Source organism: Streptomyces sp. NPDC044984 (assembly GCF_040646935.1).
In the GTDB taxonomy this organism is placed as follows: domain Bacteria; phylum Actinomycetota; class Actinomycetes; order Streptomycetales; family Streptomycetaceae; genus Streptomyces.
This window is the reverse complement of sequence record NZ_JBEZBE010000032.1, coordinates 1-55,166: the sequence shown is the minus strand read 5'-3', so window position 1 is coordinate 55,166 and position 55,166 is coordinate 1. Positions and strand designations below refer to the sequence as shown.

53 protein-coding genes (1 of these 53 running past the window's edge) are annotated in these 55,166 nt (G+C 73.5%); 16 read left to right on the top strand and 37 right to left on the bottom strand.

Annotated elements, in window-relative coordinates:
* Both AB0A94_RS29510 and AB0A94_RS29505 read right to left on the bottom strand, forming a co-directional pair.
* A protein-coding gene (locus tag AB0A94_RS29510) for an ATP-dependent Clp protease proteolytic subunit (RefSeq protein WP_361748974.1) crosses the window boundary here: on the bottom strand, nt 1-451 show its 5' portion. Its footprint begins 152 nt before the window's first position; 451 of the gene's 603 nt are visible here — the first part of the coding sequence; it begins with the start codon at nt 449-451; its stop codon lies off the left edge, out of view.
* Nucleotides 451-1,107, bottom strand: a complete 657-nt coding sequence (locus AB0A94_RS29505; protein WP_217131259.1) for an ATP-dependent Clp protease proteolytic subunit — start codon at nt 1,105-1,107, stop codon at nt 451-453. The genes AB0A94_RS29510 and AB0A94_RS29505 overlap by 1 nt, the downstream gene beginning before the upstream one ends.
* A gap of 215 nt (nt 1,108-1,322) precedes the next feature.
* Here AB0A94_RS29505 and AB0A94_RS29500 point away from each other — a divergent pair, with 215 nt between their 5' ends.
* From AB0A94_RS29500 to AB0A94_RS29490, 3 genes are all read left to right on the top strand, one after another.
* The gene (locus tag AB0A94_RS29500) at nt 1,323-1,805 is read left to right on the top strand and encodes a VOC family protein (protein WP_361748972.1); all 483 of its coding nucleotides are present in this window, start codon (nt 1,323-1,325) and stop codon (nt 1,803-1,805) included.
* A gap of 255 nt (nt 1,806-2,060) precedes the next feature.
* The gene (locus AB0A94_RS29495) at nt 2,061-2,756 is read left to right on the top strand and encodes a ribonuclease H (RefSeq protein WP_361748971.1); all 696 of its coding nucleotides are present in this window, start codon (nt 2,061-2,063) and stop codon (nt 2,754-2,756) included.
* Between the two features lie 64 nt (nt 2,757-2,820).
* The gene (locus AB0A94_RS29490; RefSeq protein WP_361748970.1) at nt 2,821-3,804 is read left to right on the top strand and encodes an aldo/keto reductase; all 984 of its coding nucleotides are present in this window, start codon (nt 2,821-2,823) and stop codon (nt 3,802-3,804) included.
* 12 nt (nt 3,805-3,816) lie between these two features.
* Here the strand turns inward: AB0A94_RS29490 and AB0A94_RS29485 are convergent, their stop codons facing one another.
* On the bottom strand, nt 3,817-4,155 hold the full coding sequence (locus tag AB0A94_RS29485) for a hypothetical protein (protein WP_361748969.1): 339 nt from the start codon (nt 4,153-4,155) through the stop codon (nt 3,817-3,819).
* 137 nt (nt 4,156-4,292) lie between these two features.
* Here AB0A94_RS29485 and AB0A94_RS29480 point away from each other — a divergent pair, with 137 nt between their 5' ends.
* On the top strand, nt 4,293-4,790 hold the full coding sequence (locus AB0A94_RS29480) for a DUF6328 family protein (RefSeq protein WP_361748968.1): 498 nt from the start codon (nt 4,293-4,295) through the stop codon (nt 4,788-4,790).
* Here AB0A94_RS29480 and AB0A94_RS29475 read toward each other — a convergent pair whose 3' ends face one another.
* Both AB0A94_RS29475 and AB0A94_RS29470 read right to left on the bottom strand, forming a co-directional pair.
* A complete protein-coding gene (locus AB0A94_RS29475) occupies nt 4,791-5,216 on the bottom strand; it encodes an SsgA family sporulation/cell division regulator (protein ID WP_361748967.1) in 426 nt (141 codons plus the stop codon).
* A gap of 105 nt (nt 5,217-5,321) precedes the next feature.
* Nucleotides 5,322-6,293, bottom strand: coding sequence for an LLM class F420-dependent oxidoreductase (locus AB0A94_RS29470; RefSeq protein ID WP_361748966.1), 972 nt, complete (start codon nt 6,291-6,293; stop codon nt 5,322-5,324).
* 73 nt (nt 6,294-6,366) lie between these two features.
* Here AB0A94_RS29470 and AB0A94_RS29465 point away from each other — a divergent pair, with 73 nt between their 5' ends.
* Nucleotides 6,367-7,839 (top strand): serine hydrolase domain-containing protein, encoded by a 1,473-nt coding sequence (locus AB0A94_RS29465; RefSeq protein ID WP_361748965.1) that lies wholly within the window; start codon nt 6,367-6,369, stop codon nt 7,837-7,839.
* A 379-nt stretch (nt 7,840-8,218) separates the two neighbouring features.
* Here AB0A94_RS29465 and AB0A94_RS29460 read toward each other — a convergent pair whose 3' ends face one another.
* From AB0A94_RS29460 to AB0A94_RS29435, 6 genes are all read right to left on the bottom strand, one after another.
* The gene (locus AB0A94_RS29460) at nt 8,219-9,178 is read right to left on the bottom strand and encodes a threonine/serine dehydratase (protein WP_361748964.1); all 960 of its coding nucleotides are present in this window, start codon (nt 9,176-9,178) and stop codon (nt 8,219-8,221) included.
* An 82-nt stretch (nt 9,179-9,260) separates the two neighbouring features.
* Nucleotides 9,261-9,938, bottom strand: coding sequence for an AIM24 family protein (locus AB0A94_RS29455; RefSeq protein WP_361748963.1), 678 nt, complete (start codon nt 9,936-9,938; stop codon nt 9,261-9,263).
* A gap of 70 nt (nt 9,939-10,008) precedes the next feature.
* A complete protein-coding gene (locus AB0A94_RS29450) occupies nt 10,009-11,301 on the bottom strand; it encodes a CAP domain-containing protein (RefSeq protein ID WP_361748961.1) in 1,293 nt (430 codons plus the stop codon).
* Nucleotides 11,302-11,388: 87 nt separating this feature from the next.
* On the bottom strand, nt 11,389-11,742 hold the full coding sequence (locus AB0A94_RS29445; protein WP_361748959.1) for a UBP-type zinc finger domain-containing protein: 354 nt from the start codon (nt 11,740-11,742) through the stop codon (nt 11,389-11,391).
* Nucleotides 11,739-13,208: an ATP-binding protein gene (locus tag AB0A94_RS29440; protein ID WP_361748957.1), complete on the bottom strand. Its 1,470-nt coding sequence runs from the start codon at nt 13,206-13,208 to the stop codon at nt 11,739-11,741. The genes AB0A94_RS29445 and AB0A94_RS29440 overlap by 4 nt, the downstream gene beginning before the upstream one ends.
* Nucleotides 13,205-14,881, bottom strand: a complete 1,677-nt coding sequence (locus tag AB0A94_RS29435) for an FAD-dependent oxidoreductase (protein WP_361748956.1) — start codon at nt 14,879-14,881, stop codon at nt 13,205-13,207. The genes AB0A94_RS29440 and AB0A94_RS29435 overlap by 4 nt, the downstream gene beginning before the upstream one ends.
* A gap of 213 nt (nt 14,882-15,094) precedes the next feature.
* On the opposite strand from AB0A94_RS29435, the gene AB0A94_RS29430 reads away from it, so the two are divergent.
* Nucleotides 15,095-15,967 (top strand): universal stress protein, encoded by an 873-nt coding sequence (locus AB0A94_RS29430; protein WP_361748954.1) that lies wholly within the window; start codon nt 15,095-15,097, stop codon nt 15,965-15,967.
* Nucleotides 15,968-15,985: 18 nt separating this feature from the next.
* Here AB0A94_RS29430 and AB0A94_RS29425 read toward each other — a convergent pair whose 3' ends face one another.
* Genes AB0A94_RS29425 through AB0A94_RS29415 form a run of 3 tightly spaced genes read right to left on the bottom strand, consistent with a single transcriptional unit; the run spans nt 15,986 to nt 19,262 of the window.
* Nucleotides 15,986-17,218 (bottom strand): DUF4032 domain-containing protein, encoded by a 1,233-nt coding sequence (locus AB0A94_RS29425; RefSeq protein WP_361748953.1) that lies wholly within the window; start codon nt 17,216-17,218, stop codon nt 15,986-15,988.
* A gap of 41 nt (nt 17,219-17,259) precedes the next feature.
* On the bottom strand, nt 17,260-18,012 hold the full coding sequence (locus AB0A94_RS29420; RefSeq protein WP_361748952.1) for an MBL fold metallo-hydrolase: 753 nt from the start codon (nt 18,010-18,012) through the stop codon (nt 17,260-17,262).
* A 50-nt stretch (nt 18,013-18,062) separates the two neighbouring features.
* A complete protein-coding gene (locus AB0A94_RS29415) occupies nt 18,063-19,262 on the bottom strand; it encodes an acyltransferase (RefSeq protein ID WP_361748951.1) in 1,200 nt (399 codons plus the stop codon).
* A 142-nt stretch (nt 19,263-19,404) separates the two neighbouring features.
* Here AB0A94_RS29415 and AB0A94_RS29410 point away from each other — a divergent pair, with 142 nt between their 5' ends.
* Nucleotides 19,405-20,013 (top strand): TetR/AcrR family transcriptional regulator, encoded by a 609-nt coding sequence (locus tag AB0A94_RS29410; RefSeq protein ID WP_361748950.1) that lies wholly within the window; start codon nt 19,405-19,407, stop codon nt 20,011-20,013.
* Between the two features lie 32 nt (nt 20,014-20,045).
* On the top strand, nt 20,046-21,719 hold the full coding sequence (locus tag AB0A94_RS29405; protein WP_361749019.1) for an FAD-binding dehydrogenase: 1,674 nt from the start codon (nt 20,046-20,048) through the stop codon (nt 21,717-21,719).
* 15 nt (nt 21,720-21,734) lie between these two features.
* Here the strand turns inward: AB0A94_RS29405 and AB0A94_RS29400 are convergent, their stop codons facing one another.
* The 4 genes from AB0A94_RS29400 to AB0A94_RS29385 form a co-directional block, all read right to left on the bottom strand.
* Nucleotides 21,735-22,085 carry a DUF488 family protein gene (locus AB0A94_RS29400; protein WP_361748949.1) on the bottom strand — a complete coding sequence of 117 codons (351 nt, stop codon included), beginning with the start codon at nt 22,083-22,085 and terminating at the stop codon, nt 21,735-21,737.
* Nucleotides 22,086-22,122: 37 nt separating this feature from the next.
* Complete coding sequence (locus AB0A94_RS29395) at nt 22,123-22,374, bottom strand: WhiB family transcriptional regulator (protein WP_361748948.1); 252 nt, start codon at nt 22,372-22,374, stop codon at nt 22,123-22,125.
* 110 nt (nt 22,375-22,484) lie between these two features.
* Nucleotides 22,485-23,705 (bottom strand): saccharopine dehydrogenase C-terminal domain-containing protein, encoded by a 1,221-nt coding sequence (locus AB0A94_RS29390; protein ID WP_361748947.1) that lies wholly within the window; start codon nt 23,703-23,705, stop codon nt 22,485-22,487.
* Between the two features lie 161 nt (nt 23,706-23,866).
* Nucleotides 23,867-24,763: a LysR family transcriptional regulator ArgP gene (locus tag AB0A94_RS29385; protein ID WP_361748945.1), complete on the bottom strand. Its 897-nt coding sequence runs from the start codon at nt 24,761-24,763 to the stop codon at nt 23,867-23,869.
* 69 nt (nt 24,764-24,832) lie between these two features.
* Here AB0A94_RS29385 and AB0A94_RS29380 point away from each other — a divergent pair, with 69 nt between their 5' ends.
* Nucleotides 24,833-25,450 (top strand): LysE/ArgO family amino acid transporter, encoded by a 618-nt coding sequence (locus AB0A94_RS29380; protein WP_361748944.1) that lies wholly within the window; start codon nt 24,833-24,835, stop codon nt 25,448-25,450.
* Nucleotides 25,451-25,533: 83 nt separating this feature from the next.
* Here the strand turns inward: AB0A94_RS29380 and AB0A94_RS29375 are convergent, their stop codons facing one another.
* The 3 genes from AB0A94_RS29375 to AB0A94_RS29365 all read right to left on the bottom strand — a co-directional run bounded on the left by AB0A94_RS29375 (nt 25,534) and on the right by AB0A94_RS29365 (nt 28,038).
* A complete protein-coding gene (locus AB0A94_RS29375) occupies nt 25,534-25,992 on the bottom strand; it encodes a cyclic nucleotide-binding domain-containing protein (protein WP_361748943.1) in 459 nt (152 codons plus the stop codon).
* A 272-nt stretch (nt 25,993-26,264) separates the two neighbouring features.
* Entirely contained in the window at nt 26,265-27,752 is a 1,488-nt protein-coding gene (locus tag AB0A94_RS29370; RefSeq protein WP_361748942.1) for an ornithine decarboxylase, read from the bottom strand.
* A 55-nt stretch (nt 27,753-27,807) separates the two neighbouring features.
* Nucleotides 27,808-28,038 (bottom strand): hypothetical protein, encoded by a 231-nt coding sequence (locus AB0A94_RS29365; protein WP_361748941.1) that lies wholly within the window; start codon nt 28,036-28,038, stop codon nt 27,808-27,810.
* Between the two features lie 163 nt (nt 28,039-28,201).
* Between AB0A94_RS29365 and AB0A94_RS29360 the strand changes: the two genes are divergently transcribed.
* The 4 genes from AB0A94_RS29360 (at nt 28,202) to AB0A94_RS29345 (ending at nt 30,426) form a co-directional block, all read left to right on the top strand.
* Nucleotides 28,202-28,642: an ATP-binding protein gene (locus AB0A94_RS29360; RefSeq protein WP_361748940.1), complete on the top strand. Its 441-nt coding sequence runs from the start codon at nt 28,202-28,204 to the stop codon at nt 28,640-28,642.
* 194 nt (nt 28,643-28,836) lie between these two features.
* Nucleotides 28,837-29,700 (top strand): SigB/SigF/SigG family RNA polymerase sigma factor, encoded by an 864-nt coding sequence (locus AB0A94_RS29355; protein WP_361748939.1) that lies wholly within the window; start codon nt 28,837-28,839, stop codon nt 29,698-29,700.
* A gap of 35 nt (nt 29,701-29,735) precedes the next feature.
* Nucleotides 29,736-29,969 carry a DUF5133 domain-containing protein gene (locus tag AB0A94_RS29350; RefSeq protein ID WP_361748938.1) on the top strand — a complete coding sequence of 78 codons (234 nt, stop codon included), beginning with the start codon at nt 29,736-29,738 and terminating at the stop codon, nt 29,967-29,969.
* 28 nt (nt 29,970-29,997) lie between these two features.
* Nucleotides 29,998-30,426 (top strand): hypothetical protein, encoded by a 429-nt coding sequence (locus AB0A94_RS29345; RefSeq protein ID WP_361748937.1) that lies wholly within the window; start codon nt 29,998-30,000, stop codon nt 30,424-30,426.
* A gap of 171 nt (nt 30,427-30,597) precedes the next feature.
* On the opposite strand, the gene AB0A94_RS29340 is transcribed toward AB0A94_RS29345, so the two are convergent.
* The 10 genes from AB0A94_RS29340 to AB0A94_RS29295 form a co-directional block, all read right to left on the bottom strand.
* A complete protein-coding gene (locus AB0A94_RS29340; RefSeq protein WP_361749018.1) occupies nt 30,598-32,832 on the bottom strand; it encodes an FUSC family protein in 2,235 nt (744 codons plus the stop codon).
* 79 nt (nt 32,833-32,911) lie between these two features.
* Nucleotides 32,912-34,285 carry an NAD(P)/FAD-dependent oxidoreductase gene (locus AB0A94_RS29335; RefSeq protein ID WP_361748936.1) on the bottom strand — a complete coding sequence of 458 codons (1,374 nt, stop codon included), beginning with the start codon at nt 34,283-34,285 and terminating at the stop codon, nt 32,912-32,914.
* A 119-nt stretch (nt 34,286-34,404) separates the two neighbouring features.
* Nucleotides 34,405-36,120: a SpoIIE family protein phosphatase gene (locus tag AB0A94_RS29330; RefSeq protein ID WP_361748935.1), complete on the bottom strand. Its 1,716-nt coding sequence runs from the start codon at nt 36,118-36,120 to the stop codon at nt 34,405-34,407.
* Nucleotides 36,117-37,169, bottom strand: a complete 1,053-nt coding sequence (locus tag AB0A94_RS29325; RefSeq protein ID WP_361748934.1) for an ATP-binding SpoIIE family protein phosphatase — start codon at nt 37,167-37,169, stop codon at nt 36,117-36,119. Before AB0A94_RS29325 ends, AB0A94_RS29330 begins: the two co-directional genes overlap by 4 nt.
* Complete coding sequence (locus AB0A94_RS29320; RefSeq protein ID WP_361748933.1) at nt 37,169-37,609, bottom strand: anti-sigma regulatory factor; 441 nt, start codon at nt 37,607-37,609, stop codon at nt 37,169-37,171. Before AB0A94_RS29320 ends, AB0A94_RS29325 begins: the two co-directional genes overlap by 1 nt.
* Nucleotides 37,609-38,028 (bottom strand): STAS domain-containing protein, encoded by a 420-nt coding sequence (locus AB0A94_RS29315; RefSeq protein ID WP_361748932.1) that lies wholly within the window; start codon nt 38,026-38,028, stop codon nt 37,609-37,611. The genes AB0A94_RS29320 and AB0A94_RS29315 overlap by 1 nt, the downstream gene beginning before the upstream one ends.
* Complete coding sequence (locus tag AB0A94_RS29310) at nt 38,025-38,924, bottom strand: STAS domain-containing protein (protein ID WP_361748931.1); 900 nt, start codon at nt 38,922-38,924, stop codon at nt 38,025-38,027. The genes AB0A94_RS29315 and AB0A94_RS29310 overlap by 4 nt, the downstream gene beginning before the upstream one ends.
* A 127-nt stretch (nt 38,925-39,051) precedes the next feature.
* Nucleotides 39,052-39,444, bottom strand: a complete 393-nt coding sequence (locus AB0A94_RS29305; protein WP_361748930.1) for an STAS domain-containing protein — start codon at nt 39,442-39,444, stop codon at nt 39,052-39,054.
* Between the two features lie 103 nt (nt 39,445-39,547).
* Nucleotides 39,548-41,959, bottom strand: coding sequence for a SpoIIE family protein phosphatase (locus tag AB0A94_RS29300; RefSeq protein ID WP_361748929.1), 2,412 nt, complete (start codon nt 41,957-41,959; stop codon nt 39,548-39,550).
* Nucleotides 41,956-45,954 (bottom strand): HAMP domain-containing protein, encoded by a 3,999-nt coding sequence (locus tag AB0A94_RS29295; protein WP_361748928.1) that lies wholly within the window; start codon nt 45,952-45,954, stop codon nt 41,956-41,958. Before AB0A94_RS29295 ends, AB0A94_RS29300 begins: the two co-directional genes overlap by 4 nt.
* Before the next feature lie 330 nt (nt 45,955-46,284).
* On the opposite strand from AB0A94_RS29295, the gene AB0A94_RS29290 reads away from it, so the two are divergent.
* Nucleotides 46,285-46,656 (top strand): PRC-barrel domain containing protein, encoded by a 372-nt coding sequence (locus AB0A94_RS29290; protein WP_361748927.1) that lies wholly within the window; start codon nt 46,285-46,287, stop codon nt 46,654-46,656.
* The gene (locus tag AB0A94_RS29285) at nt 46,653-47,084 is read left to right on the top strand and encodes an ATP-binding protein (RefSeq protein ID WP_361748926.1); all 432 of its coding nucleotides are present in this window, start codon (nt 46,653-46,655) and stop codon (nt 47,082-47,084) included. The genes AB0A94_RS29290 and AB0A94_RS29285 overlap by 4 nt, the downstream gene beginning before the upstream one ends.
* A gap of 2 nt (nt 47,085-47,086) precedes the next feature.
* Here the strand turns inward: AB0A94_RS29285 and AB0A94_RS29280 are convergent, their stop codons facing one another.
* Both AB0A94_RS29280 and AB0A94_RS29275 read right to left on the bottom strand, forming a co-directional pair.
* Entirely contained in the window at nt 47,087-47,521 is a 435-nt protein-coding gene (locus tag AB0A94_RS29280) for an ATP-binding protein (protein WP_361748925.1), read from the bottom strand.
* Nucleotides 47,522-47,732: 211 nt separating this feature from the next.
* Nucleotides 47,733-49,637 (bottom strand): AMP-dependent synthetase/ligase, encoded by a 1,905-nt coding sequence (locus tag AB0A94_RS29275; protein ID WP_361748924.1) that lies wholly within the window; start codon nt 49,635-49,637, stop codon nt 47,733-47,735.
* A 153-nt stretch (nt 49,638-49,790) separates the two neighbouring features.
* Between AB0A94_RS29275 and AB0A94_RS29270 the strand changes: the two genes are divergently transcribed.
* Nucleotides 49,791-50,024, top strand: a complete 234-nt coding sequence (locus AB0A94_RS29270) for a DUF6480 family protein (protein WP_361748923.1) — start codon at nt 49,791-49,793, stop codon at nt 50,022-50,024.
* Nucleotides 50,025-50,045: 21 nt separating this feature from the next.
* Here AB0A94_RS29270 and AB0A94_RS29265 read toward each other — a convergent pair whose 3' ends face one another.
* The 4 genes from AB0A94_RS29265 to AB0A94_RS29250 all read right to left on the bottom strand — a co-directional run.
* Nucleotides 50,046-51,164, bottom strand: coding sequence for a glutamate--cysteine ligase (locus AB0A94_RS29265; RefSeq protein ID WP_361748922.1), 1,119 nt, complete (start codon nt 51,162-51,164; stop codon nt 50,046-50,048).
* Nucleotides 51,165-51,273: 109 nt separating this feature from the next.
* Nucleotides 51,274-53,505, bottom strand: a complete 2,232-nt coding sequence (glgB, locus tag AB0A94_RS29260) for a 1,4-alpha-glucan branching enzyme (protein WP_361748921.1) — start codon at nt 53,503-53,505, stop codon at nt 51,274-51,276.
* Between the two features lie 4 nt (nt 53,506-53,509).
* Entirely contained in the window at nt 53,510-54,868 is a 1,359-nt protein-coding gene (locus AB0A94_RS29255) for a maltokinase (RefSeq protein ID WP_361748920.1), read from the bottom strand.
* Nucleotides 54,869-54,896: 28 nt separating this feature from the next.
* On the bottom strand, nt 54,897-55,166 hold a 270-nt coding region (locus AB0A94_RS29250), incomplete at its 5' end, for an alpha-glucosidase C-terminal domain-containing protein (RefSeq protein ID WP_361748919.1).

Here is a 55,166-nt window from a genome sequence, read left to right as displayed (position 1 = left end):
AGCGGATCCGCACCATCTCCTTGGCCCGCAGCGCCAGGTCGGACGCCGTGCCGCGCGTGCCACCGGTGGCCGGCTGCCCGAGCAGCACCCGCGCGTGCTCCAGCACGAACCGCCGCCCCGGGTCCCCGCCCGCCAGCAGCACGGCCGCCGTGGACGCCGCCTGCCCGACGCAGAACGTCGAGATCGGAGCCTGGACGAACGTCATCGTGTCGTAGATCGCCATCAGCGAGGTGAACGAGCCGCCGGGGGAGTTGATGTAGACCGCGATCTCGCTCTCCGGGGCCGCCGACTCCAGATGGAGGAGCTGCGCGATGACCACGTTGGCGACCCCGTCGTCGATCTCCGTGCCCAGGAAGATGATCCGCTCGGCCAGCAGCCGGCTGAACACGTCGTAGGACCGCTCGCCCTGCGGGGTGCGCTCGACGACGTTCGGAATCGTGTACGTCCCCATCACCGCAGTCCCATCCTGGGCCGGGCGGCGGCCGGGCGGACGTCGGCGAGCGACTCCACCACCCGGTCGACCATCCCGTACTCCCTGGCCTGCTCGGCGGTGAACCAGCGGTCCCGGTCGCCGTCCCGGGAGATGGTCTCCGGGGTCTGGCCGGTGTGCTCGGCGGTGATCCGCTCGATGGTCCGCTTGGTGAACTCCAGGCTCTCCGCCTGGATCTCGATGTCGGCGGTGGTGCCCCCGATGCCCCCCGACGGCTGGTGCATCATGACGCGCGCGTTCGGCAGGGCGTAGCGCTTGCCCGGCGTGCCGACGCAGAGCAGGAACTGGCCCATGCTGGCCGCGAAGCCCATCGCCAGGGTCGAGACGTCGTTGGGGATCAGCCGCATCGTGTCGTAGATGGCCAGGCCCGCGTGGACCGAGCCGCCGGGGCTGTTGATGTACAGGCTGATGTCGGTGCGCGGGTCCTCGGCGGACAGGACCAGCAGCTGCGCGCACACGCGGTTGGCCGACACCTCGTCGACCTGCGTGCCGAGCAGCACGATGCGCTGCGCGAGCAGCTGGGCGGCGAGATGGTCGTCGAACCGGGTCGGCGGGGTGTCGCCCTCCTCGGCCCGGGGCAGCGGGGCCGGCCACGGGCCGGCGGTGAACGGGGACATCGGCGCTCCTGGTGGTCGCTCGTCGGAACGCGGCCCGGGTGACCGCGTGTCACCCACTGTCGACGGAACGGTCCGGCCGGCGGGGAAATCTCTGCCCGCGGCAGATTCGCCACGGGCAGAGCGCCCGTTCCGCTCCCGGTCCGCCGCGCACCGATGAATTCCGCGGCGCGCGGGAGTCGACACCCATGACCGCGATCCATCCACGGGAGGTGCCCATGAACACCGACGGATTCACCACGTGTCTCTGGTACGACGGCCAGGCGGAGGAAGCCGCGAACTTCTACGTCTCGGTCTTCGAGAACTCCAGCCTCGGCGCCGTCGTCCGGAAGACCGGTGCCACGCCCGGCACCGAGGGTTCCGTGCTCACCGTCGAGTTCACGGCCAACGGCCAGAGGTTCGTCGCGCTGAACGGCGGACCCGAGTTCACGTTCAACGAGGCGATCTCCTTCCAGCTCGACTGCGCGGACCAGGCGGAGATCGACCACTACTGGGAGAAGCTCGTCGAGGGCGGAGGCGAGTACGGCCCCTGCGGCTGGCTCAAGGACCGGTTCGGCGTCTCCTGGCAGGTCAACGCGGTCCGGCTGACCGAGATGGCCGGCGACCCGGACCGGCGGAAGGCGGACCGCGCCATGAAGGCCATGATGACGATGGGCAAGCTCGACATCGCCGCCCTGGAGAAGGCGTACGCGGGCGAGTGAGGTCCGGACCGCGGGCCCCGGCCGGCCGTGGCGGAGGCCCTCCCCGATCACCCGTGTGATCCCGGAGGCACCCGTGCCGGGCCCGGCGCCCGCTGCGGGCGGTGGTCCTCACCCGTGCCCCGGGGAGTCCGGCGCGTTCTTCCCCGCCGTGCTCTCCCACCGTTCGAAGCGGTTCGGGGACGGGGCGCGCCTCCGCGTCCACGGCCCGGGGGAGCGGGACCGGCACGCCCGCCCGGACATGGCATGATCGGGCGCATGCGTGAACGAGTTGTGGCCGCGTGCGACGGGGCTTCGAAGGGAAATCCCGGGCCCGCCGGCTGGGCCTGGGTGGTCGCCGACGCGTCCGAGGCGCCGGTCCGCTGGGAGGCCGGCGCGCTCGGCACGGCCACCAACAACGTCGCCGAACTCACCGCCCTGGAGCGGCTGCTGACGGCGACCGATCCCGCCGTACCGCTCGAGGTGCGGATGGACTCGCAGTACGCCATGAAGGCCGTCACCACCTGGCTGCCCGGCTGGAAGCGCAACGGCTGGCGCACGGCGGCCGGCAAGCCGGTCGCCAACCAGGAACTCGTCGTCCGCATCGACGGACTCCTCCAGGACCGCTCGGTCGAGTTCCGCTACGTCCCCGCCCACCAGGTCGACGGCGACCGGCTCAACGACTTCGCCGACCGCGCGGCCAGCCAGGCGGCCACCGTCCAGCAGGACGCCGGCAGCGCACTGGGTTCGCCCGAGCCGCCGGCCGCCCCGGACCGCCCGGCGGGCGGTGCGGCCAAGCGCGGGTCCGGCGGGGCGAAGACCCCCCGGCAGCGCGGCGGCTCCTCGGCCCGCACCATCAAGGCGAAGTTCCCGGGCCGCTGCACGTGCGGGCGGTCCTACGCGGCAGGGGAGCCGATCGCCAAGAACGACAAGGGCTGGGGCCACCCCGACTGCCGGACGGCCCAGAGCGCCTGACCGGGCCCGCGCGGAAGCGGAGCCGCCCCGTCGCCCGGCCGGGACGGATGACAGACTGACGTCCATGGACGAGCGCACATTCGACAGGTCGGGACAGCACGCCTCCGTGATCGGTCTCGGCACATGGCAACTCGGGGCGGACTGGGGCGACGTCGACGACAAGGAAGCCCTCGCGGTGCTGGAGGCCGCCGCCGAGTCGGGCGTCACCTTCTTCGACACCGCCGACGTCTACGGCGACGGACGCAGCGAGCAGACCATCGCGTCGTTCCTGAGCGGACGGCCCGACCTGCACGTACTGGTCGCCACCAAGATGGGCCGCCGGGTCGACCAGATCCCGCAGAACTACGTGCTGGACAACTTCCGCGCCTGGAACGACCGCTCGCGGCGCAACCTGGGCGTCGACCGCGTCGACCTGGTGCAGCTGCACTGCCCGCCGACCCCCGTCTACTCCACCGACGAGGTCTTCGACGCCCTCGACACCCTGGTGGCGGAGGAGCGCGTCGCCGCCTACGGCGTCAGCGTGGAGACCTGCGCGGAGGCGCTCACCGCGATCGCCCGGCCGAACGTGGCGAGCGTGCAGATCATCCTCAACCCGTTCCGCATGAAGCCGCTGCTCGAGGTGGTCCCGGCCGCCCGCGAGGCGGGCGTCGGCATCATCGCCCGGGTCCCGCTCGCCTCCGGACTGCTGTCCGGCAAGTACACCAAGGACACCGTCTTCCCGGAGAACGACCACCGCACCTACAACCGGCACGGCGAGGCCTTCGACCAGGGCGAGACCTTCTCCGGCGTCGACTACGCGACCGGTGTCGAGGCCGCCGCCGAGTTCGCCGCGCTCGCCCCCGAGGGATACACCCCGGCCCAGCTGGCCCTGCGCTGGATCATCGGGCAGCCCGGCGTCACCACCGTCATCCCCGGCGCCCGCACGCCCGAGCAGGCCCGCGCCAACGCGGCCGCCGCCCGGCTCCCCGAGCTACCCGGGGCGACGCTCACGGCGATCCGGGACCTCTACGACCGGCGGATCAAGGACCAGGTCGAAGCCCGCTGGTAGCGGCCGCGGACGTCACGGCTCCAGGAGCAGCTGCCGTTCCTGCTCCTGGTCGCCGGAGGCGGCGCCCTCGTCGCGCGCCGTGAAGGACCGCGCGAGGGTGTCGCTCGCCCGCCGCACCGCCCGAGGGGTGCCCTGCACGGTGACGGTCACCGGTGCCGACAGCGCCCCCGCCTCCGTGGGACCGGTCCCTTCCCGCCCCTCTCCGGTGAACGTCGCCACGCGCACCGTCGCGTGCTCCCCGGAGGGATGCTGGTCCGCCGCCCCGAAGGTGTCCTCCAGGGCCCGCACGACCGTCCGGGCGTCGTCGACGCCCCCGCCGCCGATCGTCACGGTGAGCTGGGTGTCCGACATGCGTTCCACGACCTCCTGGCCTCGGTGTCATCGGCCGCCCGGGTAACCGTGCCCCGGGTCCGCAAACCGGCGGCCGCCCTGGGAGGGCGGCGGCTTTCGGGGCATGCGGGGAGGGAGACCTACGGAAGGGAGCCACCGTGTCGGACGCGGAGCAGGGCGCGAGCACGCGCAGGGGGCGGGACGAGACCGCGGAGGAGAGAGCGGACCGGATGTGGACGGAGCTCATACAGGAGATCCGCGTCGCCCAGATGGGGGTGCAGATCCTCTTCGGTTTCCTGCTGACCGTCGTGTTCACCCCGACGTACGCCGCCCTGTCCGACACGGACCAGACGATCTACATCGTGACGGTGGTGCTGGGCGCCTGCGCCACCGGCGCGCTCATCGGCCCGGTCTCCCTGCACCGGCTCGTCTCCGGACGGCGCATCAAACCGCAGGCGGTGCGGTGGGCCTCCCGGCTCACCATGCTGGGCCTCCTGCTGCTGCTCGCCACCACCAGCTCCTCGCTGCTGCTCATCCTGCGGGTGGCCACCCACGACGACTTCGTCCCGTACCTGGTCGCCGGGGTGGTGTGCTGGTACCTGCTGTGCTGGTTCGGCCTGCCGATGTGGACGCGGCACCGGCACACCACGCGCTGATCACTTCCCGGTGAGGAGGTCCGCGAGGAAGTCGTCCACGCGAACCTCCTCGCGCCCCGGCGGAACCACCAGCCGGGTCTCGTGCAGGAACGCGCCCACGGCCTCGGCCCAGGCGAACACCACCGCGTGGTGACGCCCGCCGTCGGCGTGCGCCTCACCGAGGAACTCCATCCGCAGCTCCCGCCCCACACCCCGGGACTCCGGCCGCAGCCGTACGTCCCCGATGCCCACCGGGCGGGCGAGACCCTCGGTGACCATCTCCCGGTCCAGCTGCCAGCGGGCGAGGACCCGGCCGTCGTGGCTGAAGACGATGGTGACGGCGAACGGGTCGGACGGTTCGTAGCTCAGGTGGGCGAGCACGGGAAAGCGGTCCGTGTCGCCGGCCTGGAGCTCCACCACCACAGTCTTGTGCACGAACGAGTTCACGAAGGGGCCTCCGGAAGTACCGACGTAGAGCCCTCTAGTACCCCGCATCCACGCAAGATGCTCGGCCCTACGGGTGAATCACCGGCCGTGAGGGCCGCCGGGGCGTCAGCCGAGGGCGTCCCGCAGCGCCGGCAGCAGTGTCTTCTCCGACCAGTCCAGGTACGCCGGCTGCGACTCGCCGCCGATCTGCACCAGGGCGATCTCGGTGAAACCCGCCTCGGCGTAGGGGCGGACGGCCTCGACGAAGTCCGCCGGGTCGCTGCCGCACGGGATCGACCCGGCGACGTCGTCGGGCCGGACGAACTGCGTCGCCGACGCGAAGGAGTCCGGGTGCGGCAGCTCCGAGTTGACCTTCCAGCCGTTGCCGAACCAGCGGAACTGGTCGTGGGCGCGTTCGACGGCCGCGTCCCGGTCGGGGTCGTAGCACACCGGCAGCTGCCCCACCCGCGGCTTGCCCCGCCCGCCGTGCCGGTCGAAGGCGTCGAGCAGCTCCGCCTCCGGCTCGGTGGCGATCACCAGGTCGGCGAGCCTGCCCGCGAGGGCGCAGGACCGCTTCCCGGACACCGCGACGCCGATCGGCGGCGGCTGGTCCGGCACGTCCCACAGCTTGGCCGACTCGACGTCGAAGTGGGTGCCCCGGTGGTTCACGTGGCCGCCCTCGAACAGCGCGCGGATGATCTCCACCGCCTCCTCGAGCATCTCGTGCCGCACGTCCACGGACGGCCAGCCGCCGCCCACCACGTGCTCGTTGAGGTTCTCGCCGGAGCCGAGCCCCAGCCGGAACCGGCCCTCGGACAGCAGCTGCACCGTCGCCGCCTTCTGCGCCACCACCGCCGGGTGGTAGCGGAACGTCGGACACGTCACGTACGTCATCAGCGGGATGCGCGAGGTGGCCTGCGCGGCGGCGCCCAGCACGCTCCAGGCGTACGGCGAGTGCCCCTGCGACGCCAGCCAGGGGAAGTAGTGATCCGAGGTCACCGAGAAGTCGAAGCCGGCCTCCTCGGCCCGCACCACGTGGTCGACCAGCTCACGGGGCCCGGCCTGCTCGGTCATCATCGTGTATCCGATTCGCACCATGCCGCCCGGGTCCCCCGGCCCGGGGCGGGGAAAACGATGGATCACCCGGCGGGGGGCGGGCAGGATGCCTCCCATGACAGCCCACCCGCTCCCCACCGCGGACCCCGCCGCCCAGGGCGTCGACGCGTCCGGCGTCCACGCCTTCCTCGACGCCCTCGAAGCCGCCCCGGACATCGAACCGCACAGCCTGATGATCCTGCGCCACGGCCACCTCGTGGCCGCCGGCTGGTGGGCGCCGTACGCCGCGGAACGCCCGCACCTGCTGTACTCGCTCAGCAAGAGCTTCACGGCGACCGCCGCCGCCCTCGCCGAGGCCGAGGGACTGCTCGACTTCGACGCCCCGGTGCTGTCGTACTTCCCGGAGTTCGAGGCCGGCATCACCGACCCGCGCAGCCGGGCGATGCTGGTCCGGCACGTGGCGTCCATGGCCAGCGGCCACGAGGGCGAGACCGTCGACGCGGCCTTCGCCGCCGACCCCGCCGAACCCGTGCGCGGATTCCTGCTCCAGCCGCCGCAACGGGACCCGGGCACCGTCTTCGCGTACAACCAGCCCTGCACGTACACCCTCGGTGCGATCGTGCAACGGGTCACCGGGCAGACGCTCACCGGCTATCTGCGGCCCCGGCTGTTCGACCCGCTGGGCCTCGGCGAGGCGCTGTGGCAGCGGGACCGGACCGGCCGCGAGATCGGCTTCAGCGGGCTGTACGCCGCCACCGACGCCGTGGCGCGGCTCGGCCAGCTGTATCTGGACGACGGCGTGTGGCAGGGCGAACGGCTGCTGCCCGGGGGATGGGCCGCCCGCGCCTCCCACCCCCACATACCGACCGCCGGCGCCATGGGGGAGACGGACCGGCAGGACTGGGACCGCGGCTACGGACACCAGTTCTGGATCTCCCGGCACGGGTTCCGGGGCGACGGGGCCTACGGACAGTTCTGCCTCGTCCTGCCCGAGCACGACGCGGTGGTCGCCGTGACGACGGCGACCGAGCGGATGCAGGAGTACCTCGAGCTGGTCTGGCGGCACCTCCTGCCCGCCTTCCGCCCCGGGCCGCTGACCGGCCGCGAGGCCGCGGACACCGCCCTGCGCGAGCGCCTCGGCCGGCTCGCCCTGCCCCCGGCCGACGGCGGCCCCGTGCCGCCGGAGAGGGCCGGGGACTGGTCCGGCGCCGCGTTCACCCCGGAGGGCGGGATCTGCGCCGGCCAGCCGAAGCTGACCGCGGCCGAGGTCACGGCGGACGCCGACGGCGGCTGGACACTGAGCCTCACCGAGGACGGCGCGCGGTTCGACGCCCGGTTCTCCGGCGGGCAGGGGTGGACCACCGCCGAGAAGCCCGTCCCGACCGCCGCGAGCGGCGGCTGGACCGACGGCGACACCCTCGTCGTGGACCTGGTGTTCCTGGAGACTCCGCACCGCCTCCGGGTCACCTGCTCCCGCACCGGCCGGACCTTCACCGCCCGCTGGCTCACCCGCCCGCTGCACGCGTGGCCCCTGCACAAGCTGCGCGCCCCGCGCGGTTCGGTCCGCGGCGGGCCGGAACGTCCGTAGGAAGGTCCGCAAGGGGGAGGACGCCGAAGGAAGCCGGACTCCTCGACGGTGTCGACGACGGTGGAGATCCGGCCGGTGCACAACCGGGCCACGCCCTCCGTCGCCCGCGGCACACGGAGGACGCGGTCGGCGTGCGCCGGCCGCGTCCCGTGGGAGCCCCACCCGGGTGACCGGGCACGGGCGGCCGGTCCGCAGATCGCCGGCGTACCGGCGGACGCGGTTGGTCTCGCGGTGGATGATCTCGGCCAGCCGGTAGCGTCCGGCGACCGGTCGTTCCGTGGAGACGTGCGCCCGGCCCATGGCCGTCCCCCGTCGAACCGCCGGATCCCGCTTCCCCCAGGGGTGCGGAGGAGCGGGCGGGGTCCGTTCAGCGGGCGGCTCAGCGAAGCTCGAAGTGCTCCGCCCAGGCGATCATGTCGCCGGTGGTGGCGTTGCCGCCGCACACCACGAGACCGAGCCGGGCCCCCTCGCCGACCCGCTCCAGCACCCGCCGCGCGGCCGGCAGCAGACAGCCGGCCGCCGGCTCCGCCCACACCTTGGCGTGGTCCGCGAGTTCCAGCGAGCCCCGCACCGCCTCCCGGTCCGGCACCACCAGCACCTCGGTGACCAGCTCCGCCACATGCTCGTACGTCAGCGGGGACACGGCCGGGGCACTGAGCGTGGACACGATCGACGTCAGCTTCACCGGTACCGGGCCGCCCGCCGCCAGCGCCTCGGACATCGCCTGCGCGCCCTCGGTCTCCACGCCCCAGACCCGCACCCCGGGCCGCAGCGCCCGCAGCGCCGCCGCGACCCCGGCGATCAGCCCGCCGCCCCCGATGCTCACCAGGACGTCCGTGAGGTCACCGGCGTCCGCGGCGAACTCCGCCCCCACCGTGCCCTGACCCGCGATCACCACCGGGTCGTCGAAGGGGTGGACCAGGGTCAGCCCCTCCTGCTGGAGCCGGGTCATGAGCGCGAACGCGCCGTCCATGTCGTCGGTCACCCGCACCGAGGCGCCCGCGGACTCCGCGATCTCCACGGCCCGGAGGGGCGCGGAACGCGGCATCACCACCGTGGCCTTCACATCGAGGGCCGCGGCCATCACCGCGAGGGCGATCCCGTGGTTGCCGCCGCTCACCGCGACGACCCCGGCGGCCCGCTCGGCCCCGCTCAGCGACAGCAGCTTCGCCGCCGCGCCCCGCACCTTGAACGAACCGGTGCGCTGCAGCAGCTCCAGCTTCGCCGTGACCGGGACGCCCAGCAGCGCCGACAGCCCGGGGCTCGGCACGGTCGGGGTCCGCACCACGTGCCCGGCGATCCGCTCGGCCGCGGTCTCGATGTCGGCGATCCCGATCACGACTGTCACCTCTCCGGCGCGGGGGGTGGTGATCCGCGCCGTGACCCACCCTGACCCGCGCGACGGCCGAGGTCAACGACGTTCAGTGCTGCTGGGCCTTCTGCGGTGTCGCCTCACTGGGCCGGACGACGACGTACCCCTCGCCCCGCAGCATCAGCTGCACGGCCTCGCCGGACCCGCCGCGCAGCATCGAGCCCAGCGACTGCGAACGGTGCAGCGAGGTGGCCAGGCCCGCGGTCCAGCCGACGATCGCGTCCGTGTCCACGTACACCGGGTACTGCGACGACACCGGGATCACCAGCGGGTTCCCCTCGCACACCAGCCCCAGCCGGCCGTGCCCGGTGAAGACGCTGTTGAACAGCCCGCCGCCGCTGATGCCGGCGCCCTTCACGGTCGCGATGCGGTACGACAGCGTGGAGTCGAAGCACAGGACGTTGCGGCCGTTGACGGTGAACTCGTCGCCGGGGTCCACCTCGACGACGAAGCAGTTCTGCGCCTCGTGCGCGAACCAGGCCTCGCCCTGTCCGCGGACCGCCATCAGCGGCAGCCCCTCGCCGGTCACCGCCCGTTTGAGCATGCCGCCGACGCCCTGGCCCTTGCGCTCGAACTGGAGGTCGCCGCGGTAGGCGATCATCGCGCCCTGCCGGGCGTGCATCTCGCCGTCGACCGTGTAGCGGATGCATTTGGCGTTCTCGACGGTCATGCCCGCGGCCGAGGCCGGCTGCACCATGTGCTGATTGGAAAACAGGTCACCCTTCATAGGGGGCATCCTCGCCCGGACTCCCTCCCTCCGCCAGGATCGTGCGCTGACGGCACCGGGACCGGCGCCGTCAGCCGCCGAAGAGCTGGGTCCAGTACGTGCCCGCCCGGCCGCCGCCCGCGAATCCGACGCCGATGCGGGTGAAACCGGCCTTGAGGATGTTGGCGCGGTGACCGGGACTGTTCATCCAGCCCAGGACGACCTCGGCGGCCGAGCGCTGTCCGCACGCGATGTTCTCGCCGATCGTCCGCAGCGCCGAGCCCGCGGCGGCGGCCCGGTCCCAGGGCTCGCCGCCGTCGGGCGCGGTGTGGGAGTAGAAGTCGCGGGCCACCATGTCGGCGCTGTGCGCCTGCGCGGCCGCGGTCAGCAGGGGATCGCGGGACAGGGGCGGCAGTCCGGCGCGGGCGCGCTCCCGGTTGGTGAGGTCGATGACCTCGCCGGCCGTGCGGTCCAGTCCGCCGGGGGTGAGCGGACTGGCCCACAGCGCCGTCCAGTAGGTGTCGCCTGACCCGTCGCGGGACGCCACGGCGGCGTGGGTGAAGGAAGGGTCGCACACGGTGCGGCGGGCCGCGTCGTGGCGCAGGCAGTGGTCGACGAACCGGTCGACGGTGAGCGGCCCGGAGACCAGGTGCTCGCCGACGGTGAGGTACGGGTACCCGGCGGCGACGACCCGCTGGTGGACGGAGACGCCGTCCACGCCCTCGACGGCGAGGCGGCCGCCCCGCGCCATCATGCCGGCGTGCTCCCGCGCCGCGCCGGCCAGCCGCGCGTCATGGGCGACCGGAGGCGAACCGGCGGCGGCCCGGGCGGCGTTCACCAGGCCGAGGAAGCCGTCCTGGGCGGCCGGGGCGGCGGGCGCCGTGCGCGGGGCGGCCGCCCCGTCGTCGTCCGTCACCTCGACCCCGAAGTCCCGTGCGAGCCCGGCCAGTCCGTCGGCGTACCCCTGTCCCAGGGCGCGCAGTCTCCAGTCCCCGCCGCGCCGGTAGATCTCCGCGAGGAGCAGCACGGCCTCCTGCCGCACCCGGGGCGGGGAGAACCGGGCGAGCGGGCGGCCGCCGGCGCCGGCGACCTGGAGCACGGGGGCGGGCAGCCCGCTCAGCGGGGTGCCGGGGCCGGCGGGGCTGACGGCCACCGTGACGCGCGTGGCGCCCGGGCGCAGCGCCGCCGGGTCGACGGTCAGGGTGTCCCCGCCGAGCCGGGCGCCCGGCGCGGACGGCTGGTTGTAGAACACGAAGTCGCCGTCGCCGCGCACCTTTCCGCCGTCGTCCGTGATCAGCGCGGACACGTCGAAGGGGCCGGGCACCCGGACGGTCACGGCACCGCCCGGGAGGGCCAGATTCCCGCCGGGGACCAACTCCTGCATCGCGCCGCCCTGCTGTCGTCGTACACGGACCGGTGGGGGTGACCGGACAACGACGGGCGGCGGCCGCGGGTTCCCGGCCGCGGTCCTTCAGCGGCGCAGCGCCTGAGCCCAGTCCGACGGCACCCGTCCCGCCGGACCCGGCGAGGGCTGGTCGGCCGGGTGGCTCACGGGCGGGGCGAGATCGGGGCCGGACTCGTACAGCTCGTTGGCGGCGTAGTCCCAGAACCACTCCTCGCCCGGCTCGTAACTGCGGACCACGGGATGCCCGGTGGCCTCGAAGTGTGCCGTGGCGTGCTGCCCGGGCGAGCTGTCGCAGCAGCCGACGTGGCCGCACCGCGCGCAGCGCCGCAGATGGAACCACCAGCCGCCCGCGGCGTCGCAGTCGGCGCAGCCCGGGCCGGTCGGAGGGACGCCGGGGTCGATGGCGTGGTCACCGGTCATGCGGACTCCTCGGGGGTGTCGTCGGGGGCCGGAGCGGTGAGCGGCAGCAGCACCTGGAAGCGGGTGTCGCCCGGCTCGGACTCGAACCGGAGGGTCCCGTGGTGCTTGTCGACCACGATCCGCCAGGAGATGTCCAGGCCCAGTCCGGTGCCCTCGCCCACCGGCTTGGTGGTGAAGAACGGGTCGAAGACCCGGTCGCGGATCTCCGGCGGGACGCCCGTGCCGGTGTCGCCGAACTCCACCAGCAGCCGGTCGTTCTCCCGCGCGGTGCGCACGGTCAGCGTGCCCGGCCGGTCCTGACCGCCCGCGCCGTTCATGGCGGCGACCGCGTTGTCGATCAGGTTGGTCCACACCTGGTTGAGCTCCGCCGGGTACGCCGGGATCCGCGGCAGCGTCCGGTCGTACTCCTTGACCACCTTGATCCGCCGCCCGAACTTCCCCGACAGCATCAGCAGGGTGCTGTCGAGGAGTTCGTGCACGTCGGCGACCTGGAAGGGGGCGCGGTCGAGCTGCGAGTACTGCTTGGCGGCGTCGACGAGGTGCGAGATCCGGTTCGTGGAGTCCGCGATCTCGTCCATGAGCAGTTCCGTCTCGACCGTGTAGCTGAGCCAGCCGACCGCCGACGGCAGCGTCGCCTCGTCGACGGCGGCGGCGACCTGATCCAGCCAGTCCAGGTCCAGCCCGGCCTGGACGAACACCGGGGCGATCCGCCAGCCGTCGGGGATGCCGTGGTCGTCCAGCCAGTCGGAGAGCTCGTCCTCCCGGTCCGACGCCTCCAGCGGGCTGAGCACGGGCGCCTTCGCGACCCGTTCGGCCGTCCGATCCTGGATGTCGATCAGGTCGGCCAGGGTCTCGCGGTCGTAGGTGCCCGCGGAGATGACGCGCAGCTTGTGCCGCATCTTGCCGACGCGTTCGCGCAGCGACGCCGTCGCCCGTACGGCCGCCGCGGCGGGGTTGTTCAGCTCGTGCGTCAGCCCGGCCGACAACGAGCCCAGCGCCAGCAGCCGTTCCCGCTGGCCGATGGCCCGCTGGGTGCTCTTCGCACCGAAGAACAGCCCCTCCAGCAGGTGGACCGCCATCGGGAACCACTCCTGCATGATGCTCGCGAACGTGTCCGCGGGCAGCACGAAGAACCGCGTCGGCTCCGTCACGCGCATCGAGTTGTTGTAGACCTGACGCACCCGGTCCCCGAGGTACGCCTGCATGGCCCCCGCGTACACCCCGCGCTGGGACGTGCGACTGACCTCCACGTCGTCCCCGCCGACCCGGCGGGAGAGCACGACGGTGCCCTCCAGCATCACGTAGAAGCAGGTGGCGGGGGAGCCCTCGGCGTAGACCGGGCCGGGGTCGAACCCCTCCACCCGCCCCTCGCCGCAGAGCCGGCCGAGCTGCTCGGCGGTGAGCTTCTCGAACAGGAACAGGGAGCCGATCTCCCGGGGGCTGCACGGCAACGGCCGCCCGCTCACGACTGCTCCAGGTACCGGTGGACCAGCATCACGGCCATGGCTCCCTCTCCGACGGCGGACGCGACCCGCTTGGCGGACTCCGCGCGGGCGTCACCCGCGACGAACACGCCGGGCACGCTGGTCTCCAGGTGGTACGGCGGCCGGTCCAGCTCCCAGTCCGCCGGCGGCCGCCCGTCGGGGGCCAGATCGGGCCCGGCGAGGATGAACCCGCGTTCGTCCCGCAGCACCGTGCCGCCCAGCCAGTCGGTCAGCGGGGCGGCGCCGATGAACACGAACAGCCACTGCGCGTCGACGAGTTCGGTCTGCCCGCTGTCCGTGTCGCGCAGCGTCAGCCGTTCCAGGCGGCCGTCGCCGTGCGCGCCCTCGACGACCGCGCCGCACCGCACCGAGATGTTCGGCGTACGGTCGATCTGCTGGATCAGGTAGTACGACATCGACGCCGTCAGATCCGGCCCGCGCACCAGCAGCGTCACCGACTTGGCGAACCGGGACAGGTACATCGCGGCCTGCCCGGCCGAGTTGGCGCCGCCGACGATGTACACGTCGTGGCCCTGGCAGGCGGCGGCCTCCGTCAGCGCCGACCCGTAGAAGACACCGCAGCCGTTCAGCTCGTCGCAGCCGGGGGCGGCCAGCCGCCGGTACGACACCCCGGTCGCCAGGATCACGCTGTGCGCGGCGACCGCCGAACCGTCGGAGAACCGTACGACCCGGGCGCCGCCGCTGACCTCGAGACCCGTCACCTCCCGCGCGGTGAGGATCTCGGCGCCGAACTTCGTCGCCTGCCGCCGCGCCCGGTCGGTGAGCTGTGCCCCCGACACGCCGTCGGGGAAGCCCAGGTAGTTCTCGATCCGGGAGGACTGCCCGGCCTGCCCGCCGGTCGCCGACCGCTCCACCAGCACGGTCCGCAGCCCTTCGGAGGCCCCGTAGACCGCCGCGCCGAGCCCCGCCGGGCCGCCGCCGATCACCACCAGGTCGTAGAAGTCGGCCTCCGGGGTCGTCGCCAGGCCCACCCGGGCGGCGAGGTCCACGGACTCCGGCTCCACCAGGGGCGTCCCGTCCGGGGTGATCACCACCGGCAGCCGCGTCCCGTCCTCGCCCGCGGCGGCCAGCAGCCGCCGGCCCTCCGGCTCGTCGGCGGAGTACCAGCGGTAGGGCACCTGGTTGCGGGCCAGGAACTCCCGCACGTCCGAGGAGCGCGCCGACCAGCGGTGCCCGACCACCTTGGTGCTGGGCACCGGCCGGTGGTCGCTGCGCCGCCAGGCCTCGAGGAGGTCGTCCAGGACCGGGTAGAGCTTCTCCTCCGGCGGGTCCCACGGCTTGAGGAGGTAGTGGTCGAGGTCGACGACGTTGATCGCGTCGATCGCCGCGCCGGTGTCGGCGTACGCGGTGAGCAGCACCCGCCGCGCGCCCGGGTATATGTCGAGGGCCTGTTCCAGGAACTCGATGCCGTTCATCCGGGGCATCCGGTAGTCGGCGAGGATCACGGCGACGAGGTCGCCGCGCAGCTTCAGTTCGCGCAGCGCGTCCAGCGCTGACTCCCCGGACTCCGCGCGCACGATCCGGTACGACGCCCCGTAGCGCCGTCTGAGGTCCCGGGCCACGGCGCGGGAGACGCCCGGGTCGTCGTCCACGGTCATGATCACGGTCCGCGCCGTTTCGGCGGCCTGTGCCATACGTCCCCCACGTCGTGCGGTCGGATCCCCGGCGCGGCGGTCCCCGGTCCGGCCGCGGCCACCGCACCGGCCCCGCCCATCGTATGTTCGGTCGCGCCGGTGCGCTCGGGTATGCGTGATCTTCCCGTGCGGCGCGACCGCGTGCGGCGGGGACGGCGGCGTGGGGAAGACTGGGAACACGAGAGTTCGGACACGACACCGGGAGGGAACCGCATGACGCGCCCGATCACGGCAGGGATCGACGGAACCGGGGAGAGCCTCGCCGCGCTGGCCTGGGCGGCGCGGGAGGCGGTCCGCCGGGGACTGCCGCTCAGGGTGGTGCACGCCTGGCGGTTCGAGGCGCACGACGCGGTGGACACGGGGGACCGGGCGGCACAGGAGCAGTGGGTCCGCGCGTCGGTGGAGGAGGCGGTCCGCGCCGTCGGCGAACGCCACCCCGGTCTCGCCGTGACGACGGACGTCCTGGAGGGCGACGCCGTGCGCACCCTGACCGGTGTCGCCGCGGACGCGGAGATGCTGGTGCTCGGCTCGCGCGGGCACGGGCGGATCATGGGCTTCCTGGTCGGCTCGGTCGGCCAGCAGGTGATCGTCGACGCCGAGCGTCCCGTGGTGTTCGTGCGGGCCGGGGACCAGGCGTCGGACGAGGTCGCCGGGCACGAGATCGTGGTCGGCCAGCAGGGCGACCCGCAGGACAGCGCCGCCGCGCTCGGCCTCGCCTTCGAGACCGCGGCCCGGCGCGGGGCCACGGTGCGCGCCGTACGGGCCTGGACCCTGCCGCCGGTGTTCGCCTACAGCCCCGCCTCGCTCCGGCTCCTCGACGAGGCCGGCGGCCTGGAACCGTACGAGCGCAAGGCGCTGGCGGCGGCCCTCGCGCCGTGGCGGGAGCGCTACCCCGACGTGCACGTGATCGAGCACGTCGAGATGGGCAGCGCCGGACAGGTGCTGCTGTCGGTGGCGGGCACCGCCCAGCTGATGGTGGTCGGCCGCCGCGCCCGCCGCACGGCCGTGGGCGCCCGGATCGGCTCGGTGGCCCACGGCGTCCTGCACCACGCGGACTGCCCGGTGGCGGTGGTGCCGCCGGCCTGACGCGGCCGGACCGCCGGGTCAGTCGTCCGTCGGCTGGAGCGTCTCCCGCGCCTTCGGCAGGATGTTCCTGATGTAGTCCTCGACGGCCGTGTCGAGCCCGATGTCGTGCTGCGCCCGCTCGGACAGGTACCAGCGGTGCTCGAGCAGTTCGTGGTAGATCTCCGCGGCGTCCATCGGGCCGCGCAGCTCCGGCGGCACGGACCGCACGGTGGGCCGGAAGACCTCGCGCACCCAGCGGTGGGCGAGGACCTCCGGGCGGGCGCCGAGGGGGTCGCCCGGCGCGTAGTCGTCCTGGGTGGCCATCCAGCTCTCCAGGTCGTTCAGCAGCCGCCTGGCCTGGTTCTCCTCGGCGTCGAGGCCGGTCAGGCGCAGCAGCTGCCGCTGGTGGTGGCCGGCGTCGACGACCTTGGGCACGAAGGTGACGGTGTCGCCGTTGGAGGCGTGCTCGATCTGCATCTCGGCCACGTCGAAACCGAGGTCGTTCAGCCGGCGGATGCGGCGCTCGATGTAGTGGTGCTTGCCCGCCGGGTAGACGGAGGTGCGGGTCAGCTCCTGCCACAGGCTCTGGTAGCGGGCGCAGATCCCGGTGCCGAACTCGATCGGGTCGACGGAGGGGTGCAGCGCCCCGGAGGCCTCCAGGTCGAGCAGTTCGCCGCTGATGTTGACGCGTGCGAGATCGAGGTCGTACTCGCGCTGGCCGACGCTCAGTTCCGGGTGCAGGTCCCCGGTCTCGGCGTCCACGAGGTAGGCGGCGTAGGCGCCCGCGTCGCGCCGGAAGAGCGTGTTGGACAGCGAGCAGTCGCCCCACGCGAACCCGGCGAGGTGCAGCCGCACCAGGAGCACGGCGAGCGCGTCCATCAGCCGGTGCATGGTCGCCGGGCGCAGCGTCGTCTCGAACATCGACCGGTACGGCATCGAGCCGCCGAGGTGACGGGTGATCAGGACGCTCTCCAGCGGCTCGCCCGCGGTGTCGATGCGGCCGGTGACCACGGCCAGCGGGTCCACCGCCGGGATGCCGATCCGGTCCAGGTCGCGCAGCAGTTCGTACTCGCGCAGCGCCGGCCGCCGGGCGAGCTCCTTGACCGCGATCACCTCGTCGCCGGCGCGCGCGTAGCGCACCACGTGCCGGGAGATGCCGCGCGGCAGCGGCACCAGGTACTCCTCGGGCCACTCCTCCAGCGGCAGGTGCCACGGCAGTTCCAACAGGAGCGCGGGGTGCTCCGGGTTGGTGGCGTTGATCTGCAGTGCCATGGCGGTGGTGTCCTCGTCTCGCGGGCGGGCGTCACCTCACCCTATTGCGCGCGCTCCCGGGCCAGCCGGGCGGCGTCCCGTACGGGCCCCTCGTGCAGCGGGCCGTGCCCGGGCAGCAGCAGGTCGCCGTCCAGCCCGGCCAGGACGTCCAGCGACGCCACGGCGGTGGCGCGTTCGTGGTGGAACATGTCCGTCAGCATCTGCGGCCCCTCGGTCCGCGAGGTGGGGTGGCCGCTCACCAGGGCGTCGCCCGACACCACCACCCCGGTGTGCGGGAAGTGGAACGCGCAGTGCCCGGCGGTGTGGCCGGGCGTGTGCACGGGCACGGGCCGGCCGGGCAGGTCGAGCGGGCCCGGACCGGACTCCGGGAACGGCTCGGGCGCGGTGACCGCCACGTCCGCCGTCCCGCCGGAGCGCAGGGCGTGCGCCGCCCACGGCAGCACGCCTGGCCGCCAGCCGTTGCGCAGCACCTGCCCGACGGTCACCTGGTGCAGGAAGTCCCGCCGGGCGTGCGGGACTTCGGCCTTGTGGGCGTGGACGGGAGTGCCGTACGCGGCGCTCAGGTACTCGGCGGACCCCAGGTGGTCGCTGTGGGCGTGGGTGATCAGCACGGCCGTCACCGCCTCCGGTGAACTCCCCACCTCCGCGAGGGAGGCGAGCAGTCCCTCGCGGTCGCCGGGGTAGCCGGTGTCGATCAGCGTGACGGCGTCCCCCTCGGTCAGGATCACCCAGTTGGTGTTCGTGCCGTGCACCAGGAAGGTGCCGTCCGCGACGTGCCGCACGGTTGCTCGCATGATCGTCCCGAGTTCGAGTCGTTGCCGTCCGAGGAGAGCAGGAAAGCAGATCACCGCGCGGGCGCGGGCGGAGGGGTGCGCGGGTCCGGGCGCATCCCGAACAGGAACCGGGTGGCCGTCCACCTGCGCACCCCGTACTCGTACAGCGCGAGGACCACGGCCAGGGAGGCGGCCACGATCACCGCGTACTTGACGGCCATCGGCGCGGACCAGCCGACCACGCCGTACGCGAGGGCGACCACGACCGGCTGGTGCAGCACGTACAGCGGCAGGGCGGCGAGGGACAGATACGGCAGGATCCGGCTCCGGACGCTCCGGACGCGCGGGTGCCGCGGCCGGTCCAGCAGGCCGAGGATCGCGATCACCCAGCACCAGCCGGCCGCTCCGAACAGTGCCCTGGTCATCAGCGCGGACGGGGTCCACGCGGTGAACGGGTCGTCCCCGGCGACGAAACCGGGCGCGGTCCCGGCGAACAGCGCCACACCCAGCACGCCCACGGGGACCGCGGCGCGACGCGTCGCCTCCCGCACCCGCTCGTCGTCCGCGAGGGCGAAGCCGTGCACGAAGAAGAGCAGGTAGGCCCAGCGGTTCCAGCCCGCGAAGCCCTCCTCCATGCCCAGCAGCGCGTTGACGGCGGCGAGCGGCAGCGCGGGCAGCAGGAGCAAAGCGGGGCGGCTCCGGAGCGCGGGTGCCACACGGTCTGCCCCGGCCGCCAGCCGGGCGGCGGCCGGCGCGAGCAGCAGGCAGAAGGCGAGCAGCAGGACGACGAACCACAGGTGCCCGGTCTCGAAGTGGTCGCCCTCCAGGACGAAGGGGAAGTCGGCGAGGTCCGGCCGCACGGACAGGAAGCGCGCCCAGAACCGCCCGTACGACTCGTCGTACCCGGGGTCGGCGGCGCGCAGCCGCAGCCACGGGGGGAGGGGGCACAGCACGACCGTCGCGAAGACCAGCGGGACGCCCAGGCGCAGCAGCCGTTCCCGGGCGAACCCGCCGGGCCCCCGGCGGCGGATCGAGTGCCGGGCACCGAGACCGGCGACGAGGAACAGCATGGGCATGGCCCACACCACACCGAACCCGGCGAGGACGGTGACGGCGTCCGTGGTCCGGGCGTTCTTGACGTAGAAGTCGTCGTCCGGGGAGAAGACGAGGGCGGTGTGGAAGAACACCAGCCCGAGGACGACGAGGGCGCGCAGCACGTCCAGTTCGCCGCGCCGGCCGGCCCCCGGCCCCCGCTCCGCGTCCGCGCCCATCGGTCCCTCCCCGCCCGGGTGCGGCCCAGCGTGGGGGAGCGGGGGCGGGGAGGACAGGGCTCCGGTGTGAACTCCGCGGTTCCCGGACCTTTCGATACACCGGTGTATCGGATACGTTCCCGTATCGGACGAAGGGACGGCCATGACGGTGGGCGGTACGGCGGGGCGCGTCACCAGGCGCCGGCTGCGCACGCGCGCGAACCTGCTCGAGGCCGCGTTCTCCGTCTTCGCCGCCAAGGGCTTCGGGCACGTCTCGATCGAGGAGGTCTGCGAGGCCGCCGGCTACACCAGGGGCGCCTTCTACTCCAACTTCGCCGGCCTGGACGAACTGTTCTTCGCCCTGTACACGGAGCGCGCCGAACTGATCGCCGAGCAGGTCGCCGGGGCCCTCGCCCAGGACGGCCCCGACCTCGACGTGCCCGCCGCCGTGGACCGCGTCACCGAGGTCCTGCTCCTGGACCGCGACTGGCTGCTGGTGAAGACCGACTTCCTGGTGCACGCCGCCCGCGACCCGGAGGTGGCGCGCGCCCTGCTGGAGCACCGGGCACGGCTGCGGCGGGCGGTCGCGGACCGGCTCGCCCGGGCCCGCGGCCACACCGGACTGCCCGCCGTGCTCGGTGACGTCGAGGGCGCCGCGCACGCCGTGGTCGCCGCCTACGACGGCGTCACCACCCGACTGCTCCTGGACCGGGACGTCGCGGGCGCCCGGGCCTGGCTGAGACAACTGCTGACCGCGCTGCTCACCGGATGACAGCCACCGCGCAACAGGAAGGGACGGTCGCCATGGACGCCGACGTCATCGTCGTCGGAGCGGGACTCGCGGGCCTCGTCGCGGCCCACGAGCTGACCAGCAGGGGCCGCAGGGTCGCCCTGGTCGACCAGGAGAACGCCGCCAACCTCGGCGGCCAGGCCTTCTGGTCCTTCGGCGGGCTGTTCCTCGTCGGCTCACCGGAGCAGCGCCGTCTGGGCATCAAGGACTCCTTCGACCTCGCCTGGAACGACTGGCGGGGCAGCGCGGGCTTCGACCGGCTCGACGACGAGGACTCCTGGGCGGTGCGCTGGGCGAGGGCCTACGTCGAGTGGGCAGCGGGGGAGAAGCGGTCCTGGCTGGACGGCCACGGCATCACCTTCCTGCCCACCGTCGGCTGGGCCGAGCGCGGTGACCTCCGCGCGGACGGCCACGGCAACACCGTGCCCCGGTTCCACATCGCCTGGGGCACCGGAACCGGTGTCGTCGCCCCCTTCGTCCGGTACGCCCGGCAGGCCGCGCGCGACGGACTGCTCACCTTCCACCACCGCCACCGGGTCGACGAACTCGTCGTCGAGGGCGGCACCGCGCGCGGGGTGCGCGGCACCGTACTGGCCGAGGACGACGCGCCGCGCGGGGTCGCCTCCAGCCGCGAGGCGATCGGCGCGTTCGAGCTCACCGCCCAGGCCGTGATCGTCACCAGCGGCGGCATCGGCGCCGACCACGACACCGTCCGCCGGTACTGGCCCGAGCGGCTGGGCACCCCGCCCCGGGAGATGGTCACCGGGGTCCCGGCCTACGTCGACGGGCGGATGCTCGACATCAGCGCCCGCGCGGGGGTGCGCCTGGTCAACCGGGACCGCATGTGGCACTACACCGAGGGGCTGCGCAACTGGGACCCGGTCTGGCCCGGACACGGCATCCGCATCCTGCCGGGGCCGTCCTCGATGTGGTTCGACGCCCTCGGCCGCCGCCTGCCCGACCCCTGTCTGCCCGGCTACGACACCCTCGGCACGCTGAAGCACCTGCGCACCACCGAGGACATCGCCGGACACGACCACTCCTGGTTCGTCCTCACCCAGCGGATCGTCGAGAAGGAGTTCGCGCTGTCGGGCTCCGAGCAGAACCCCGACATCACCGCCAAGGACCGGGCCGGCTTCCTGCGCACCCGCCTGCTGGGCAAGGGCGCCCCCGGGCCGGTGGACGCGTTCCTGCGCAAGGGCGCCGACTTCGTGACCGCCCCGACCCTCGAACAGCTCGTCGAGAAGATGAACGCCCTCACCGGCGAACCGCTGCTCGACGCGGCCGTCCTGCGCCGCCAGATCGAGGCCCGCGACCTGCAGATGGACAACGCCTACAGCAAGGACGCCCAGGTGCAGGGCATCCGCAACGCCCGCCGCTACATCGGCGACCGCCTCGGCCGCGTCGCCACCCCGCACCGCATCCTCGACCCCGCGGCCGGCCCGCTGATCGGCGTCAAGCTGAACATCCTCACCCGCAAGACCCTCGGCGGCATCCAGACGGACCTGGACTCCCGTGCGCTGGGCACCGACGGCCGGCCCGTCGAGGGCCTGTACGCGGCCGGCGAGGTGGCGGGCTTCGGCGGCGGCGGTGTCCACGGCTACAACGCCCTGGAGGGCACCTTCCTCGGCGGCTGCCTCTTCTCGGGTCGGGCGGCGGGGCGGGCGGCGGCCGACCGGACGGCGTAGGACGCGCGGCCCGCCTCACTCCTCCAGCAGACGGGCCAGCACCTCCGCGTGACCGGTCTCCGGGTTCCTGGACGCGGTCAGCAGGGTCACCGGGCCCTTCCCGGCGAGCTCGCGGACGTGATCCAGGAGTTCGGCGGCCTCCGGGGCGGCCAGTTCCGCCTCGTAGCGTTCGCGGAACTCCCCGTACGGCCGGTCGTCCGCGTGGTACCAGCGGCGCAGCCCGGTGGACGGGGTCAGCCCCTTGGGCCACTCGTCCACCCGCGCCGCGTCCTTCGCCAGACCGCGCGGCCACAGCCGGTCGACCAGGATCCGGACCCCGTCGTCCGGCTCGGGCGGTTCGTAGACACGGCGCACGCGCACGCTCATGGCCGGCTCCTTCCGGTGAGGTACCGCGAGCGTACGGCTAGCCGGAGGAGCGCCGCGCGGCGATGCGGCGCTTCAGGGCGCGGCGCTCCGTCTCGCTCGTACCGCCCCACACCCCGATGGACTGCCCCGTGTCCAGTGCCCACTGGAGGCACTGCTCCCGCACGGGGCAGCGTCGGCACACGGCCTTGGCCTGTTCGGCCTGCATCAGGGCGGGGCCGGTGGTGCCGATCGGGAAGAAGAGGTCGGGGTCCTCGGTCCTGCAGGCCGCACGTGCGCGCCAGTTGTCCATCGAGAGTCACCTGCGATCGGTGTGAAGGCGGACAGACGCCCTTTTGAGCGCCTTACTCCTTTTCGGGTCACCTGTCGACCGGTGGTGAAACAACGGAACGCCGTGCGCGGTCACTGTTCGCGCAGCCCCCAGGGCGAGCCGTACGCGGTCAGCAGGTCCAGGAACGGCTCCGCGGGGAACGCCTCCGGGCCGAGCACGCCGGTGCCCGACCAGGCGCCGCCGGCGAGCAGTTCGAGGGCGACGACGGGATTGACGGCGGTCTGCCACACCACGGCCTGGCAGCCGTACTCCGCCATGGACCACTGGTTGTCGACCACGTGGTACAGGTACACCTCGCGCGGCGCCCCGTCCTTCACGCCCCGCACCCAGGTGCCGGCGCAGGTCTTGCCGCGCATCCGCCCGCCCAGCGTCGCCGGGTCGGGCAGACAGGCGGCCACCACGTCCCTGGGGGAGACCCGCACCGGGCCCTGCGGGCCGGGCACGGCCACCGGTTCGGTGCGGTCCAGGCCCAGCAGGCGCAGCGTCCTGAGCGTGTCGATGAACTCGCGGCCCAGGCCGTACTTGAAGGTGACGCGTCGCGCGTCGACCCAGCGCGGGACGAGCAGCACCTCCTCGTGCTCGACGTTCACGCACTCCACCGGGCCGATGCCCGCGGGGAAGTCGAACACCTCCGGCTCGCTGAACGGCTCGGTGGTGAACCAGCCGCGGTCCTCCTCGTAGACCACGGGCGGGTTGAGGCACTCCTCGATGGTGGTCCAGATGCTGAAGGACGGCGCGAAGCCGTGGCCGTCCACCGTGAGGTTCGCGCCGTCGCGGACGCCGATCTCCTCGATCCCGTCGAAGAGTTCGTCGGCGGCGTACCGGGCGAACACGTCCGACAGGCCCGGCTCCACCCCCATGCCGACCAGGGCCAGCGCACCGGCCGCCGCCCACTCCCCGGACCGCGCGAACTGCTCGTCGCCGAGCTTGACCCCGCACTCCTCGTACGGCCGCTCGGCGTGCGGCCGGGACAGCGACATCGCCATGTCGACATAGGTGGTGCCGGCGCGGCGTGCGGCCCGGAACAGCGGCATCACGAACCGGGGGTCGGTGGCGTTGAGCAGGACGTCGCAGCCGTGCCGTGCGAGCAGCGCCACCACCCCGTCCTCGTCGCCGGCGTCCACGTGCTCGGCGCGGAACCGGGCACCCTCCCCGCCGAGCGCGGCGACCGCCGCCCCGGCCCGGGCCGGGTCGCGGTCGGCCACCACCATCCGGTCGAAGAACGGCCGCCGGGCCGCGATCCGGGTGACGGCGGTGCCCACCCCGCCGGCTCCCACGAGCAGTACGCGCATGACGGAGCACTCCCTCCCTGCCTCGTGGATCCTCGTGGATCCGGGACGTGTGCGGGGCCCGACCGGAGATACAACGCCTCGTGACGGCAAGAGGTCAATGGCGCCGGCGCCTGCCCGACGACGCCGGACACGCTCCTGGAGGGCGCCGGGGACGGCCCGGCCTAGCGGCGCAGGGCCTCCGCCGCCGCTTCGGTGACCGCGTCGGCCACCGCCGCCAGCGCGGGGGAGTCCAGCTTCCACTGCTGCCAGTACAGGGAGACGTCGACCTCCCGGCCCGGGGCGAACACCGTGAGCCGGCCGGCCCGGAGCAGGGGGTCCGCCTGGGCCTCGGGGACCATGCCCCAGCCCAGGCCCGCGGCGACCGCCTCGGCGAAGCCCTCCGAGGTCGGCACGTAGTGGCGCAGCGCGCTCGCCTCGGCGCGTCCGCGCGTGAGCCGGCGCACGAAGCCGTCCTGGAAGTCGTCCTTCCGGTCGAACACCACCACCGGCACCCCGGGCAGCACCTCCCGCAGCGGTCCCGCGAGGTGCCGTGCGGCGAACTCCGGTTCCGCCACCGGGAGATAGCGCATCCGCCCCAGGTGCCGCACGGAGCAGCCCGGCACCGCGTCCGGCGACGAGGTCACCGCGGCCATCACCGTCCCCTCCCGCAGCAGCGCCGCCGTATGGGCCTCGTCCTCCCGGCGCAGTTCGAAGCGGAGCCGGGAGTCGGCCGGCAGGCGGGTGAGGGCCCCAAGGAACCAGGTCGCCAGCGAGTCCGCGTTCACCGCCACCGGCACCCGGGTCGGCTCCCCGGCCCCGCTCAGCCCCAGCTCGGCGTACGCGTCCCGCTCCAGCCGGCCTACCTGACGGGCGAGCCTGACCAGCACCTCGCCCGACTCGGTCGGCCGCACCGGCTTGGTGCGCAGCAGCAGCACCCGCCCGGTGCGCTGTTCCAGCGCCTTCACCCGCTGGCTCACCGCCGAGGGCGTGACGTGCAGCGCGGCGGCCGCCGCGTCGAACGTCCCCTCGTCCACCACGGCGAGCAGGGTCCGTACCTGGTCCAGCGGAAGATCCGTCATCACGACGGCTAAGGGTACGTAAGAATCCTTAGCTGTACTGCAGGGTCCTCCCCCCGTAGCGTCCTCGGCATGACCAGCGCCTTCACCACCGCCGCCGCCGGATTCGGCACCGGCCTCTCCCTCATCGTCGCCATCGGCGCCCAGAACGCCTTCGTCCTGCGCCAGGGCGTCCGCCGCGACGCCGTCCTCACCGTCGTCGGCATCTGCGCCCTGTCCGACGCGGCCCTCATCGCCCTCGGCGTCGGCGGGGTCGGCGCGGTGGTCGTGGCCTGGCCCGGCGCCCTGACGGCGGTCGGCTGGATCGGCGGCGCGTTCCTGCTCGGCTACGGGGCGCTGGCCGCCCGCCGGGTGTTCCGCCCGGCCGCCGCCGGGCTGGAGGCGGAGGGCGAGGCCGCGGGCTCCCGGCGCCGGGCGGTGCTCACCTGCCTCGCGATGACCTGGCTCAACCCGCACGTCTACCTCGACACGGTGTTCCTGCTGGGTTCGGTCGCCGCCGACCACGGCCCGCTGCGCTGGACCTTCGGCCTGGGCGCCGTACTGGCCAGCGTCTGCTGGTTCGCGGCGCTCGGCTTCGGCGCCCGTCTGCTGAGCCGCTTCCTGGCCCGGCCCACCGCCTGGCGGGTCCTGGACGGGCTGGTCGCCGCCACCATGATCGTCCTCGGTCTCACGCTCGTCGCGGGAGCCTGACACCGCCGCACGGGGCCGCGGGCTCCGGCCCCGTGCGGCCGCCGCGATGCCCGCCGTCCGCCGCCGCCGGGTGCGGGGCCGCCCTACAGCGCCCCGCCGCGCCGGTGCATCGCGTACTGCTCCATCAGCTTGCCGCGCGTCGTCTCCAGCCGGTGGGCGAGCACCTCGGCGACACTGCGCACCAGGGCCATCCCGAGCGGCGGGTCCTCCTCGCAGAGCCGGAGCACGGCCGCCGCGTCGAACTCGTAGGCGCGCACCCGGCTGAAGGCCACGGCGCCGAAGTCCCACCGATGGGGCGGGAACAGCCACGACCAGCCCAGCAGATCACCCGCGCCGAGGCCGGCGACGGTCACCCGGTGCAGGTCGTTCACCCGCTGGTCCAGCGAGACCGCGCCGGAGCGGATCACCCAGAACCGGTCGGCGACGCCTCCCGCCTCGAAGATGCGGGTGTCCTCGGGGAAGGACACCTCCCGCGCCAGTGTCATCAGGCGCTCGCGCTGCGGCGGGGGGAGGGCGGTCAGGAGTTTGATCGCTTTGGTCATGGCGCGGGGCTCCTCGCCGGGCATTCGGTTCCGGTGCTTTCCCTACGTTCATTTCAGCCGCTGCGGCCGTTCGGGGCACCTCGGCGGACACGAGAAGTCCGGTTCCTGTCGCCGGTCCCGCCCGGGCATGAAAAAGCCCTGGCTGGACGGGGGAAGCCAGCCAGGGCCGTAAGCGGTGGTGTCCGGAGGACGGGTGTCGACTCCGCCACCACGTATGAATGAACGATAAACCATTTCGGTGGCGCCCAGGTAATCGGGCCGCGTGACCTGTTTCACCGGCTCCGGTCGGCGCGCTCGTCGACGACCCGGACCGTGTCCAGGGCGGGGTCCGACGGGTCCGGCAGGTGCATGCCCGCGGCCAGCCCCGTCCGCAGATAGCGGAGCACGGGCCCGGTGAGCCGTTCGCCCGGCAGGACGGCCGGGATGCCGGGCGGGTACGGCGTGATCATCTCGGCCGCGACCCGTCCGGCGGCCCGGGCCACCGGCACCTCCTCGGCCGGGCCGAAGAACGCGTCCCGCGGCAGCAGCGCCTGCTCCATCCGCAGTTCGCCCGGCGACGGCACGTCCACCTCCGGCGCCCGGGGCAGGGTCCGCGCCGCCCGCCCCAGGTCCCGCAGCGCCGACAGCAGCTCCCCGGTCGTCTCCCGGTCGTCGCCGTGGGTGATCTGCATCCCGATCCGGCGGTGGTCCACCAGGTGGGCGTCGATACCGCGGTGTTCGCGCAGCCAGTCCGCCGCCCGGTATCCCGTGATGCCGAGACCCTCGAGGTCGATCACCCCGGGCAGCGGGTCGAAGTCGTCCGCCAGCCCCGGGCCGCAGAAGTCGTCCCGGTCGTTGACGTGCATGCCGTCGATCTCCTCGATCGCGGCCCGGACCCCGTCGGCGAGCAACAGCGCCGCCCCCATCAGCTCCTTGCCGCGCAGGGCCATCTGGCGCCGCCAGCCGTCGAGACCCGCGAAGATCAGCACCGACGGGCTGGTGGTCCCCAGCAGATCGGCGCGCATGCCCAGCAGCGCCGGCGGCACCAGGTCGCCCTGCAGGTGGAACACCGAGCCCTGCTCCAGACCGCTGCCCATCTTGTGGATGCTGGTCACGCAGATGTCGGCGCCCGCGTCCATCGCCCAGGACGGCAGATCGGGATGGAAGGGCAGATGCGCGCCCCAGGCCTCGTCCACGATCAGCGGGCGCGAGCGGCGGTGGCACACCTCGGCGATGTCCCGCAGCGACGCGCTGGCGCCGTACGGCGTCGGGCTGGTCACCAGCGCCCCGCGCGCGTCCGGGTGGGCGTCGAAGGCCCGGTCGAAGTCGTCGGCCGACGGCGGGTGCGCGAGGTGCCGTGCGGCGTCCCACCGCGGCTCCACCCACACCGGCTCGATCCCGGACAGGATCAGCCCGGACACCACCGACTTGTGGGCGTCCCGTCCGATCAGCAGCTTCTCGTGCGGCCCCGCGACCGACAGCATCGCCGCCTTGACCGACAGGGAGCTCCCGCACGTGCTGAAGAAGGTGTGCTCGGCGTGCACCGCGTCGGCCATCAGCTCCTGGGCCCGCTGCAGCACCCGGCCCCGGACGAGCCGGTCGTCCAGACCGCCCGACGCCAGCACGTCGCCCAGGAACACCGCGTCCCCGAGCACCTCGCGCACCGCGGGATCCGCCCCGCGGGCCTGCTTGTGCCCGGGTGGTGTGAAGCCCAGCCGTCCGCTGCGGTGGTACTCCTCCAGTGCTTCCAGAACCGGCGCCCGGCTGTGATCGACCGTCATGGACCCCGGGTGCCCGGGAACGGCGGGGGCCAATCCGCGCGGCCCGGCCCCCCGTTCAGCCCTCCGCCGCGTGCTTGCCCGGCGTCAGGATCTCGTCCAGCACCCGCAGCACGACCCCGTAGGCCACCCCGCGCACCTCGGCGTCGCGCGCCGCGCCGGGATCGCCGGTGTCCGCCCGTCCGAGCTCGTCACTCCGGGACCGCCAGGTCCGCTCCTCCTGCGCCGCGCAGGCCCGTGCCCGCTGGATGCGCCGCATCAGTTCGTCCGAGTCCACCACATCGGTCATACCGTTCGCGTACCCCCGTGCGCCGATCGGATGACACGTGTTCGGCGAACGAACAGGAGGTTTGCCGGTACCGGGACAGGTGAGCCGAAAAGGGATGTCCGAGGCATTCTCCGTCGATCCCGTCACCGATCAGGAAGCCGCACGATGTACAGGGAGCCGCACGATGTATGAGGAGTACACGACCGAACCCCTCGAACCGCCCGGCGCGCGCCGGGACGGATTCCCCTGCCCGTGCCGTCCGGCCGAGGTCCGCGAGGCCGTCACGCGGGCGGTGTCCGAACGCTGCCGGGCCACCCGCACCCCCTGCGACACCGAGGCCCTGGCGGACGTCCTGCTCGTCGCCTCCGAGCTCACCACCAACGCCATGCTGCACGGCGGCGGGGTCACCGACTTCCAGGTCGACGTGAGCGGCCTCGGAGTGCGTCTGTCGGTGAGCGACCGCAGCGACGAGCTGCCCGTCGCCGTGGAGCCGGCCGACCGGCAGGGACGCCGCCGTCCGGGCGGTCACGGCTGGCCCATCGTGTGCCGGCTGTCCCGCGACATCCGGGTGTCCGATCTGCCCGCCGGCGGCAAGTGCATCACGGCCGTGGTGCCCCTGCCCTGACCGGCCGGAACGGGCCCCGGCACATCACGTGACGAAGCGGAGTTTGTTCCACCGGTGAGGGGGCAATCGGAGGTTCGTGCTTCGGACCGGAGGCGCGCCAGCGGGAGTGGTACGGCTGCTGTGGACCCTCCGGGCGTCCCGGCGGCGACCCTCCCGCGGTAGATCCCTGAAACCACCGTTCGGGAGCGAACCGCATGCTCATTGACACGACCGCCCATCGTTCCGGCCCCTCCGACACGACGACCGCCGCGCCCCGCCGGCGGCACGACGACGCCCCCGACACCGCCGCCCTCTTCACCCGGCTGGCCTCCCTGGAGGACGGCCCCGAGCGGGACGCCGTCCGTGACGAGCTCGTCACCGCGTGGCTGCCCATGGCCCACCGCATCGCCGGCCGCTTCCGCGACCGCGGTGAGTCCGTCGAGGACCTGCGCCAGGTGGCCGCCCTGGGCCTGGTGAAGGCCATCGACCGCTTCGACCCGAGCCGCGGGGCCTTCGAGAGCTACGCCGTCCCCACCATCACCGGCGAGGTCAAGCGGCACTTCCGCGACCGGATGTGGGCCCTGCGCGTGCCCCGCCGGGTGCAGGAACTGCGCAACAAGGTGCGGGTGGCCCGGCGCGAACTCACCCAGAACCCCGGCAGCCCCGAGCCGTCCGTGACGGACATCGCCGCCCACACCGGGCTGACCGAGGAGGAGGTCAGCGCCGGGATGGAGGCCCTGGAGAGCTTCAGCACCCTCTCCCTGGACGCGGAACTGTCGTCCGACGACGACGGCTACAGCCTCGCCGACACCCTCGGCGCCGCGGACACCTCCTACGACATCGTCGTCGACCGGGAGTCCGCCAAGGAGGGCCTGCGCAAGCTGCCGGAGCGCGAACGCGCCATCCTCTACATGCGCTTCTTCGAGGACATGACCCAGAGCCGCATCGCCGACCGGCTGGGCATCTCCCAGATGCACGTCTCCCGTCTCATCAGCCGCAGCTGCGCCCGGGTGCGCGCCGACGCGATGGGACAGCGCACCGGCCGCCGCGGTACCGGCGGACACTCGGCGACGGCGTGAGCGGCGCCCGCCCCCTCCACCAGGAAGCGAGACACATGCTGAAGCCCCACCCCACCGTGCTGCGCCGGCTCGTCGAGGAGTACGAGACCCTGACGGCGGCCGGAAGCGGACCGGCCGGCCCGGACCCGCGGATCGGCGACCTGGCGTACACCCTGTGCGTGTCGACCGGCACCCGCGACGTGCGCCACGCGCTCACCACCGCGCGCGGCTGGCTGGCGACGGCAGGGCAGGACGCGCCCGCCGGGGCCGGTGCCCCGGCCGCCGTATGACCCGCGGTGTGCGGGGAACTCGAAGCGGATGAGTGAATCCGAGATTCCCCCGGAAGGCAGGCCCGTGGACGTCTACCTCGACCTCCTGCGGGTCCGGATGGACACCGAGGACTACCGGCTTCTGCTCCACGTGGTGGAGCCGGTCCTCCAGGCGATCGAGGAACACCGGCTGTCCGGTCTGGACCTCGCGCTGGACGGCGGGGACGAGGAACTGCCCCAGGAGGTGCGCGACGAGGCCGCCCTCGTCATTGCCACCGCCGTCACCGGCCGCCTGGACAACGAGGTGGTCGAGCTGGAGGTCGACGAGACCGGACCGGTCCGGGTGGTCACCGACTCGGCGACCGCCGCCGACCCCTCCCGCCTGGACGAGATCGCCGACTACATCAGGGACCGTCACCGCCAGAACGAGGAGCTGCGAGGCATCGCCGAGGCCAGCGGCCTCCCCACGGACTTCTGAACCCGCGCACGCCGCACCCGCGTGTAGGGCCCCGGCAGCCGCCGGGGCCCTACACGCGGGTGCGCATCGCACACCGCGGACCGTGCGGCGGCGGGGCCGGCGAGAGCCGGACAGGGGCCGCCCCCGGCGGGCCGTACCCCCGGGTGACCGGGGCGCACCGCGCGGGCCTCCTCATCGTTCGGGTGCCGTCACCGGGACGGCCAGCGGCCGGGCGAGGCCCACCACGGCCTCGTCCAGGCGCTCCAGGTGGCGCAGCACCCGGCCGGTGACGCGGCCGTAGCGGGCGGTGCCGTCGCCGCCCAGGAGGGACGCGATGCTCGGCCCGGTCTCGACCGGCGCGGTGACGTCCTCGTCGGCGACGCGGTCCGCGATCGTCACGATGTTGCGCACCGTGCGCCCCGCCGCCCCGCGCAGCCGGGGGTCCGCCGCGATCGAGGGATGGGCCGGCAGCAGCTCCGCGGTGGCCGCCAGCGAGCGCGCGTGGTACGCGCACGTCTCGAGCAACGCCACCACATAGCGCGCGGTGGTGCGCCGGGCCCGCAACGGGGTGACCGGATGGGTCAGCGGCTGGGTGGCGGAGCGCAGGTCGCCCAGCGCCTGGTCCAGCCGCCGTGCCTGGTCCAGCAGGTCGCCGGCGGGCCCGCCGCTGAGCTGGCCGACGGCGGCCTCGGTCACCTCGGCGAGCCGCTCCAGCACGGTGACCAGCAGCTCGTTGGTGCGCCGGTCGGTGTTCACCGGCAGCACCAGCGCCGCCGCGACCACCCCGCAGGCCGCGCCCAGCGCCGTCTCCTCCACCCGCAGCACCAGCACCTCCCAGCTGTAGGTGTGCAGCAGGGTGTAGAGCAGCCCGAGCATCGCCGTCACGAAGAACGACATCAGCGTGTAGGACAGCGGCGCCGTGTAGAACATGGCGAAGATCAGCACCAGCACCAGCGCGAACGCCGTCCAGGTGTGACCGCCCACCAGGGCGGCCAGCAGGATGCCGGCGACGACGCCGAAGACCGTGCCCAGCAGCCGCCGGTAGCCCTTGACCAGGATCTCGCCGGTCGAGGCCGTGTTGATGAAGACGATCCAGCAGGTCAGCACCGCCCAGTACCAGCGGTGCGCGGACAGCAGCTCGCCCCCGACGATGGCCAGCGTCGAGCCCACCGAGACCTGCACGGCGGCGCGCGTGGTGGGCCGGCGCAGCCCCTTCGGCTCCTCGGCCGGCTCGTTCTCCTCGCCGGCGTCGATGGCGGCGTCCTCGGCGTCCAGCTCCTCCCGCGAGCGCGCCGTCGCCGGGCTGTCATCCGACTCGTCCTGCGGCCCCTCCAGCGCGACGCGCAGCCCCATGACGGCGCGCGCGGTCTCGCCGACGGCCCGGAACACGTCCCGCACCGCCGGGGTGGCGACCGGCAGGTTCTCCTCGTCCCGGTAGCCGAGCAGCCGGTTGCGCAGCTGCGCCACGCCCGCCCCGCCGACCCCGGTGCGCACCACCAGCGCCCGCAGCGCGAGCAGGTCCCGCCGCAGCGCGGCCGTGGCCTCGTCCGGGCCGGGCAGCCGGCCCACCTCCGGGGCGGGCGCGCCGGGCAGGTGCAGGGTGAGGGTGTCCGCCCGCTCGGCACTGCGCGCCGACAGCAACTGCAGGCCGAGCCGCTCGGCGGCGATCTCCGCGTCCGCGATCCGGCGCTGCACCAGCCGCGCCGTCGACTCGTCCGGCGTGCCCTCCTCCAGCCGGCTCTGGATCATCAGGGCCGTCTCGTGCAGCCGCGCGGTGCCCTCCCGCACGTCCTCCAGGGCCTTGTCCACGTCGTCGGGACCGGCGTCCAGCAGCGCCAGCTGCGCGGAGACGAGCCGGGCCAGCCGGGCCCGGAAGGCCTGGCGCAGCCGCAGGAGCAGACCGGCGGGGGTCACGGGGACGACGGCGAACCGCACCAGGGCGCTGCACGCGAACGCGACGGCCAGGGCCGCCCACAGCCCCGGCAGCTGCGCGGCGGAGGCGCCGACGAACAGGGACACGAAGTAGACCTGGAAGCCGATCAGGCCGAGCGCGGTCCCGCGGTCCCCGAACCGGCGGCCGTACACCGCGGCGAAGATGAGCACGACGAAGAAGACGTCCCCGACGACGACACGCTCGCTGAGCACCGCGCCCAGCGACACGGAGACCAGCGCGACGGGCAGGCCGGCGGCCAGCGTGACCGCCTGGGCGCCGCGCTGCTTCTCCCGGATGGCGAAGGTGGCGACCATCGCCGCCATCGCCCCCGCCACCAGACGGGTGACGTCGACCCCCGCCGAGGCGAGCACGGCCAGCGTCAGCGCGATCGCGCCCACCGTCCGCAGTCCGGCCGTCAGCCGCAGCAGGCCGGGGTCGGACGCCGCCAGGTGGTCCCGCAGCCGTGTCCGCACCGGGCGTCCCGCCGCCTTCACGCCGCCGCACTCTCTCCCGTCGCGCACCCGGACCCCGGTCCCGGCACCGCCGGGCGCGGGCCGTCTCCCGACTCCCGGATCACCGCGCGGCCCGGCCCGCCTCCGCGACGTGCTCCCGCACCTGCTCCGGCGTCAGATAGGCGTCCAGGTACTCGAAGTCCCGCAGGTTGCCCGGCTTGTGCGCCTGGAACCCGGTGCGCACGAAATCGTCTCCGGCGACCGCGTTCAGCAGCCAGTTGGTCATCACCCGCGTCTTGGCGACACCGGTGCGCAGCGCCGACCAGTGGTAGCCGCGGGCCACCGCCTGGGCGGGCAGGCCGTGCAGTTCGACGCCGAGCGGCTTGGACACCGCGTCGGTGCCGCCGAGGTCCACCACGAGTCCGAGGTCGTGGTGGACGTACGGCCGCGTCGGTTGACCCCGCAGCGTCGCGATGACGTTCTCGGCGACGTGCCTGCCCTGCCGCAGGGCGTGCTGCGCGGTCGGCGGGCACACGGCGTCGTCGCCCTTGGCCACGTCGGGCACCGCCGCCGAGTCGCCGAGCGCGAACACCCCGTCCTGGCCCGGCAGGCACATGTCCGCGTTGACCGCGAGCCGCCCCCGGACGGTCTCCGCGTCGAGCGTGGCGATGAGCGGGCTGGCGACGACACCGGCGGTCCAGATCAGGGTGCGGGTGGGCACCACCCGGCCGTCGGTGAAGGTGACCTCCTCGGCGCCCGCCTTCGCGATGGAGACGCCCAGCGAGATCTCGATGCCGCGCCGGGTCAGGATCTCCTGCGCGCTGCGCCCGAGCCGCTCGCCCAGTTCGGGCATCAGCTTCGGCGCGATGTCGATGAGGTGCCACTTGATCAGGCCCGGGTCGAGGCGCGGGTAGCGCTTGACGGCGGCGTGCGTCAGCCGCTGCAGGCAGGCCGCGGTCTCGGTGCCCGCGTAGCCGCCGCCGACGACCACGAACTGCAGCCGCGCGGCCCGCTCGGCCGGATCGTGGCTGGCGTCGGCCAGATCGAGCTGGGAGATGACGTGGTCGCGGAGGTAGGCGGCCTCGGCGAGCGACTTGAGCCCGAAGGCGTGGTCCGTCAGCCCCGGGATGTCGAAGGTGCGGGTGACGCTGCCGGGGGCCAGCACGATGTAGTCGTACGGCTCGTCGACGATCTCGCCGTTGACAAGCCGTACGACACAGACCTTGGACTTCAGGTCCACGCCGATGGCCCCGCCCGGGATGATCCGGGTGCGGTACCTCTTGCTGCGGCGCAGGGAGAGCGCGACCGACTGCGGGGTCAGCACGCCGGAGGCCACCTGGGGGAGCAGCGGCAGGTAGAGCTGGTAGGAGAACGGCGTCACCAGCGTGAGGTCGGCCTCGTTCGGGGCGAGCCTGCGCTCCAGCCGGCGCACGCACTCCACGCCGGCGAAACCTGCGCCCACCACCAGGATCCTGGGTCGTGTCACGGTGTCCATCCCTTCCTGCGGCTCCAGGGGGTCTGCCTCGAACATCGACTACTGACGCGTGCCCCTGTTCGGCACCACGATGCCCGCACCTTCGCCGGAACGCACCGGGAAGGGATCCGGCGGCCGGTTCAGCCGTGCAGGTGGCACAGGAGCAGGCAGACGTCGTCGTCGCGTTCGGAGTCGCTGAGCAGCGGGTGCAGGATCCGGTCCGCCGAGTCCTCCAGGTCCGCGTCCAGCTCCGCGGAACCGAACGAGCCCAGGGTCGCCGCGAGCCGTTCGATGCCCGGGTCGATGCCCCGGGCGCGCCGCTCCACCAGCCCGTCCGTGTAGAGCGCGAGCGTCGAACCGGGCGCCAGCCGCTCGGTGTGGTCGGCGATGTCCTGCCGCAGCGGGATGCCGAGCATCGCGCCGGGCTTGGCGTCCAGGACGCGCACCTTCCCGCCGGGCAGCCGCAGCACCGGCGGCGGATGACCGGCGGCGGCCCAGGTCAGCGACCGCCCGTCCGGATGGAACCGCGCGATGACCGCCGTGGCGAACAGGTCGGGCTGGAGGTGGCGCAGGTACCCGTGCAGCCGGGTCAGCAGCCGGCCGGGGCTGTCGCCGTCGACGGCGTAGGCGCGCAGCGCGGTGCGCAGCTGGCTCATCATCACCGCCGCGTGCAGCCCGTGCCCGGTCACGTCGCCGATGACGGTGATCAGACCGCCGTCGCGCTGCCGGAACGCGTCGTACCAGTCGCCGCCGATGTTCAGCCCGTGTGTGGCGGGGAGGTAGCGCGCGGCCAGGCTCAGGCCCGGCGTCGCCGGCAGCTCGGTGAGCAGGGCGCGCTGCAGCGTCTCGGCGATGTCACGGTTGTGCTCGAAGCGGCGGGCGTTGTCGATGGCGGTGGCGGCCCGCCGGGCGAGCTCGAGCAGCATCAGGGCGTCGTCCGGGTCCCAGCGCTCACCGGGCGGCGACAGCGTCAGCACCCCCAGCGGCGCCCGGCGGGTCAGCAGCGGGACGCAGAGCAGCGGCCGGTCGGGATCCAGGGCCGACGGGGGCTGGTCGTCCACCCCGGGCAGACCGCCGGGGTGGCCGGCCGCGTACTGCGGCCGCCCGGTGCGGGCCGCGCGGACCGCCGCACGCGGGTGGGACGTGGGCCGGTACCGGTCGTCCTCCTGGTCGAACAGCCACACGTCCACGCGGTCGGCGTACCGCGGCACCAGCAGCTCCGGCAGCCGGCGCACGATCTCGTCGTGGTTGAGCGAGGCGTTCAGCACGGCGCTCGCGTCCGCCAGGAACGTCAGCCTGCGGCGCGCGTTCTCCGCCTCCTCACGCGCCCGGCGCTCGGCGGCGAACGCCTCGCGCTGCGCGCGTCCCGCCGCGTCCAGCTCGGCGTGCAGCGCCAGGACGCCCTGGTTGGTCTGGTGCAGCTCCTCTCGGTGGAAGGCGACCAGTTCCTCCTGCTCGGCGAGCTTGTCCAGCACCACGGCCGTGTCCTCGTCGGCGCCCAGCAGCGCCTCGGACAGCCCGGCCGGGTCCTCCGGCACCGGGCCGGCGTCGGACATCCGGCCCGGCTCGGGGCACGGGACGGTCACCGTCCACGGGGCGCGGCCGGCGGCGCCCGCGCCGGGTGCCGGCACCACCGAGACGTGCAGCGTCCCCGCCCCGGCGGACGGGCCGGGGCCGTCCAGGGTGAGCACCCAGACGCCGCCCTTGGTGAGGCACTGCCGCAGCCGGCCGCTGAGCTCCGCGGCCAGCCGGGCGCGTTCGACGGTGGGCACCCCGTGCGCCGCCGCCAGCCGGGCCACGGCGATACGGGCGCGTGCCGCGTCCGTGACGGTCCGGATCCGCCAGGTGCGCGTCATGGGCGCTCCGGCGGGGCGGGGGCCAGCACGGCCACGGCGGTGTCGTCCCGCACCGGGCGCGCCGGGCTCCCGGCGTCCCGGACCGCCACGGCGGCCGTCACGGCCGGATCGGCCGGCGGCCGCCCCGTGTCCGGGGGCGGCGTCCAGCGGCCGGGCAGACCGTCGGTGTGCAGGATCAGCAGGCTCTCCGCGGTCCAGACGACCTCCTCCTCGCGGACGGTGAGCGGCCGGTGCACCCCGACGATGCCGGGCCGGGACAGCAGGGTCCGCCAGCGGTCGCCCTCCCGCAGCCGGGCCGTCACATTGCCGATCCCCGCGAAGCGCAACCGCCCGGCCCAGGTGTCGAGCTGCGCCACGGCGACGGCCGCGCCCCGGGTGCCGGCCAGCGCCGTGTGGAGCTTCGGCAGGCACTCGGCGGGCGGGAGCCGGGCCCAGTGGCGCAGCTCCTCGACGGCGGCGGTCGAGGCACGAGCCGCCTCGCTCCCGTGGCCGAGACCGTCGGCCAGCAGCAGGGTCAGCCGGTCACCGGACCTGACCCAGGCCCAGGCGTCCCCCGAGAAGTCCCCCCCGGCGAACGGGACGTTCACACCGCCGACGCGCACACCGGGGTCCTCGGCGGAGCCCGCGCCGGCGGCGGGGCCGACGCGGGCCACCGCCACGGTGCCCCGGCCGGGCGCGCTGTGCAGGGCGAAGTCGTCGGCCAGACGCCGGCAGGTGCCGAGGCCCGCGCCGAGCGAGCCGGTGGTGGAGAACCCGTCCCGCCGCGCACCGTCCACGTCGGAGATGCCCGGCCCGTGGTCGAGCGCGGTGATCTGCACGACCTGTCCCGGCCGGCCCTCACCCGGTACCGGCGGGTCCACGACGTCGACGAGCGCCTCTCCCGCCTGCGCGTGCTTGAGGAGATTGGTGGCGAGCTCGGTCGCCACCAGCGCCGCGGCGGCGGTGCGCCGCTCGTCGAGACCGGCCGCCGCCGCGGCCTCTTCCGCCGCGACCCGGACGTCCCGCACCCGGGTCGGGTCCTGCACCGGCACGTACCGGACGCGGGGCATCAGACGTCCTCACGCCGGTGCGGCTGCCGGGGCACCCAGGACGTCACCCGCACCGTGGTCCCCGCCCCCGGGACGGTCTCGACCTCGAAGTCGTGCACCAGGCGCCGCGCGCCGCCCAGCCCCATGCCCAGCCCGTCGCCGGAGGTGTAGCCGTCGCTGAGCGCCCGGTCGAGGTCGGGGATGCCGGGGCCCGAGTCGCTGAAGGCCAGCCGCAGCCCGTCGGCCCCGCCGGTGGTGACGTGCGACGCCTCCATCAGGCCGCCCCCGCCGTGCACCAGGGTGTTGCGGGCCAGCTCGCTGGCGGCGGTCACCAGTTTCGTCTGGTCCACCAGACCGAAGCCGAGCCGGGCGGCGGCCTGCCGCACGTGCTGACGCACCCACACCAGGTCCATGTCCGACCGGACGGGCAGGCGGGCCTCGACGCCCGCGGCGGTGTGCATCACGGACTCCCCTCGCGCGCACCGCCGGAACGGGACGTCACGACGGGCTGCGCGAGAAGCTCCAACGCCGCCTCGGTGGTGAGCGCGGTCCGCATCCCCGGCAGCGTCAGACCCAGCTCCACCAGGGTGATGGCGACCGCGGGCCGCATACCGGCCACCACGGTGCGCGCGGCCAGCAGTTCGGTCTGCGCCGCGATCTCGGCCAGCACCCGTCCGAGGAAGGAGTCGACGACCTCCACCCCGGAGATGTCGATGACCACCCCCGTGACCCCGCTGCGGGCGATCGTCTCGGAGAGGTCCTGCTGCAGCTGGTGCGCCGTGCTGTCGTACAGGTCCCCTTGGAGGGTGACCAGCAGAACGTCACCGAGCCTGAGGACCGGCACGTGTCCCGCGACCGGGCGGGAGAATCCCTCGCTCACCGCCGGCCCGCACCGTCGGACGCCGCGTTCACGATGTTCGTCCCCAGCTCGTGCAGGCAGTACCCGAGCGCGTCGGCGAGGCTCGCCCGCGTCTTCACCGTGCCGAGGTCCAGGCCGAGGTGCACGATGGTCTGCGCGATCGCCGGACGGATGCCGGACACCACGCACTCCGCGCCCATCAGCCGGGCCGCGGCGACCGTCTTCATCAGGTGCTGCGCCACCAGGGAGTCGACCGTCGGCACACCGGTGATGTCGAGGATCGCGAACCGGGCGTGCTGGTCGACGACCGCGTTCAGCAGGGTCTCCATCACCACCTGGCTGCGGGCGCTGTCCAGCGTCCCGATCAGCGGCACCGCCACGATGCCGTCCCAGAGCTTGATCACCGGCGTCGCCACCTCGAGGAGCTGGAGCCGTTGCCGGTCGATGAGGGACTGCGTCTCGCTCAGCGCCGTCTGCATGGCCACCAGACGCAGCGTGCCCAGGAGCATGCTGAGCGTGGTCGACCACGCCCGCAGTTCCTCGGGCGACGCCTGGTCCGATTCGGCGACCAGGAGGTTCTCGGCCGGCGGCCACAGCGCCGCCAGCTCGCTCGACACCTGGGTGTTGGACAGCCCCGCGCGGGAGCGGGCCGCCCCCATCCGGGCCAGCTGCTCGCGCACCGCCGAGAAGCCCGCGGCGTCCGGATCCTCGACCCGCTGCGCGTCGGCGACCTGGGCCAGCGCGTCGACGACCGCCTTCCCCGCCTCCACCGCCTCGTCGCGCGAGGCCGTGAACACCGTACGGAACAAGGGCTCGTCCGCCCACCGCTGGGCGATCTGCTCGCGCCGCCGCCGCAGGAAGTCCCTGACCTCGTGCGCCGGTGTTCCGGGTGCTCCGCCCGCTTCGTGCTCCGGCACCTGTTTCCTCTCCTCGTCGTCATCGCGTCGCACCGCGCCCGAACGCCGGGACCGCGGTACGACCTCGGCCGGGTGGCCCTTCCGGCCGGGCTCCGACGCCGTCCGCGCCGGACCCCGCGGGCCGTGCTCAGAGCTCCGGTTCGACCGGGGTCTCCGGCAGCGCGTCCACGCGCTCCAGCGCCTCGTCGACGCTCTCCGAGACGGGCACGGTGATGCTCACCCCCGTCAGGTCCAGGATCCGGCGCACCGCGGAGGTCGGGGAGATGATGTGCACGCTCCCCGGCAGCTCGCGGGCCTCCTGGTAGACCCGGAGGATGATGTTCATGCCGGACGAGTCCATGAAGGGGACCGCCGACAGGTCGAGCAGGAAGTGCCGGCGGCCGTGATGGAGCTGGTTCGCCAGGTGGTGCTGGAACTCGGTCGCCGTGTCGACGTCCAAGTACCCCTCCACGGTGAGCAGCGCCACGTCCTCCCGCGGCAGGGTCACCTCGACGGACAACGGGTCCTGGGCAATGGGCACGAGTACCTCCAACAAGGTGATCAAGCTCTTCGTCGCGCAGCCGCGCGTACCCCCGAATCGTCGGATCATGCCCCGGCCCGCCCGGCCGGCCGGGGCGTCCCCCTCAGCCGACCCGGATGCCCACGATGCAGGTGTCGTCGTCCGTGTCCGACCTGCTGTACGTGAGCAGCCGGTCCAGCCGCTGGTCGAGCGTGTCCGGGGCCGAGGCGGCGGTGGTGAGCAGATGGGCCAGCGACTCCTCCACGCTGCGGTCCCGGCGCTCGATCAGACCGTCCGTGTACATCAGCAGGTTGTCCTCGGCGGCCAGCTGCACCTCCGACTCCTCGTACACCGCCTCCGGCACGGCACCGAGCAGCAGCCCGCGCACCAGCGGCAGCGGAGCGGCCACGGAGCCGCGCACCAGCACCGGCGGCAGATGACCCGCCCGCGCCCACCGCAGCGTGCGTGAGGCCGGCTCGTACAGGCCGCACACGGCGGTGGCGGTGACGCCGCCCGTCAGATGGTGCGCCACGATGTTCAGCCACGACAGCAGCTGACCGGGGCCCGCCCCGGTGACCGCGAGGCCACGCAGCGCGTTGCGCAGGACGACCATGCTGGTCGCCGCCTCTATGCCGTGCCCGGCGACGTCGCCCACGCACAGCAGCACCAGCCCGGAGGGCAGCACCACGGCGTCGTACCAGTCGCCGCCCACCAGCTGCTCGGCCTCCGCCGGCCGGTAGCGGACGGCCACGTCGAGGCCGGGCACCTGCAGCGGCGCCTGGGTGGGCGGCATGATGGCGCGCTGCAGCTGCAGCGCCAGCCGGTCGCGTTCGCTGGCCTGCTGTTCGGTGTGCGCCAGCTGGTCGCGGGTGGCCGCCAACGCCACCTCGGTCCAGTGCTGGGCGGAGATGTCCTGGTAGGCGCCCCGGGTGGTGAGCAGCCGGCCGTCGGTGTCCAGGACCGGTTCGGCGACGACCCGGATGTGCCGGGTCACCCCGTCGGGGCGCTGCAGCCGGAAGGCGGCCGACGCCGGGCGCCGGTGGTGCAGCAGCGTGCGCAGGAAGCGGCCGATGGTGACGGCGTCGTCCGGGTGGGCGTGCGCCGGCAGCTCCTCCAGCGGCACCGGCAGGCTGGACTGCGGACGCCCGTACAGGTCGAAGAGCTGCCCGTTCCAGGTGATCTCCCCGGTCAGCAGGTTCTCCTCGAAGCCGCCGATCCGGCCGAGCCGCTGGGCGTGCTGGAGCAGGCTCGCCAGGCGGGCCGTCTCGTCCTCGATCCGCCAGATGAACAGGATGCCGGAGCCGTGCCGGCTGACACTGATGTCCGCGACCGCCGCCAGCGGCACCTGGTCGACGAGGGCGGTCAGGTTCATGCGCCGGGCGCGGAACGGCTCACCCGTGGCGTACACCCGCTCGATCCGCTGGAACAGCTCACTGTTCCCGGCGGCCATCGGATACGCCTCCAGGAGCAGCGCGCCGCTGACCATGGCGCGCGGCCGGCCCGCCGGATCCAGGAAGCGGCTGTTGACGTGCTGGATGCGGAAGTCCAGCAGGTTGCCCTGGCCGTCCAGGTGCGGCACCAGGACGAGAGCCGGGTCGTACAGTCCGTCGGCCAGGTCCATCAGCTCCGCGGCGTCCGGCAGCACCCGGGGCTGCACGGCCGGGCCGCTGGGCGCCGTGTACGTCTCCAGGGTGTGCGCGCACAGCTCCGCCAGGGCCTCCACCTGGCGCACGATCTGCGGCGGCTGCTCGGGCAGCGGATCCGGCCAGACGATCTCCAGCACGCCGTACACCCGGCCCCCCGTACCGGCGGGCAGGGCCGCCCGGCCGCCGTCCGGATGGTGGTGCCGGCCGACACTGGGCAGGCCCCTCTCGGCCAGCGACGTGATCCACAGGCCGTCGCGCTCCGCGAGACCGCACCGGGCGACCGTCGCCACGTCCGGCGGCACGTAGTACCAGCGCGCCGCCTCCGCGGGGGAGAACCCGGCACTGCCCGCCAGGGTGAGCGACCCGTCGGCGCCGGCCGCCCAGATCGCCACCGCCACCGCGCCCAGCGGACGCAGCGCCTGCGCCAGCAGGGACTCGGCCACGGCCTGGGTGTCGTCCGCCGCCAGCACCCCGCTCTCGGCCGCGCGCAGCCGTACGGCGGCGGGGTCCCGCCCCGCCTCCTCGGCGGCCCGGGTGGCGGCCAGGAAGGCGTCCGTCACCTCGGACATCCGGTCCCGGGCGGCCTGGTTGATGACCTCGACCGCGAACTCCAGCTGGGTCGTCCCGGCCTGCTCGGTCAGCTCGGCGAGCTGGCGGGCGGCCTGCGAGGGACCGCACCCCAGCCGTTCGACGAGGATGCCCTTGGCGAGTTCGATCAGCGCCCGGCCCTCGGCCTCCGCCTGCGCGGCCCGCACCTCCCGGCTGAGCCGGTCCACGGTGGCCGCCAGCCGGCCCACGGGCGAGTCCGCGGACACCCCGGCGGGTCCGGCCGACGGTCGCTCGAGCCGGGCCGTGCCGAGCAGCTCGTCCGTCTGCTCCCCGGCGCTCATGCCGGCAGCCAGCGGCGGACACAGGCGATCAGGTCCTGGGTGTCGACCGGTTTGGTGACGTAGTCGCTGGCCCCCGAGGCGAGGCTCTTCTCCCGGTCCCCGGGCATCGCCTTCGCGGTGACGGCGATGATGGGCAGCTCGGCGTACTGCGGCATGGCGCGGATCTCGGCCGTGGCGGCGTAGCCGTCCAGCTCGGGCATCATCACGTCCATCAGCACGAGCGCCACGTCCGGGTTGTCCACCAGTCTCTCGATGCCCTTGCGGCCGTTCTCCGCGTGCAGCACCCGGAAGCCGTGCAGCTCCAGGATCCCGCTGAGCGCGAAGAGATTACGCGCGTCGTCGTCGACGACGAGGATGGTGCGGCCGGAGAACGAATCGTCCACCACGGCCTGCGGCGCCGGCCGCTGCGGCTCGTCGGACCGCACCAGCGACAGCACGTCGCCGGGCTCCTCCGCGGAGAGGTGCAGGGCGATGCGTTCGCGCAGCTCGTCGAGGCTGGACAGGAACTCCAGCGCGGTGCCCTCGGCACGGGACCGCAGCTCCTTCTCCACCGCCGCGTCGGCACGGTGGCCGCTGTGCACCAGCACCGGCACGCTCGCCAGGGCGGCGTCGCCCCGCAGTGCCTCCAGGAACCGGGTGACCTCCTCCGGGGCCATGCCGAGCTCCAGCACCACGCAGTGGCACGGGTCGGCGGCCAGCGCACCGGCCGCCTCCTGGGCGCCGACGGCGGTGAGGATGTCGACCGACGGCCGGGAGGTGCCGTCACCGTGCGCGACGTCCTGGACCACGCTCTCCGCGACCAGGGTCAGCAGACCCCGGGCCTGCTCCTCCACGACGAGCAGCCGCCGCGGACGCCGGCCGGACGCCGGTCCCGTCTCGATCGCCGCCGGCTGCCGGGCCGGCACCTCCGGCAGGGCCTCGCCCAGGTCCCCGTCCGGGAGCGGCGAGGGACGCAGCAGGTCCTCGAAGTCCGGCCGGGCCACGGGCAGGAACAGGGTGAACGTGCTGCCCTGGCCCGCGACGCTGTCCACCGTCACCGCGCCGCCCAGCAGGTGCGCGATCTCCCGGGTGATGGACAGACCGAGCCCGGTGCCGCCGTACTTGCGGCTCGTCGTGCCGTCCGCCTGCTGGAAGGCGCCGAAGATCGCCTCCAGGTGCTGCTCGGGAATGCCCACACCGGTGTCCCGCACCCGGAAGGCCACCACGGACCCGCCCCGCAGCACACCGCTGGGCACCTCGTCGTCCGGCGCGGGCTCGATCCGCAGCTCCACGCCGCCCCGCTCGGTGAACTTGACCGCGTTGGACAGCAGGTTGCGCAGCACCTGCCGCAGCCGCGAGTCGTCGGTGAGCAGGTCCGCCGGCGCGCCCGGCGCCGTCGTCACGGTGAAGTCCAGGCTCTTCTGCATCGTCATCGGCCGGAAGGTGGCCTCGACGTACTCGATGAGCCGGCGCAGCTCCACCCGCTCGGGGCTGACGTCCATCTTCCCGGCCTCGACCTTGGACAGGTCGAGGATGTCGTTGATCAGCTGCAGCAGGTCCGAGCCGGCCGAGTGGATGATCTGCGCGTACTCGACCTGCTTCGGGCTGAGGTTGCGCGAGGGGTTCTGTGCGAGCAACTGGGCCAGGATCAGCAGGCTGTTGAGTGGGGTGCGCAGCTCGTGGCTCATGTTCGCCAGGAACTCCGACTTGTACTTCGAGGCCAGCGACAGCTGCTGGGCGCGCGCCTCCAGTTCCTGCCGGGCCTGCTCGATCTGGAGGTTCTTCGCCTCGATGTCCCGGTTCTGCTCCGCCAGCAGCGCGGCCTTGTCCTCCAGCTCGGCGTTGGAGTGCTGGAGCTCCTCCTGCTGGCTCTGCAGCTCCGCCGAGCGCTCCTGCAGTTCGGCGGTGAGCCGCTGCGACTCGACGAGCAGCTCGTCGGTGCGGGCGTTGGCCACGATGGTGTTGACGTTGACGCCGATGGTCTCCATCAGCTGGGCCAGGAAGTCCTGGTGGATCTGGGTGAACGGGGTCACCGACGCCAGCTCGATCACGCCGAGGACCTGGCCCTCCACCACGATGGGCAGCAGCACCAGCGCGGTCGGCACCACCTGCCCCAGCCCGGAGGAGATGGTGACGTAGTCCGGCGGCAGCTCGTCCACCGTGATGGCGCGGCGGCTGCGCGCGGCCTGGCCGACCAGGGTGCGGCCGAAGGCGATCCGGGTGGGCCGGCCGTCGTCGTCGGGGTAGCCGTAGGAGCCGACGAGCCGCAACTCGGGGCCGTCGTCGCCGTCCTCCGCGAGGTAGAAGGCGCCGTACTGGGCCGACACCAGCGGCACCAGCTCGTCCATGATCAGCTCGGCGACCACGGGCAGGTCGCGGTGGCCCTGCATCAGGCCGGAGACCCGGGCGAGGTTGGTCTTGAGCCAGTCCTGTTCCTGGTTGGCCCGGGTGGTCTCGCGCAGGGACTCCACCATCGAGTTGATGTTGTCCTTGAGCTCGGCGACCTCGCCGGAGGCCTCCACGTTGACGGAGCGGGTCAGGTCGCCCTCGGCGACCGCGCTGGTGACCTCGGCGATCGCCCGGACCTGCCGGGTGAGGTTGCCCGCCAGCTCGTTGACGTTCTCCGTGAGCCGCTTCCAGGTGCCGGAGACGCCCTCGACCTCCGCCTGGCCGCCGAGGCGGCCCTCGGTGCCGACCTCGCGGGCGACGCGGGTGACCTCCTGGGCGAAGGCGGAGAGCTGGTCGACCATCGTGTTGATGGTCGTCTTCAGCTCCAGGATCTCGCCGCGCGCGTCGACGTCGATCTTCTTCGACAGGTCGCCGCGGGCCACCGCGGTCGTCACCAGCGCGATGTTGCGCACCTGGCCGGTGAGGTTGTTGGCCATGGAGTTGACGTTGTCGGTGAGGTCCTTCCAGGTGCCCGCGACATGGGGCACGTGCGCCTGGCCGCCGAGGCGGCCCTCGGTGCCGACCTCGCGGGCGACGCGGGTGACCTCGTCGGCGAAGGCCGACAGCGTGTCGACCATCGTGTTGATGACGTCGGCCAGCGCCCCGACCTCACCGGCCGCCTCGACCCTGATCCGCTGCGACAGGTCGCCCCGGCCCACCGCGGAGGCGACCTGGGCGATGGAACGGACCTGGCCGGTCAGGTTGGACGCCATCACGTTGACGTTGTCGGTGAGGTCCTTCCAGGTGCCGGAGACGCCGCGCACCTGGGCCTGGCCGCCGAGGCGGCCCTCGGTGCCGACCTCGCGGGCGACGCGGGTGACCTCGTCGGCGAAGGCGGAGAGCTGGTCGACCATCGTGTTGATGGTGTTCTTGAGTTCGAGGATCTCGCCGCGGGCGTCCACGGTGATCTTCTGCGACAGGTCGCCCTTGGCGACCGCCGTCGCCACCAGCGCGATGTTGCGGACCTGGCCGGTGAGGTTGCCGGCCATGAAGTTCACCGAGTGGGTGAGATCGCGCCAGGTGCCCTTCACGCCCTGCACGTCGGCCTGGCCGCCGAGGCGGCCCTCGGTGCCGACCTCGCGGGCGACGCGGGTGACCTCGTCGGCGAAGGCGGAGAGCTGGTCGACCATCGTGTTGATGGTGTTCTTGAGTTCGAGGATCTCGCCGCGGGCGTCCACGGTGATCTTCTGCGACAGGTCGCCCTTGGCGACCGCCGTCGTCACCTGGGCGATGGAGCGGACCTGCGCGGTGAGGTTGCCCGCCATCGCGTTCACCGAGTCCGTCAGGTCGGACCAGGTGCCCGAGACCCCCGGCACCTGCGCCTGTCCGCCCAGCGCTCCCTCGGTGCCGACCTCCCGGGCCACCCGCGTCACCTCGGAGGTGAACACCGACAGCTGGTCCACCATCCCGTTGAAGACCTTGGCGATGTCCCCCATGAGGCCGTCCGCGTCGTCCGGCAGCCGGGTGCCGAAGTCCCCGTCCCGTACGGCCGTCAGCCCCGCCAGGAGCCGCCTCAGCTCCTGGTCCCCCGGCGTCGCCTCGGTCCCCTCGGTGCTCTTGCTGGTCATGCGCACCCTCGTTCCGACCAGAGTCAGTGCGCGTTTCCGCAGTTCACGGATGTGCGCGATGAGAAAATACGCCGAAGGCTAACCCAGGTAGCGGGTACGGAACAAAGCCTGACGCAGTCGGGAGAACCGGCCCGAAAAAGTTCCGGAGCTCGTGCATGTTCCGGCTTTTGGCGGGTACTCGACTTGGTTGCGCCGGGACGGGGAGCGCCGGGCCGCCGATGCGCGGTTTTGGTCCGTGCCTTTCGAATGCGCGCGCCCCTGCCGGGTATTTGCTGCTGTGGAACTGGGCGTCGCCCAGGGGATCCGTCGTCATCGGGGAGGCAAGGAGCAGTGCCCATCGACAGCATCTGGTCATACGCGCCGGACCTGGACCACGTCCGGGAGCAGGACCTCACGGGCTACACCGTGGTCGCGAGCGACGGCACCATCGGCCACGTGGACCGGCAGGCCGATCACCACGGCATGCGGCACCTCGTCGTCGACACCGGGGTGTGGGTGTTCGGCCGCAGCCTCCTGGTGCCGGTCGGCGTCGTCGCGGACGTCCACGCGGGGGAACGTCAGGTGACGTTGGACTGCACCAGGGCCGAGGTGAAGGAGGCGCCCCGGTTCCGGACCGACAGCGAGACCATGGACCCCGCCTATCTCACCGCGGTCGGTGACTACTATCACCGGCTGCCGCCGCGCGAGAGCCCCACCGGGTGACCACCGCACGACAGACGCGCCCGGTCGGCGGCACGGGGGTGGGCAGTGCCGCCGACGCGCGGGCGCACGCCGAGGCGACGGTGCGCGCCCACTGGGACGCCGAGGGCCGCACCCCGCATCACCAGGACATGATCGACCTCTCGCTCGTCGTGTCGGAGCTGGTCACCAACGCCATCCGGCACGGCGCCGGACTGGCCGGCTTCGACGCGCGGACGACGGGGGAGGGCGTGCGGATCGCCGTCCACGACCACAGCGACGTCGTCCCCGAGGCCGCCGGCGGAACCGGCGCCCTGCCGGACGTGCACCGCGGCAGCGGTTACGGCTGGCCCCTGGTGATCCGGCTGGCACGGGACATCGAGATCCGCAGGCGCCCCGGCGGCGGCAAGACCGTCAGCGTGCTCGTTCCCCTGCGTGACGCGCCGTCATAGGCTCACCAGGGCAGGAAGACGTGGATGTCCTTGCCCTGGTCGTCGCTGACGACGCTGACCTGGTCGCACAGTGTGTGGATCAGATGCCAGCCGATACCGCCGCCGCCGCGGTGGGGGTGGAAGGGCCGCGGGGCCGGCTCGGTGGTGCTGGTGTCGTGCATCACCACGTGCACCCCGTCGAACGTTCTGCGCAGACGCAGCTGGAACGGGCCCGGGGCGTACTGGACCGCGTTGGCGGCCAGCTCCGTGACCACCAGCAGGATGTCGTCCCAGTGCTCGGGGGCCGACGGCGCCGACACACGGGCCAGGTCGAGGAGGAACTCCTCCGCGACCAGGCGTGCGTCCGTCACATCGTGCAGCTCCCCCGGGAAGCTGGCGATGCGGCTCGTGATGTCCTCGGCAGCCAGTGTCCTGTCCCTACGCGGCTCGCGTGCCATCTCGCCTTCCATGCCCCGTCGTCGCGGGGCGATCGTTCTCGCTTCTGCGCCCCCTCGAACTGTGGGTTCCCGCGCGGGCGGAGCCTACGCGCCCGCATGCCCGTGCCCGGTCGGTGACAAACCCGTCACCGACCGGCAGCGTTCTCCGGGGCCTGTCCGGCGGCTCCCGCCCACCGCGCGGCGGCGGACAGGCCCGGCCCTCCCCGGGCGGTCAGCGGAAGACGTTGTCGGAGTCGTCCCAGCCGGACGACTCGTCCACGGCCGGCGTCCGTCGCGGACGCGTCCGCGACTGGTACATCGCGTCGATCTCCAGCGCGTAGCGCCGCACGATCTCGTCCCGGCGCAGCTTCATCGACGGCGTCAGCAGCCCGTTGGCCACGTCGAACGGCTCGGGCAGCACCCGGAACACCCGGATCGACTCCGGACGCGACACGCTGCTGTTGGCCGCGGCGACCGCCCGCGCGATCTCCTCCCGCAGCGCGTTCTCCTCCCGCGCCTCCCGGGCCGGCGCGTCGCCCGGCGGGGACAGCGCCGCCCGCCAGTCGCTGAGGAACTCCGGGTCCAGGGTGATCAGGGCACCCACACACGGCCGGTTGTCACCCACGACGACGGCCTGATGGACCAGCGGGTGCATCCGCAGCCGCTGCTCCAGGGCCGTCGGCGCCACGCTCCTGCCGCTGCTCGTGATGATGACGTCCTTCTTGCGGCCGGTGATCGTGAGGTAGCCCTCGGCGTCCAGCCGGCCCAGATCGCCCGTGGCCAGCCAGCCGTCGCGCAGCACGGCCCGGGTGGCGGCCTCGTCCCCCACGTACCCCTGGAACACCGACGGCCCGCGCACCAGGATCTCCCCGTCGTCGGCCACCCGGATCTCGGTGCCCGGCAGCGCCTGCCCGACGGTGCCGGACTTCTCCCGCCCGAACGGCTGCATCGTCACCCCGCCGCTGGTCTCGGTGAGCCCGTAGCCGTCGTGGACGTAGATGCCGATCCCCTCGTAGAAGAGGGACAGGTCGCGGTTGAGCGTCGACCCCCCGGAGGTGGCCCGCAGCACCCGGCCGCCCAGCGCGGCCCGCAGCCTGCGGTAGACCGTGCGCTCGTACAGGGCGTGCTGCAGCCGCAGGTCGAAGCCCGGCCCCGCACCGCGGCCCAGCCGCTGCCGCTCCAGCGCGGCGGCGAAGTCCCGTGCCGTGCCGGCCGCCCGCTCGAACAGGGCGCCGCGGCCCGACAGCTGCGCCGCGCGCAGGAAGTTCTTGTAGATCTTCTCCAGCAGCGAGGGGACGGCGTACAGATAGGTGGGCCGGAAGGTGCGCAGGGCCGAGGACAGGGACTCCCCGCCGATGTCGGGTTCGTGCCCCATCAGCAGGCCGCCGCGCACGCACAGCACCTGGATCATCAGACCGTAGACGTGGGAGAAGGGCAGGAAGGCGAGGACGGCGGCCTGCTCACCGGGGGGCGCCGCGACGTGGCCCCAGCCCGCCAGCAGGGTGTCGCTCATGAAGGCCAGGCCGCGGTGGCTCAGCGCACAGCCCAGGGCGTGGCCGGACGTGCCGGAGGTGTAGGCGACGACGGCCGTGGAGTCCGGCAGGACGATGCGGCGCATCGAGTCGACCGTGGCCGCCGGGATGAACTCGCCGCGCGCCACCAGCTGGTCCAGCGCGCCCGCGTCCAGCTGCCAGACGTGCCGCAGCCCCGGCAGCGCGGCGCACACCGGCCCGACGGTCATCACGCCCTGCTCGTCCTCCACCAGCACGGCCACACAGCCGGAGTCCCGCAGGATCCACTCCACCTGTTCGCGCGCGGAGGCCGGATGGACGGGGACGACCTCGGCGCCCACCGTCCACAGGGCGTGGCCCAGGAGGGTCCACTCGTAGCGGGTGCGCGCCATGATCGCCACCCGCATGCCGGGCGAGATCCCGGACGCCACCAGGCCCTTGGCCACGGCGACGACCTCGTCGCGGAACTCGACGGCGGTGATCTGCTCCCAGGTGGCGGAGGCCGGGTGGGCGCGACGGGCGAACATCGGCAGGGCGGGGCGCTCGGCCGCCGTCTCGAAGAGACTGTCGGCGAGGCCGCCGGTCAGGGGCGAGACCGAGGGGGGAGCGAGGGCGAGGTCGCGCATGCGCTGCTCCTGACGTGTACGGGGTGTGACTCGGCCGATGAGTAGCGTCATCGGCGGTGCCTGAATGTAGCCGAGCCGGAGCGCCCCCGCGCCGGGATCGCGACAAGTGTGTCCGCACTGATGATCGCGGGACTTTCGGGGGACTCGGACGACATGAGCTACGTCAATCCAGATCCCGAACCGGAACGCAGTACCGGCCTCGAACCGGGCGGCGGCGTCCCCCCGGGCGAGACCCCGCCCGCGGAGAGCAGCATGCCCGAGGCGGGCCCCCGGGAGACGCACAACCCGACCAAGGGCTGGGCCAAGGGCCCGCTGACCGTGATCCTCGCCGTCGCGGTGCTGATCGCGGCGTTCTTCCTGGTCTACGCCCTCATCCTCATCCTCTGACGCCCCTGTCCCCTCATCCCCTCATCCGCGAGGAGCGGACCCCGTACGTCCTGCCCCCTGGGTGTGCCGCACGCACTCCGTGACGACGTCCCGCAGACTCCCCGTGCGTTCGAGCAGGGCGCGCTGCACCTGCGCCCCGTTGCCGTCGCGCAGCAGTCGTGCGCAGCCCTCGCGGGCGCGCTCCAGGTCGCCGGTGGCCTCCAGGGCCTCGGCGACGTGGTCGAGGAGGTCGCGCACGACCGTCTCGGCCGGCATGCGGCGCATGGTCCGCGGGTGGAGCAGTTCGCCCTCCAGCCCCGACCTGGCCGCCTGCCAGGCGGCCAGCCGGAGCAGGCTGACGCCGGGGTCCACCGGCTCCCGGCCGGCCCGCCACTCGCGTGCCGCGGTCTCCACCAGCCCCCGGGCGAGGGTGGCGATCAGCGCCGCCGTCTCCGCGTGCAGACAGACGTCGGAGACGCGGATCTCCACCGTCGGGTACCGCTGGGAGAGCCGGGCGTCGAAGTAGACCATCGCCTCGTCGAGGATGACGCCGGTGGCCACCATGTCGGCGACCCGCCGGTGGTAGCGCTCCGCCGAGCCGAACGTCTCGGTCGGACCGGCGGACGGCCAGCGCTGCCAGACCCGGCTGCGGTAGCTGCTGTACCCCGTCTCCTTGCCCTGCCAGAACGGCGAGTTCGCGCTCAGCGCCGCCAGCACCGTCAGCCAGGGCCGCAGCCGGTCCACGACCCCCACGCCCTCCTCGTCGGACTCGACCGACACATGGACGTGGCAGCCCATGACGAGTTGTTCCCGGGTGGCTATGCCGTACTGCTCCTCCATCCACTGGTACCGCCGGTTGATGCCGACGGACGGGCTCACCGGCAGCGGCGAGGTGGCGAGGGCGGCGACGGTGCAGCCGATCTTCCCCGCGTGCCCGGCGGCCTCCTCGCGGCAGCGGACGATCTCCGCGTGCAGGCTCTCCATCGAGGACTGCGGATGCGTGGCGAACTCCAGCATCTGCTCGTGCAGTTCCTTCTCGAAGACGTCCTGTTCCGCGCCGTCCCGGGCGGCGCGGGCGAGTACCGCCGCGGACATCGCCCGCGGTTCGCCGCTCTCCGGATCGACCAGGAGGAGTTCCTCCTCCACTCCGACGGTGCGCACTTGGTGCCGCCCTTCTGTGTCCTGCCGTGACGAAGCCGAGAAGCCCTCGGCCGTACGACCCCGAATGCCCCGGTCGGAGCGTCGGACACCTGGCGGCGTCGCCGGACCCTCACACAGTGATCGGCGTCAGCCACACCGTCGCGAGCGGCGGCAGCGTGAGCCGTACGGTGCCGTCCTCGGGCTTGACCGGGTCCGGGTTCGTGACGCCCCCGCCGCCGTAGTGCGCGGCGTCGGTGTTGAGGACCTCCTGCCAGGCGATCACGTCGTCGCCGACGGTGAGCGGGTAGTCGTGCCGGACCACGGGGGAGAAGTTCGACACCGCGAGCAGCGGCCGGCCCTCGGCGTCGTACCGCAGGAACGCGAAGACGTTGTCGTCGGCGGCGTCGACCGACACCCACCGGAAGCCGGACGGGTCGGTGTCGCGCTGCCACAGCGCCGGGGTCGCCCGGTAGCGGGCGTTGAGATCGCGCACCAGGTCCCGCACCCCGCGGTGGTCGCCCGCGGAGTGGTACCCGTCGTCGAGCAGCCACCACTCGGGGCCCTGCTTCTCGGACCACTCGGCGCCCTGGGCGAACTCCTGCCCCATGAACAGCAGTTGCTTGCCGGGGTGGGCCCACATGAAACCGAGGTAGGCACGCACGTTGGCGCGCCGCTGCCACCAGTCGCCCGGCATCTTCGACACCAGCGCCTGCTTGCCGTGCACCACCTCGTCGTGCGAGACGGGCAGCACGTAGTTCTCGCTGTAGGCGTACACCATCGCGAACGTCATCTCGTGGTGGTGGTACTTGCGGTGCACCGGCTCGTGGGAGACGTACTCCAGCGAGTCGTGCATCCAGCCCATGTTCCACTTGAAGCCGAACCCGAGGCCGCCGGTGTCGGTGGGCCGGGTCACCCCGCCCCACGCCGTGGACTCCTCCGCGATGGTCACCACCCCGGGGCAGCGCCGGTAGACGGTCGCGTTCATCTCCTGCAGGAACGCCATCGCCGCCAGGTCCTCCCGGCCGCCGTACGCGTTGGGTTCCCACCCGCCGTCCTCGCGCGAGTAGTCCAGGTAGAGCATGGAGGCCACCGCGTCCACCCGCAGTCCGTCGATGTGGAACTCCTGGCACCAGTACACGGCGTTCGCGACCAGGAAGTTGCGCACCTCGGTGCGGGCGAAGTCGAAGGTGTACGTCCCCCAGTCGGGGTGCTCCGCGCGCCGGGAGTCCCCGGGCTCGTACAGCGGGTCCCCGTCGAACCGGGCCAGCGCCCAGTCGTCCTTCGGGAAGTGCGCCGGCACCCAGTCCATGATCACGCCGATGCCGGCCCGGTGCAGCGCGTCGACCAGGTACTTGAAGTCGTCCGGGGTGCCGAGGCGGGCCGTGGGCGCGTAGAACCCGGTGACCTGGTAGCCCCAGGACGGTCCGAAGGGGTGCTCGGCGACCGGCATCAGCTCCACGTGGGTGAAACCGAGGTCCTTGACGTAGGCCGGGAGCTCCTCGGCGAGTTCGCGGTACGTCAGTCCCGGCCGCCAGGACGGCAGGTGCACCTCGTACACCGAGAACGGCGCCTCGTGCACGGGCGTCGCCGCCCGCCGCGCGAACCACTCGGCGTCGCCCCACTCGTAGTGCGAGGCCGTCACGACGGACGCCGTGTTCGGCGGCGCCTCCGTGCGCCGTGCCATCGGGTCGGCCTTGAGGAACCGGTGTCCGTAGCGGGAGTGGATCTCGAACTTGTAGCAGGTGCCCTCGCCGACGCCCGGCAGGAACAGCTCCCACACCCCGGACGAGCCCAGCGAGCGCATCGGGAACGCCGTGCCGTCCCAGTGGGTGAAGTCGGCGGCGACCCTCACCCCCTGCGCGTTCGGCGCCCACACCGTGAAGCGGGTGCCGGTGACGCCCTGGTGGGTCATGGGGTGCGCGCCGAGCGCCGTCCACAGCTCCTCGTGCCGGCCCTCGCCGATCAGATGCAGGTCGAACTCGCCGAGCGCAGGCAGGAACCGGTACGGATCGTGCGTCTCGACGGCCTCGTCGTCGCCGTAGGCCACCGTCAGCGTGTACGCGGGGACCGCGTCCAGCGGCAGCACGACGGAGAAGAGGCCGTCGCCCTCCGAGACGAGCGGGGTGCGCGCGCCGTCGACGACCACGCCCACCTCGCGGGCGAAGGGGCGCAGTGCCCGGAAGGCGATCCCGCCGGGCACCGGATGGGCGCCGAGCAGCGCGTGCGGATCGTGGTGGGCGCCCGCCAGCAGACGCCCCCGGTCGGTCGGGTCGAGGGCGGGTGCGGGTGCGGCGCCGGATGGCGCGGTGGCGGACGGGGCGGGCCCGGCCGGCTCGGGAAGCGGGGTGTCACGCAGGGCCACGGCTTCAGTCTCCTCTCACGGCGAGGCGCTCGATCGCCGCCATGGGTACGGGCAGCCAGTCGGGTCGGTGCCGGGCCTCGTACAGCACCTCGTACACGGCCCGGTCCGTCTCGTAGGCGCGGAGCAGGCCGTGCTTCTTGCGCGGGTCCCAGCCGGCGCGGGCGGCGTAGCCCGCGCAGTAGGCCTCACGGCAGCGGCGCGCCCACTCCGGGCGCCAGGGGCGGCGCTGGCGGGCGGCGTAGTCGAAGGAGCGCAGCATCCCGGCGATGTCCCGCACGGGGGAGTGGGCGCTGCGCCGTTCGGAGAGCGGCCGGGACGGCTCGCCCTCGAAGTCGATGACGAACCACTCGCGCCCCGCCCGCAGCACCTGCCCCAGGTGCAGGTCGCCGTGGATGCGCTGGGCGGGCGGCCCGGCGTCGCAGGTGGCCAGGGCGGCGAAGGCGGTCCGCAGCCCCGGCACGAACGGCTGGAGCGCGGGGACGGCGTGCGCCGCGGCGGCCAGCCGCTCGGTCATCGCCGCCGCCGTCCGCCCGTTCTCGCCCGGCGCGCCGATGGGGAACGCCGAGGACAGCGCCAGGTGGACGTCCGCCGTGGCCCGGCCCAGCGCGTGCGACTGCGCGGTGAAGTCGTCACCGGAGGCGAGCGCGTCGAGGGCCAGCGTCCAGCCGTCGGAGGCGTTGCGCAGGTACGGCTGGAGCACACCGAGCGTCGCCTTGAACGGATGCGTGGTGTGGAACCAGGCCACCGGGGCGGGCACCCGGTCACAGCCCTGCCGGGCCAGCGCACCCGGCACCTCCAGATCCGGATTGACCCCGGGCTGGATGCGCCGGAACACCTTCAGGATGTACTCGTCGCCGTACACCAGCGAGGAGTTGGACTGCTCGGCGGTCATCAGGCGCGGCACCAGACCGGCGGGCACCTGCTGGGACCCGTCGCACTCGAAGCGCAGCGGGCCCGCCGCACCGGGGTGGCGCAGCCGTTCCAGGAACAGCTGGGCGGCGCGCGGGTCGTGGAGGGCGTCGTAGACCGTCAGTCCGGCCAGCAGGCCGGCCGGCACCCTGCCGATGAGTGCCTTGCCGAGCCGCGGCGAGGGGTGCTCCCGTACGCCGAGGAGGAGCTGGTAGCAGTCACCGGCCGGGGTCGTGCCGCCGGGAGCGGGCACGCCTCCGTGACCGGCGTGCACCAGTACGTGCAGACAGCCCGGGAACAGCTCCGTCGTCGACAGCACACCCAGGTCGGTGACGGGCCGGTCCTTGCCGGCGAACCAGCGCTGCAGCGGCAGCCACTCGCGCAGCAGCCCGGTGAGCGACTCCATGGGCTCGGCGGGCGCGCTTCGCGGCCGCAGGAACGCGGTCTTCGTCATGGTGACGCCTCCTCTCCCCGGCACACGCTCACAGTCGTCGGCCGGTGCGGGATGCGACTCGGGTGAGCCGGAACCAGTAGAAGCCGTGGCCCCCGAGGGTCAGCAGGTACGGCAGGTCGCCGACGGCCGGGAAGCGCACCCCGCCGAACAGTTCGACCGGGTGCCGTCCGGCGAACTCGCGCAGGTCGAGCTCGGTGGGCTGGGCGAAGCGTGAGAAGTTGTTCACGCAGAGCACCAGGTCGTCCTCGTACTCGCGGAGGAAGGCGAGGACGGCGGGGTTGGAGGAGGGCAGTTCGGT

Excerpts from the sequence above, each read along its gene's own strand:
- AB0A94_RS29270 (WP_361748923.1), top strand. The coding sequence starts at position 49,791 with ATGAGCTACGTCAATCCAGATCCCGAACCGGAACGCAGTACCGGCCTC.
- AB0A94_RS29350 (WP_361748938.1), top strand. The coding sequence starts at position 29,736 with ATGCTGAAGCCCCACCCCACCGTGCTGCGCCGGCTCGTCGAGGAGTAC.
- AB0A94_RS29300 (WP_361748929.1), bottom strand. The coding sequence starts at position 41,959 with ATGAGCGCCGGGGAGCAGACGGACGAGCTGCTCGGCACGGCCCGGCTC.
- AB0A94_RS29455 (WP_361748963.1), bottom strand. The coding sequence starts at position 9,938 with ATGAAGGGTGACCTGTTTTCCAATCAGCACATGGTGCAGCCGGCCTCG.
- AB0A94_RS29295 (WP_361748928.1), bottom strand. The coding sequence starts at position 45,954 with ATGACCAGCAAGAGCACCGAGGGGACCGAGGCGACGCCGGGGGACCAG.
- AB0A94_RS29395 (WP_361748948.1), bottom strand. The coding sequence starts at position 22,374 with ATGGACAACTGGCGCGCACGTGCGGCCTGCAGGACCGAGGACCCCGAC.
- AB0A94_RS29380 (WP_361748944.1), top strand. The coding sequence starts at position 24,833 with ATGACCAGCGCCTTCACCACCGCCGCCGCCGGATTCGGCACCGGCCTC.
- AB0A94_RS29255 (WP_361748920.1), bottom strand. The coding sequence starts at position 54,868 with ATGACGAAGACCGCGTTCCTGCGGCCGCGAAGCGCGCCCGCCGAGCCC.
- AB0A94_RS29410 (WP_361748950.1), top strand. The coding sequence starts at position 19,405 with ATGACGGTGGGCGGTACGGCGGGGCGCGTCACCAGGCGCCGGCTGCGC.
- AB0A94_RS29495 (WP_361748971.1), top strand. The coding sequence starts at position 2,061 with ATGCGTGAACGAGTTGTGGCCGCGTGCGACGGGGCTTCGAAGGGAAAT.
- AB0A94_RS29505 (WP_217131259.1), bottom strand. The coding sequence starts at position 1,107 with ATGTCCCCGTTCACCGCCGGCCCGTGGCCGGCCCCGCTGCCCCGGGCC.
- AB0A94_RS29345 (WP_361748937.1), top strand. The coding sequence starts at position 29,998 with ATGAGTGAATCCGAGATTCCCCCGGAAGGCAGGCCCGTGGACGTCTAC.
- AB0A94_RS29490 (WP_361748970.1), top strand. The coding sequence starts at position 2,821 with ATGGACGAGCGCACATTCGACAGGTCGGGACAGCACGCCTCCGTGATC.
- AB0A94_RS29275 (WP_361748924.1), bottom strand. The coding sequence starts at position 49,637 with ATGCGCGACCTCGCCCTCGCTCCCCCCTCGGTCTCGCCCCTGACCGGC.
- AB0A94_RS29325 (WP_361748934.1), bottom strand. The coding sequence starts at position 37,169 with ATGCCCCGCGTCCGGTACGTGCCGGTGCAGGACCCGACCCGGGTGCGG.
- AB0A94_RS29400 (WP_361748949.1), bottom strand. The coding sequence starts at position 22,085 with ATGAGCGTGCGCGTGCGCCGTGTCTACGAACCGCCCGAGCCGGACGAC.
- AB0A94_RS29360 (WP_361748940.1), top strand. The coding sequence starts at position 28,202 with ATGTATGAGGAGTACACGACCGAACCCCTCGAACCGCCCGGCGCGCGC.
- AB0A94_RS29375 (WP_361748943.1), bottom strand. The coding sequence starts at position 25,992 with ATGACCAAAGCGATCAAACTCCTGACCGCCCTCCCCCCGCCGCAGCGC.
- AB0A94_RS29435 (WP_361748956.1), bottom strand. The coding sequence starts at position 14,881 with ATGGCACAGGCCGCCGAAACGGCGCGGACCGTGATCATGACCGTGGAC.
- AB0A94_RS29355 (WP_361748939.1), top strand. The coding sequence starts at position 28,837 with ATGCTCATTGACACGACCGCCCATCGTTCCGGCCCCTCCGACACGACG.
- AB0A94_RS29445 (WP_361748959.1), bottom strand. The coding sequence starts at position 11,742 with ATGACCGGTGACCACGCCATCGACCCCGGCGTCCCTCCGACCGGCCCG.
- AB0A94_RS29420 (WP_361748952.1), bottom strand. The coding sequence starts at position 18,012 with ATGCGAGCAACCGTGCGGCACGTCGCGGACGGCACCTTCCTGGTGCAC.
- AB0A94_RS29500 (WP_361748972.1), top strand. The coding sequence starts at position 1,323 with ATGAACACCGACGGATTCACCACGTGTCTCTGGTACGACGGCCAGGCG.
- AB0A94_RS29320 (WP_361748933.1), bottom strand. The coding sequence starts at position 37,609 with ATGCACACCGCCGCGGGCGTCGAGGCCCGCCTGCCCGTCCGGTCGGAC.
- AB0A94_RS29470 (WP_361748966.1), bottom strand. The coding sequence starts at position 6,293 with ATGGTGCGAATCGGATACACGATGATGACCGAGCAGGCCGGGCCCCGT.
- AB0A94_RS29280 (WP_361748925.1), bottom strand. The coding sequence starts at position 47,521 with ATGGCACGCGAGCCGCGTAGGGACAGGACACTGGCTGCCGAGGACATC.
- AB0A94_RS29370 (WP_361748942.1), bottom strand. The coding sequence starts at position 27,752 with ATGACGGTCGATCACAGCCGGGCGCCGGTTCTGGAAGCACTGGAGGAG.
- AB0A94_RS29465 (WP_361748965.1), top strand. The coding sequence starts at position 6,367 with ATGACAGCCCACCCGCTCCCCACCGCGGACCCCGCCGCCCAGGGCGTC.
- AB0A94_RS29485 (WP_361748969.1), bottom strand. The coding sequence starts at position 4,155 with ATGTCGGACACCCAGCTCACCGTGACGATCGGCGGCGGGGGCGTCGAC.
- AB0A94_RS29330 (WP_361748935.1), bottom strand. The coding sequence starts at position 36,120 with ATGACGCGCACCTGGCGGATCCGGACCGTCACGGACGCGGCACGCGCC.
- AB0A94_RS29365 (WP_361748941.1), bottom strand. The coding sequence starts at position 28,038 with ATGACCGATGTGGTGGACTCGGACGAACTGATGCGGCGCATCCAGCGG.
- AB0A94_RS29425 (WP_361748953.1), bottom strand. The coding sequence starts at position 17,218 with ATGGCACTGCAGATCAACGCCACCAACCCGGAGCACCCCGCGCTCCTG.
- AB0A94_RS29430 (WP_361748954.1), top strand. The coding sequence starts at position 15,095 with ATGACGCGCCCGATCACGGCAGGGATCGACGGAACCGGGGAGAGCCTC.
- AB0A94_RS29405 (WP_361749019.1), top strand. The coding sequence starts at position 20,046 with ATGGACGCCGACGTCATCGTCGTCGGAGCGGGACTCGCGGGCCTCGTC.
- AB0A94_RS29390 (WP_361748947.1), bottom strand. The coding sequence starts at position 23,705 with ATGCGCGTACTGCTCGTGGGAGCCGGCGGGGTGGGCACCGCCGTCACC.
- AB0A94_RS29415 (WP_361748951.1), bottom strand. The coding sequence starts at position 19,262 with ATGGGCGCGGACGCGGAGCGGGGGCCGGGGGCCGGCCGGCGCGGCGAA.
- AB0A94_RS29450 (WP_361748961.1), bottom strand. The coding sequence starts at position 11,301 with ATGCAGGAGTTGGTCCCCGGCGGGAATCTGGCCCTCCCGGGCGGTGCC.
- AB0A94_RS29335 (WP_361748936.1), bottom strand. The coding sequence starts at position 34,285 with ATGGACACCGTGACACGACCCAGGATCCTGGTGGTGGGCGCAGGTTTC.
- AB0A94_RS29385 (WP_361748945.1), bottom strand. The coding sequence starts at position 24,763 with ATGACGGATCTTCCGCTGGACCAGGTACGGACCCTGCTCGCCGTGGTG.